We start from the raw sequence: 54,397 nt of genomic DNA on the forward strand, positions 1-54,397 counted from the left end.
GAAATTTTAAATTCTAATTTAATAAACCAGCCAAATACTGCAAAAGTAGATGAAAAATTGTTAAAAGAACAAACAGATGCTTTTGAAGCATTTATGATAAAAAGTGTCCTTGATATTAGTCTTAAATTAGAAAATCCACTATTTGGAAAAGACGCTGGAGATGATATTTATGGCTCAATGTATAATGATGCTATGAGTAAGGCTTTAAGTGGTGGGCTTGGATTTTCTGAAATGCTATTTAATTTTTTAAAAGAAAGGCTATAAAGTTTTTTAAACTAATTCCGATATAGTATGCAAATATTATAAAAAGGTTGAAAAATGTTAAACTCACTTAGTTCATCTATGGTATATTCAAGCCAAGATATTATGAAGCCAAAAGCTACAAAAAGTGAAAATGTTGATAAAACTGAAGTTAAAGAAACCAAAAGTTCTTTGAGCCCAAAAGCAGCTGCTATAGCTGAGCAAATTGCAAATGGAACTTATAAAATTGATTTAAAATCTACCGCAAATGCAATTGCAAATGAGTTATGCTAATGATAGAAAAAAGACTAGCTACTGCTAATAATCTTTTATTAAAAATTATTAGCATAACAGAACAAGGAATAAGTGATATTAAAGAAGCTAGAAAAGACAGACTTGATACTCAAAATAAGGAAAAAGTAGAAGCGCTTAATGCTTTTTTAAAAGAAAAACAAGCTTTAGATAATGCCTTACTTGAATTAGCTACTAAAAATAATGGTAATTTATCAGATTTATTAAGTGAAAAATCAAGCGATTTATTACAACAATTAAAATTTAATTTAAATTACTTATTAGCAAAAAACAAAGAATATGCAAAATATGTGCTAAGTGTTAAAGAATTTTATGATTCTTTACTTGAAGAAATGTTAAAAGATAGCATAGAAACTAACGGATACAAACAAGAATTTAAAAGCACAACAACACTAAATCATAAAATATAAATATCTTTTAAAAGATATTTATACAGCTGATTTGCTTTGCCATTTTTTACTTTTCCAACGATATGTATTAGCAAGTCCTCTTAAAAGTTCATCAACTACAAAAGCACTCCATATTCCAACCATAGCAAAATGTAAATGTATCCCTAAAATATAAGCTAAAGGAACGCTAACTCCCCACATAAAAACAATCCCAGCATAAAAAGGAAAAGCAGCATCCCCACTAGCCCTTAAAGAATTAACCATTACTATATTTAAAGCTCTTGAACTTTCTAAGAAAAAACTTATTATAAAAAGCGGTTTTATAATATTTATTAATTCATTGCTTAAACTAAGTACTTTAAATATATAATCTTGAATTAAAAAAACAAAACTAGCATATGCTAAACTACAAATTATTGCAATTTTTAATACTTTAAAACTTTGTTTATACGCTTTTTCAAATTCTTTTGCACCAACTAGCCTACCGATGATTATCTCATTAGCCACACTTAATGCAGAGCTAGTAGTAAATATAAACATTGAAATTTGAAAAAATATACTTTGAATACTTAAAGCATCTTTTCCTAATAATCCAACAAAAGCGAAAATAACCATATATTGTGCTGACCATAGTAGATTTTCTCCTGCACTAAAGCCACCTATTGTCAAAATATTTTTTAATATTTTTTTATTAATTTTAAAAAATAGCTCAAAATAAATCTTAAGTTTTGCAATCTTAAAATATATATAAATTAGCATTGCAAGGCTTACTATCCTAGAAATTACACTTGAAATTCCCACTCCAAATAAGCCTAAATCATATTTATATAAAAATATAGCATTAAAAACAATATTAACTGCATTCATAATAAGCGATACAATCATTAATTCCTTAGCCTTAGCATAAGTTCTAATTACAGATGATAAAGCTATATTTAAGCAATCTAACAATATTACATAAGCTATAGTTTGTAAATATATTAATGAATAATCAAATATATCATTAGGAACATTTAACAACCTAAGCATATTGCCATCAAAAAAATTAATTATAAAAAATATCAAAATACCTAAAACCATATTAAAAGATATACTAATATGAGCTGACCTTATTGCTAAGTTTTTGTTATTAGCGCCTAAAGCTTGAGATATTAATACACTTGAACCAATTGAAAGGAATGAAAATATAGTTGTAGCTATTATAAAAATCTGATTTGCACTACTCATAGCTCCTATTAAAAATACATTGTATCTACTAATCATAATAGTATTTATGACAATAGAGCTAAAACGAAGTAGCATTTCTAAATAAATATTTAAAGATAATTTATAAAAATTAATTTCTTTCATAGCATTACTTAGGACTAAATGAAATTCTTAAAGAATTTCATTTAGGAATTATCTTCTTGATAAATAGTTTGTATCAAATTTATTGTTTATAAAATCAGGATTTTCCATCATAGAAATATGAAAATCTTTTGTAGTTTTAATACCACTTACTATTAATTCTTGTAAAGCACATTTCATCTTATGAATTGCCATCTCTCTTGTAGGAGCCCACACAACAAGCTTACCTATCATACTATCATAAAACGGAGGAACGCTGTATCCTTGATAAACATGGCTTTCCATTCTCACATTTGCACCTGCAGGAGCTGTATATCTACTAATTGTCCCAGGACAAGGTGTAAATGTTTTAGGGTCTTCTGCAGTAATTCTGCACTCAATTGAATGACCTTTAAAATTTATCTCTTCTTGTTTAGGTAGAGCTTTTCCTTCAGCTACATTTATCATATGACGAATAATGTCTTCTCCACTACACATTTCACTTACGCAATGCTCAACCTGTAATCTTGTATTCATTTCAATAAAATAAAAGTTTTGATAATCATCTAATAAAAACTCAAATGTCCCTGCACCTTCATATCCAATAGCTTTAGCTGCTCTTATAGCAGTTTCTAATAATTTTTCTCTAGTAGCTGGCTCTAAAATTCTAGCTGGACTTTCTTCTATTAGCTTTTGATGTCTTCTTTGCATAGAACAATCACGCTCACCTATATGAATAACATTTCCAAAACTATCTCCTATGATTTGCACTTCAATATGGCGTGGATTTTTAATGTATTTTTCAATATACATTCTACCATCACCAAATGCACTTGTAGCTTCGCTTTCAGCAGACCAATATGCTTTTTCTAAATCAGCAGCCTTTTCAACCACACGCATACCACGACCACCACCACCTGCAGCAGCTTTTAAAATAACAGGATAGCCCATTTCTTCAGCTAATTCTTTTGCAACTTCTACTCCACTAATAGCCCCATCACTACCTGGGATTACTGGAACACCTGCTCTTTTCATAACTTGTTTAGCTTTACTTTTATCGCTCATAGTATTCATAGCTTCTACACTAGGACCTATGAATTTAATATTATGACGCTCACAAATTTCTACGAAATTTTGATTTTCACTCAAAAAGCCATATCCAGGAAAAATCGCATCAGCACCGCATAATTCAGCAGCACTAATAATTGATGGGATATTTAAATAACTCTCGCTTGATTTTGGACCACCAACGCAAATACTAGCATCACAATATTTTAAATATAAAGCGTCTTTATCAGCACTAGAATATATACAAATAGCTTCTTTACCCATTTCTTTAATCGTTCTAATAGCTCTTAGAGCTATTTCTCCACGATTAGCAATTAAAATCTTTTTAATCTCTCTCATTGCAACCTACTTATAGTTTTTCAACTGCAAATAATTCTGTTCCATACTCCACAGGTTGTCCATCTTCTACTAAAGCGCTTACGATTTTGCAATCAAATTCAGCTTCAATTTCATTCATAATTTTCATAGCTTCAATAATGCAAATTGTATCGCCTTTTCTCACTGTTTGACCAACTTTTACGAAACTAGCCGCCCCTGGACTTGGTGCTTGATAAAATGTTCCTACCATTGGGCTTGTAATTGCTGGATGAGTGTTTTTAGCAGGTTGTGCTTCATTTACTACATTTACATTAATTGGTGCTGGGGCACTTTGTGGCATTACTGCAGGAATTGGTGCGCATTCAACAACCGTTCCTTGCTTTTCTAAGCTAATTTCAAAATCGCCTTCTTTGATTTTGATTTTGCCTATATTTGCTTGAGCAAACATATCTATTAATTCTTTTATTTCTTCTCTTTTCATTTTCTCTCCTGATATAAAATTCTGACAATTTTAATGTTATAAATATAACAAAAATAAAATTATAACTTATAATAGCATATACTTTTAATTTCGTGTTTCAAATTCTCACATTTTTTAAAACTCATTAACAATATTTATTATGCTTTTAAATTCTTTTTCAATATTTTCACTAAAAGAAAAATTATGAATATAAATATGCAAATAATTATCTTTATAAAAAAGACTTATTTTGTGATTAATAAGTTTTGCATTATTACTAATAATATCTAATTTCTTAGGATTTAAGAATTTAAAAACTTCTAAATTATTATTAGAATATAATTTAAAATATTTATTAAAATCTACATTATCAAGTAAAATTAAAGGCTCTTTAACTCCTAAAATATCCTTAATATCGCTATTACTAACTATTATAAAATCTTTCATTTTTATATTTTTTTTACGAATATAAATTCCTTTAAAAATATCTTTTTCTCTTTTTTTATCTTTTTGTGTGTAATAAGTATTTTTAATATTAACCTTTAAAATATCTAAATCATCTTTATTATAAGCAAATTCTATATTTACACTTTCACTATTAATTATGCCTTTTTTAATATCGCTTATATTTGATATTTCATTAAAATTATTGCTAATAAAAAATGGTTTGATTATATTTTTATACTGAATATAGCTAATAAAAAATGATAAAATTATAATAAATACTATCAAAATAAACATTATATAAATATTTTGAAATTGCCTAGCAATACCCCAAATTAAATATATTGCCAAACACACAATACAAATTATTCTAAAAACTTTTAAAAACTCTATCATTTTGCCTCATTAAATTCTTTTATAATTCTTAAAACACTTTTAAATTCATTCTCAATATTAGAAGAAAATAAAAAATTATGAATATAAATTTCTAAATATTCATCGCCATAAATCACACTAAATCTATGATTTATATATTTTGCAGCTGTTACGATATTTCTTAATTTTTTAGGATTTAAAAATTTAAAATCCTTAACCATATCGCTAGGATATAAAATAAATTTTTTATTAAATTCTACATTATCACTCAAATAACTAATCTTTTGATTAAATAAAATTCCATTATTAAAATATAAAAATAACAATCTCCTATTAGCAAAAATACCAAAATTATTATGAATTTTCTTCTTAACCCTTATATAAGTTCCAAAAAAATCAATGCTTAAATACTTAATCTTAACATCAAACATACCTATACTATCAACTTTTAAAAAAGAACAAAACAAAATATCTAAACCATTTTTTCTATAAGCATTAAAAATATATGCCCTATCAGAAGCTATTAATGTATCTTTATATTTTTCCTTATCTTCAATCAAAACGAAATTATGTTTATAAAAAAACGGCAATACATATAAAAAAAGATTAAGAGTATAAATTAATAAAGCAAGTAATATTAAAGATACCATTAAATATAAAAAATGACTAAAATGAATTAAATTCATATCCTTACTAATATAATAATCATCTATTGCTAAACATAATTTATAAAATGCAAAAACAACTAAAACTATAAAAATAAGTTTTAATGTTTTAATCATTTAAATAAATCTTTTACATTAGGATTGCTTTTAATTTCATCTTTTACTTCATAAAAATCAGCTTTTATAAAATTAAAAGCATTAGCTATTAAATTATTTGGAAAACTCTCGCAATAATTGTTATAACTTGTAACTGCTGAATTATAAGCTCTTCTAGCAGCACTAATTTGCTCTTCACAATCTTTTAAAGCATTCAAAAGATTATTAACACTTGAGTTTGCCTTTAAATCAGGGTAATTTTCAAGTTTTATATTTAAATTCCCTAAAGCTTTGCTTAGTTCGTTATTTAAAGCAAATTTTTCTTTAGTATTATTTGAATACATAGCATTTTCTCTAAGTTTTACAATATTTTCTAAAGTATCTTTTTCGTATTCAAAATAAGCTTTTATAGAAGCTATTAAATTAGGTATTAAATCATATCTTTGTTGAAGTTCAACATCAATACTTGAATAAGTATTTTTTACATCATTTCTTCTTGCTATTAAAGAATTATAAGTAAAAATAACCATAATAATTACTAAAAACAAAATAGCCAAAATCACATAAATTATTTCCAAAACTAACTCCTTAAATATTTTTCAATTTCATTTTTAAATTCTTGTATCTTTTCATCTATGTTAAACTCATCAAAATACTCTAAATGAGCTATATTTACACCCGTATAATTATAAATAAACTCATCAAGTCTAGTATCAATCTCGCCAATCATCACAACACAAACAATATCAAAACCATTATCTTGCAATGCTTTTATGCTTAAAATCGTATGATTTATCATACCTAAATAATTCCTAGCAGCTAAAATTACTTTACGCTTATGTTTTTTCATAAAATCAATCATAGTTAAATTATCATCAATAGGACAAAAAAGACCCCCAGCTAATTCAATAATCATTTTATCATCATTAGGCAAGATTAAATCATTTATAGAATATTCAATATTATCAAGCTTTTTTGCTATGTGTGGTGATGCAGGAGTATTTAAAAATATCCCTTCTTTATGAATTTTTACATTCTTTACAAAACGCTTTAAAATATCGCTATCTTTATTACAACCTGCTTGAACTATTTTAAAATAAGAATAATTAAAAGCTTTACACAAAGCAACACATAAATGAGTTTTACCAGCATCAGTATGAATTCCACATATATACATTTTTTATCCTTTTTAGTTAGAATAAATTGTATTTTAACAAGTAAAGGATATAAAATGAAAGAAATATTTTTATGTTCAATTTGCAATGTAAAAAGTGGAAATTGTAGCGAAGATTGTGCGTATTGCACCCAAAGTAAGCATTATAATACAAATATTAATGTATATGATTATAAGGATATTAATACTATTTTAAACGAAGCAAAAATAGCTAGTGAAGCTGGTGCTTTAGGATTTTGCCTTGTTACTTCTGGTCGTGGAATTGATAGTAAAAAGCTAGATTTTATTGCAAGAGCTGCAAGTGCTATTAAAGAAAGTGGCTTGCATTTACACCTAATTGGCTGCAATGGAAGAGCTAGTTATAAGGATTTAGTATTTTTAAAAGAGCATGGAATAGATAGTTATAATCACAACCTAGAGAGCGCCAAAAGCAATTTTAAAAATATCTGCACAACTCATACTTATGAAGAAAGATATGAAACTAATCAAAACGCTATAAATGCTGGGCTTGGCATTTGCTGTGGTGGGATTTTTGGCTTAGGCGAAAGCGATGAGCAAAGAGCTGAATTACTTGACGCTCTTGCGACTTTAAAGCCGCACACAAGTCCAATTAATTTTTATATAAAAAATGAAGCTTTAAAAATAAAAGCTAAAGAAATCACCAAAGAAGAAGCTATTAATATAATAAAACTTGCAAAAGAAAAACTACCAAATACAAGACTAATGGCTGCAGGTGGTAGAGAATTTGCATTTAAAGATGATTTTAAAGCTATGTTTGAAGCAGGGATAAACGCTATCGTGCTAGGAGATTATCTGACTACAAAAGGCGAAGAAAAACATAAAGATGTAGAACTCATCTTAAAAAGTGGCTATGAAGTAGCTAAGAGTTGCTAAAAAATTTTATGGAATTTGAATTTTAAATCCAAATTCCATAAATAATTTATATAAAAATTTTTATATTTTTTTTAAAAAATTCAAAATACTATTAAATTAATATTTATTTTATTTGTTACAACTTAAGATACCCCCCCCCCCATTGACACATATTAAAGCATTGTTAGATAGATATTTAAAGGCTTAAGAATAAAAAGTAAATTTTATGCTAATATACGGAGCTTAATTTAGAAATTATTATCAATAGGAGAATGAGAATGAAAATATCTCAAAAATTAGCAATTATAATTGCTGTGTCTTTAGTGATTTTATGCTCTAGTATGATTTATTTATCAAATAGTGCGATGAAATCAATTAGTGATGATACTGATGTATCTATTGAAAAATTAGTCTTAGACGATGCTTTAAAAACTGCTCAAAGCGTTGTATATAGTGTAAATCATATGACAGACCAGTTATATTTAGATTTAAAAAGTAAAGGCATTAGTAAAGAAGTATCATACAATAACACCATAAAATACTTAAGCAATATGGATTTACATAATAAATTAGTGAATTTTTTCGCAATGGATGAAGATGGAACCTACCTAGTTCATTATGTTCAAGCAAGAATTGGTAAAAATCATATAAATGACAAAGATATTTATGGAAAATACTTTATTCAAGATTTAATCAAATCATCAGCAAACCCAGATGGTGGATATGTTAAAACTAAGTTTTTTGATTCTATGATTAACAAAGAAAGAAATGTATTAATATACGCTCAAAAAGATATAGGCATGGGAATTATCTATGCTTGCACCGTGGATTTAGATGAAGGAATGAAAGAAATACAAAAAATCAACGACGATATGAACTCTCACATAAATGAATTTGGAATCAAATTCATAACATACGCAGTGATTATTGGGATAATAATACTTGCGATATTGATATTTTTTGTATTATTTCAAATCTCTAAACCACTTAATTATCTTACAAGTAGAGCTACTGAATTAAGTAGTGGAGATGGAGATTTAACTCAAAAACTTCCTATAAATGGTAAAGATGAAATAGCAGCAACAAGTAAAGCTATTAATGATTTTATAGAAAAAGTTAGATTATTAATCGTAGATGCTAAAAATATAAGTAGTGAAAATGCTAGTGTAGCAAATGAGCTTTCTCAAAGTTCTTTAAATACAGGTCAAAGTGTTGAGCAAAGCTCTGTGATAGTAAGAGATGTAGCTAATAAAGGAGATAGTGCAAACTCTACTCTAGCAATCGGAGTTAAAGCTGCAGAAGATGGCAAAAACCAATTAGTAAATGCTCTAAAATATATAAATGATGTAAATAAATCTATTTCAGAATTAAATACAAAAATTATGCAAAGTGCGAATTTAGAAGCTGAAGTATCAGATAAGATAGTAAGACTTAGTCAAGATGCTGATAATGTTAAATCTATTTTAGAAATGATAAATGATGTAGCAGACCAGACTAATCTACTTGCACTAAACGCTGCAATTGAAGCAGCAAGAGCAGGAGAGCATGGGCGTGGATTTGCCGTAGTAGCTGATGAAGTAAGAAAATTAGCAGAAAGAACCCAGCATTCATTAGTAGAAATAAACGCAACAATAAGTGTTATAACGCAAGGTATAGAAGATGCAAGTGGTCAAATGAGCCTAAATGCAAAAAGCATTGGGGAACTGACAAAATTAGCTGATAATACTCAAAAAACTATGAACGATATGAATGAAGCTATGAATAATGTAATAGGAATTTCAAATCAAACCGTAGATGATTATATAATCACTAGCAAGGTTATGGATGATATATTATCAGGAGTTAATAATATCAATAAAATAACTCACGAAAACGCAAGAAGCGTAGAAGAAATAGCAGGGGCAGCAAATCATCTTAGCAATATTACAGAAAAATTAAACTCAAAACTAAATGAATTTAGAACTTGAGTAAATCATTTGCTAGCACTAACGAAAATGGCGTGGTAGTTTAAGGTATTGTGATATTTATCATTAAAGATTTTTAAATCATTTTTACCTAAAAATACCCCGCTAAAGGCATTTACTCCACTAAGTTTTAAATGCCTAAAAAGCTCAACTTAAAATAAATATTTATATATTTTAAATAATACCATTATAATAAAATTAACAAAATATCTAAATCAAAGGTTAGTAAAGCTATATTTGAAATCGTGTTAGAAGATTATCTAACCACAAAAGGCGAAGAAAATATAAAGAATGTAGAACTAATCTTAAAAAGTGGCTATGAAATAGCTAAAAGTTGTAAAAATACCCCATTAATGGGGTATTAAAGCCAAATACAATTTATTGTAAGAACACTAACTGGCATTCCTATAATTTGAACATCAAACTTTAAACTACTTTCAACCATAGTAGAAGCATTATGAATTCTAAATGAAAATTGCCACCCATTATTTAAATAAAGCTCTAGTGTGTTTTTACTATCTTTTTTGAAATCTAAATAAATGATTTGATTTGGCAAACATACCAAAGGAACTTCAACTTGACTTTTCTTGCCTAAATCTCCGTGCATATTATAAGCTTGTATTTGAGTTGTTTGTTTCTTATCAATACTTATTAATTTATAAAAGTCAAATTCTCCTAATAAATATTCCACCATAGATTTTGCAACTTTTCCTTGATTTAAAGCGTATTGTTGTAATATCTCGTTTCTAAAAGCATTTAATAATGAAATATATACATCATCTTTATTATGCAATTCGCTCCATTTTAAGCCTTTGCTATTATCTAAAAAATCAAAAATTGGTTTAATCTCATTCCAGTAATTATCAGAACATTTAAACCCGTACCATTTTTGACCAAAATCTAATTTTTTTGATAATCTTGAATGTTTTACAGCAAAATGATTATGCTTAATACTCAGTCCAATTTCCCAACTAATATCATTTCTTTTTATTAAAACATCTCTTACATCAGCATCCTTACCTTTATCATCTGATTGAATTGAAAGCTCCACCTCATCATTACTATTTTCTAAAATCAATGGTTCTAGTTCAAAAATTTTGCCTATTCCAGCTAAGGCGCTAATTTCATACATATCTTTCTCAATATCATTTAAACTATCCCAAGCTTTTTTAGCTGCCTTGTAACTGCTATTTTCAATCACTTTTACTTTTCTATGTTTGCCTATTTCATACTCTAAATTAATTAAATAAGCAAATTCATAAGCTCTTCCTTGATTATTACTTTTATTACTCATTAAACTCCTTTTAGCAAATTATTGATAGCTTTTGCCATTTCATAAGCTAAATTAATCGGAACAGCATTACCTATCATTTTATAACCATCTTCAAGTTTATCGTAATAAAATTTAAAATTATCATCAAAACCTTGAACTCTAGCACACTCTCTAACGCTAAGTCTTCTATATAAACTCTCAAAACCTTCTTTGAAGATATGTTTATTTTTATCCACTTTTGGCATTTTTGGAGCTTGTGGGTGTAATTGAGCTTGTCTTCCAGAAGCTTGAACGGTAAATGCTGGCTCGTTCCAAGTTCGAACCCTATTTCTACTCATAAAAATACTAGAATAAGAACCTATAAAATATTCATGATTCGGTATTTTACATTTATCACTATTCGATTTATTGTTATCTAAAGCAGGTATTGCACTATCTTTTAAATCATATATTACATCTTTAAAAGTTATTTTGTTTTTATACGGTAATGGTGTAATAAATCTTAAATTCAAATCTTTCCTAAAACCTACGTAAAAAACCCTTAACCTATCTTGAGCTACTCCATAATCACTTGCATTTACAACATTTACAAATACATCATAACCGGCATTTTCAAACTCATAAATTATATTTTTCACAGCTTCACTATGTCTTTTTGACATCATACCTTTTACATTTTCAGCTAAAAAAAATTTAGGCTTTAAGGCTTTTAAAATTCTAATATATTCATAAAAAAGCTGTCCTCTAGGATCATCAATACCCTTCAATGTTCCTGCTTCACTCCAAGATTGGCACGGAGGTCCACCGATAATACCATCACATCTTGGAAGTTCATCAATTTTTACATCTTTAATATCCTTTTTTATAAGCTTTGCTTTATGATTTTTTTCATAGGTTTCCCATATACTTTTATCATATTCATTAGCTACAAGTATCTCAAATCCAGCTTTTAAAAACCCCAAATCAAGACCACCGGCACCTGAAAATAAAGATATTATTTTTCTACTCATATTCTTCTTTCTTGATATTTTTATTTAATTCTACATTATTTTTTTAATTATTAGCACTAACGAAAATAGCGTGGTAGTTTAAGGTATTGTGATATTTATCATTAAAGATTTTTAAATCATTTTTACCTAAAAATACCCCGCTAAAGGCATTTACTCCACTAAGTTTTAAATGCCTAAAAAGCTCAATACTTGAGCTAAAATTTAGCTCATAATCTTTCTCAAAAATCTTTATATTTTTATAATACGGCTTTAAAATCCGCTCTATTTCATCAATACTTAAATACTCAAGCCCTACGCCAAAATGTTCTTTAATTTGCCAAAGATTATTCACTCCAAAAGTGCTAAAAATTAGCTTAGAATTTGATTTAGAAATTTCATTTATTAATTTTGCTAAATCAAGCCACTGAAAACACGCATTTGAAATAACTAAATCAAAATCCATTTTAGCTAAAAACGAATTTTCAAAATCTCTTAAATCATGCTTTACGAAAATAAATTCCTTGCCATAATCACAGCTAAAATCATTAATATCCACGCAATAAAACTCACTAAATTCTATCTTTTTAGCTACCATTTTACTAAACTCACCCCTATTTGAGCCAAGCTCAAGCACCCTACAAAAACGCCCATTTATTTCGTTAAGCAAAACTTCTCTCATATCATTTTGCACGATAGCATTTTTAAAATAAGTATCTTTTGCTCTTAAAAAACTTTTCATATTTCATCCCAGCTTAAAAACTCATCAAAGCAAAAATGAGAAGCATTAATTTTATTAATATTTTTAAAGCTTTTTAAAAGTGCATTTTGTGGGAAAATTTTATCATCATTTGATGAGTATGCCAAATCATAATCTTGCCAAATACAAGGCTTTTTAGAAATTTCTATAATACTTAAAAGCTCATCTTTAGGATTTTGATTAAATGCCTTATTTATCCCGCCACAATTATTTAAAAAGCTTTCTTTATCAAATCTTTTAGCCGTAATTTTAAAAAGCTTTTCGCTAATTCCAAACTCATCATCAATACCTTTTATAGTGCCATTTATCGCTATTTTTTGCACGATATTAAGCGAACTTAAATCACACTTGCAAGACACCATAACACCCATTGAAAAAGCGATTAGTTTAATGCTTTTATAAGTTTTACAAATCTCTAAAAATCCTAAATCAAATTCCAAATAATCATAAACCATTAAAACATCATTTTTAGAAGCTAAATTATAAGCACTCGGTAAAAAGCCAAAACCACCGAAAAATAGCACCAAATCACTAGAATTATTTTTATGTAAAAACTCAAATTTCATAAAAAGCCTTAGCAAAATTATCTAAATCGCTAAAATCCATACTAGCATTTATTGATAGTCTTATTCCTGTATCTTTAATAGCCACGGTTGGAGTTTTTATACTTGGAGCATAAAAGCCTTTTTGCATAAGTTTTGCCGAGTAAAAATTAGCTTTTTCATTATCTCCTAAAACTATCATTTTTATATAACTAACACCCTTTATTTTATCTTTTAGCAATTCATTTAAATATGAGCTAAGATTTTGTAAATGCTCTCTTAATTTATCAAAATTAGCCAATTTTGAAAACACAAAATGCGAATAAGCTACATTAATAGGTGGTAAAGCGGTTGAATAAATTAACCCCCTAGCCTTGTTTATAAAAAAATCTTTTGCTTCTTTTGAGCAAATCATCGCAGCACCCATACTAGCAATGCTTTTACCAAATGTAAGAACTAAAAAATCAATGTCTTTTAAGTGTCCAAGTCCAAGCCCATTAATGCCGAGTGAACCAATACTATGTGCTTCATCAACATAAAGCATAATGTTTTTATATTTTTTCTTAAGCTCTAAAAGCTTATCAAGTGGTGCAAAATCTGCATCCATACTATATAAACTCTCGCAAATTATTATAATTTTTTCATAATTTAAATTCGTTTGCAATAATTTTTCTAAATCATTTATATCATTGTGTTTAAAGCGTTTAAAATTAGAATGCTTTATGCCATCAATGATACTTGCATGAACTTTTTTATCAGCTAAAAAAAGCGTATTTTTTAAAGTAGCTAAAGCACTTAAACAACTATAATTTAGCAAAAACCCACTGCTAAATAAAAGCGCTTCATTTTTATATAAAGACGATAAGTATTCTTCAAACAAAAAGTATTCATCTCCACCGCCACCAAGACTTCTACTAGCACTTGAACTTAGGCTTTGATTTTTGTAAGTGTTTAAAAATTCTCGTTCAAGCTCACCGCTACTTGCAATTCCTAAATAATCATTACTAGCAAAATTAAGCAGTCTTTTATCATTGAAAATCACAAATTTACCATCATTTTTAAATCTTTTTAGTTCTCTAAAATTATTTTCTTTTTTTAATTCATTTAATAAGTTTTGCATTTTTATCCTTTATAATAATTTTAATTAAAATTTATAAAGGAGTTATAAATGCAAGAAGAATTAGTAAAACTTGATTTAGCACATATTTGGCACCCTTGCACGCAAATGAAAGAGCACGAATTTGTGCCATTAATCCCTATAAAAAAGGCAAAAGGTGTGTATTTATATGATTTTAATGATAAATCATATATTGATTGCGTTAGCTCTTGGTGGGTAAATCTTTTCGGACATAGCAATGATTATATAAATAGCAAAATTTACGAGCAATTAAACACCTTAGAGCATATCATAATGGCTGGATTTTCTCACGAAAGCATTATAAGATTATCAAAAAGACTTACTGATTTACTACCAACTAAACTTAATAAATGCTTTTATGCTGATAATGGCTCAAGTGCTGTTGAAGTAGCACTTAAGATGAGTTTTCATAAAAATCTTTTGCAAGGAAAATTAAAAAGCAAATTTTTATCACTTAGTAATTCTTACCACGGAGAAACGATAGCTGCACTAAGCGTAAGCGATGTTGAGCTTTATAAAAAGACTTATAAACCACTTTTGCTTGAATGTTTAAACACTCCTGCACCAAGTGGGCTAGATTATGAAAATGAATTAAAAGAGCTTGAAAAATTACTTGAAAAAGAGCATAAAAACATAAATGCCTTTATCCTTGAGCCTTTAATTCAGTGTGCAGGTTCAATGAATATGTATTCAGCTAAGTTTATCAAAAAGGCTTGTTGGTTAGCAAAATCTTATGATATTGATATAATTTTTGATGAAATTGCCGTTGGATTTGGAAGAAGCGGGACTATGTTTGCTTTAGAGCAGTGTGAAATTGTGCCTGATTTTTTATGCCTTAGCAAAGGGCTTAGCGGTGGGTATTTGCCAATTAGTGTAGTAATTACAAATGATGAAATTTATAATGAATTTTATGCTCCATATAATGAATACAAGGCGTTTTTGCATTCGCATAGCTATACAGGAAATGCACTTGCTTGTGCTGCTGCGAATGCAACTTTGGATATATTTACTAAAGATAATGTTATAAATCAAAATAAAATTAAAAGCGAGTATATAAACTCACTTTGGCAAGGATTTGCTGAATTTAAAAGTGTGCGAAATGTTAGGCATCAAGGAATGGTGTTTGCATTTGATATAGAGCATTTTAATCCTAGATTTGGGCTTGAAGTGTATCTAAAAGCACTTGAATATGGGTTGCTTTTAAGACCACTTGGCAATACGATTTATTTTATGCCACCTTATGTAATCAATAACGATGAGATAAATTATGTAATAAATAGTATAAAAGAGATTTTGAGATTTAAGAATTTGAAATGAGAATTTCAAATTCTTAAAATTGTTTTAATGTTTTACTTTAGAGTTTCACTCCATTCTATTTCGGTTAATTTTTTAAGACTTTTTGCCATAAAACCACTATAAGTTTTACCTAAAATAACGCCTATTGCATAGTCTTTTCCAACCGAACAAATGCTACCTTTATCATTGTATTTAAAAGGTTCGTTAAACTCAATTCCTTCAAGTCTTGCATTTAGTCTTTTTGCTAGGTATTTTCCTTGCTTACAAGCAATTTGTGCAGTAGGTGCGAAATTTGAAACAATCGCTAAATCTCCTAAAACATAGCAATTATCAAAATTAGGTGCCATTAAATATTCGTTTACTAAAACTCTATTATTTTTGTGATTAAAGCCACTATTTGCAATTACTTCGCTACCCTTAACTCCAGCTGTAAAAATTATAGTTTTTGCTTTTATATAATTATTTTCATCGTTTAAGAATAATTTATCATCAACTTTTTTGATTATTTTATGAGAGCTTAGAACTTTTACGCCTAGATTTTCTAAATAATTTCTAGCTTTTTTAGCTAAATCTTTAGTATAAACAGGCAAAATCTCATCCATTGCTTCAACCAAATATAAATTAATGCTAATTCCTAGATTTTTGCAAGTTGTAGCGATTGAACCACAAAGCTCTACCCCGCTAAGCCCCGCACCGCAAATAATTACATTTTTATTCTCATAAAGCTCAAGATTTTTATAAAGTGTTTCAGCAGTTTTTAAAGCGTTTTTATAATTTATAATATTTAAGCATTCATCAAGTCCAGCAATGCCAAAAGTATTTATACTCGCACCAAGTCCAACATAAAGCTCATCATAATCATAATTTGCATTCTCACAAATAACCTTGCCGTTTTCAATACTTTTTACATTATCAAAAATTAAGGTTATATCTTTAGGCAGTATGCTTTTTAGATTTATTGCTATGTCTTTTTCGCTTTCTCTTGCTGCTATTTTGTGTAGTTCTGTCGTTTTATAATGATAAGAATTATTGTTTATTAGTATAAATTCTGCTTTTCTTAGATTTTTCTTTTTAATCTTTTTAATTAGACTTAAATTTGCATACCCAGCACCTAAAAATACAATTTTTTTCATAAACTCTCCTTTAAAAATATTTAATAAATATTAAATTATTTTTACTTTAATTCATATTAAATATTAATAAAGTTTAAAATAAAATTTATATATTTTAAATTCCATCAAATAATTCAATTACAAAATTATCTAATTTCATTTGATTTGAATAATAAAAATACTTCGCTAAAACCAAAATACCAAGTAACTCTTCTATATTAGGATTTAAAAATTGTTGTATATATTCATTTTGATTTTTAATAATATTTTTTACTAATTTATCATTAGTTAAAGCATTATCCATTACATCTAAAATATCGCTAAAATCATCTTGAATTAATAAAAAATGCTCGTTAGGAATTAATTTTCCTTCCATAAACCAAGTTTCATATTTTAATCTTGGAGTAATTGCGATAGAATTTGAACTCATTATCCATTTAAGATTTGTAGCAACATCCCAACCTTCAAGAGAGATTATAAATTTATATTTAAGCTGCTCTTCCTTGCTTAAATAACCTGACCTATTTTCCTTATTTACATTACCTAGATTTAGTCTTTTACAATCTTTAAATTTATTAATAAAATCTATTCTATTTTGTTGAACACAAGCACCCCTAAAAACAGCCAAATCCACTTTATCTTTAAAATCATTTTTATCATTTAAAAAACAAAAATGTCTTCTGCTATCAAGCTTTAAAATCACATTTTTACTATCAATTGGTCTTGATTTTGTTATGGTATTTAAAAACTCGCTAGAACAATCATAAAAGAATTTATTTATCTTTAAATCTTTATGAAAATATTTGCTAACCTTGTAAAAATCAAAAGAATATGAAGTGTTTTTTAATAAGTTTTCGCCTAATTTAGAATGCTCTACATTTTCTATCTTTTTTAGCTCAAAAAAATCATTAATTTTATTGTAATAATTCAATCTATTTTTTATATGTAAAATCTCATCATTTTTTAGCTTTTTTAAAGCATTTAATTTTGAAATTAATTGCATATTAAAAAACACTCTTGGAATACTTAAAGCACCAAGTCCTTTTAAATTCATAATCATTCTACTCATATTATTTTCCTTATTTTAAATTCTTATTTAGCTTTTCTATGCTTTTGCAAAGTGCGTTAATCAAATAATCAATATCGCTTAATTCGTGAGTATAATGCAAACTTATTCTTAAAAATCCAGGCTTAGCATTGAAATTTTGATTATCCACATAATTTAATAAATCATGCGCATAAGGACCAGCACAAGCACACCCAGCACGAGTTTCTATCTCATAATCATCGCTTAAAACCCTAGCTAAATCATAAGGGCTAACGCCTGTAGAATTTAGTGAAAATATAGGCAATCTATCCTTAATATTTGCAGCGTATAGTATGATTTTGTATTTAAATTGCACTTTTTTAATGGCGTTTAAAAAATATTCTTTTAAGATATTTTCCTTTTCTTTAATCACTCCAAGCCCTATTTCATCTCTAAGTCTAAAAGCTAATTCACTTTTAATAACTTGTAAAATCGCAGGAGTTCCACCCTCTTCAAGGCTTTCAGCATCGTCTAAAAACTCATAATTACTCCTACTAACATAGCCAACCGTCCCACCAGCTGCAAATGTAGGAATTTTGCCAATAAGCTCATTTTTAATAGCTAAAAATCCACTCGTGCCAACTCCGCCTAACATTTTATGTCCTGAAAAAAATAAAGCATCAAACGGAATTTCAATATTTTCATAAGGTATAGCCGAACTTGCATCAATTGCTAAAATCGCTTTATATTTTTTCGCAATTTCGCTGATTTTTACAAGGTTTGCTCTAACTCCTGTGATATTGCTAACGGCATTAAAACTCATTATTATTTTTCTATTAGCGTTCTTTTTGCAAATTCTTTCAAGCTCGTATAAATCGCTGTTAAAATCCCTATGATTTAGCCTAATACATTCACATAAACCTTCTTTAAAACTAAGCTCATTTGAATGGTGTTCAATCGCACTAACAATTACTAAAGGCAAAGTATTTTTAGCAATATCATTAAAATAACGCTGTTTAATAAGCGGTGGAACATATATTCCTAATAATTCTTGAAATTTTTTAATAGCCGCAGTTGAGCCACTCCCACAAGCAATCAAGCTATAATTAGAATTTAATCCTAAGCTTTTTTTGATATAGCTTTTTGCGTCTTTATAGTATTTACTTGTTATTTTTGAATTTTTTGCACTATCTGAATGAGTGTTGGCGTATGTTTTTAAAATATTTTGCATTTTTAATTCAATTGATTTTAGTGCTAAAGCACTTGCTGTGTAATCAAAATATTTTGTATTTTCATCTAAAATTATGTCGCTTTTTAGCTCACTAATTTGCATTTTTGCCCTTTGTAAAAATAATTAAAGTAAAATTAGCACAAAAAAATTAAGGGGTAGTTATAGAATTTTTAGACTTTATTAAAAGATATCCGCATTTTTATTTAGACGAAGCGTTAGACTTTTATTCTGTGTTTGGAGATAAGAGTTTTAAACCTAGTTTAAATGATATTAATTATTATATAAACGAGCTAGTAAATACATATAATCCTTACGAATTTGAAATAAATGAAAGTGAATGCAAGGCACTAATTCACTACGCTAGAAAATCTCGCTTGGAGTTTTCTATCAACAAATACGGCTCAAGATTTAAAGCTAGAAAGAGCTTTCACTCCTTGATTAATCGTGGTTTTTTAAGACTTGAATTAAATAATGATTTATTGAGTTTTAAGAGATTTTATCCACAAAATAAAGTTATTTTTAATTCTAATTACACTAGATTTTATTTTTATTTTTTAAAAGCAATGGAAAAAATCATTTTAAAAGATAAAGAATTAGCCTTAAAATTAATTAATGAAAAATTTTATGAATATCAGTCGTTTATTTACGAGCAAATTGCTTGTGAGTGGTGCGAAAAAAGATTTAATATAAAAGGCATTAAGAGTATTTGGGGCAAAGATTATGAATGTGATATTTTTTATGATAATTACGAAATATCTTTATTGGGCGAAGTGAAATTTAATGGCAAAAAAATGTGTATTAGCTCGTATTCAAAACTCATTCAAAAGGCTAGATATTTGGGTTTTGAGCCTGATTATTTTATACTTTTTAGTAAAAACGGCTTTAGTAAAAAACTTCTAGCTTTAAATGATAAAAGACTAATATTAGCTAATCACGAAAATTTTAAAGAATTTATATAAATTATTTACTCAAATATTTTTTTAATTCTTCACTAATTGGAGATAGTTTGCCATCTTTTATATGAACTAATTTTATAAAAGCTTCAAAAATAGCTTTATCATCTTTATAAATTATTTGCTTTAATTCTAAACAATATTTATCAAATCCTACAAGAATATTTTTAACTTCTAAAATATCTCCTAATCTAGCAGGTGCTTTATAAATAGCCTTAATTTCTCTTAATGCAAAAGGATTTTCTTTTAATAAATCTTTTCCTTCATTAGCGAAAAACCATTCGCTCCTAGCTCTTTCACAATATTTTAAATAATTTGTATGATAGACAATCCCCATACAATCAGTATCTTCATAATAAACTCTAATTTGCATCCTAATCCTTAAAAGAGTATGGCTATAAGCCGGGTTTTGTCTTGGATAATCATTTATCTACTTACTATTTCACAATAGCACTCTAGCGAAGGGTTTAAAATATAAGATAAAAACCACCCCTTCTTGCTGCAGGTTGGGTTTATAAGCTGAATTGCTTTTACTCGCATAATCACTGGTGGGCTCTTACCCCGCCGTTTCACCTTTACCTAAAATTAGGAAGTTTATTTTCTGTTACACTTTCCCTTAGATTGCTCTAGCCATCTGTTAGATGGAACCTCATCTTATTGCAGCCCGGACTTTCCTCTTAATTAAAAGCGATTATCCACCATACTCTTACGCCATTTTAACTAAGCTTGTTTAAGATAAAGAAAATTAAAGGAGTAAAAAATGTATAAATATAATTTATATTATCCAGCGGGAAATACTACAGCTTTGGTTATTGGTATTAATAACTTAGATTTTAAAAGTATAAATAATGAGATTTTATCTAAGCATAAAGATGTTGAACAAGTTGGCTTTGTGCAAGATTATGAATTAAAAATGGCAGGTGGAGAGATTTGTTTTAATGCTTTAAGATGTGCGGGAAAGTATTTTTTAGATACTAATAATTTAAAAACTACAAAAATTAAACTAAATGATAAAGATTATTTATGCGGTATTAGTAGCAGTGATTTTATAAAAGATAATAATATTAAAAAACTATATAAAGATGATAATTTTTATTATTTAAGATTTAAAAATGAATATAAATTAAATAAGCTTGATGATGATATATATTATGTAGATTTAGGAGATATTTTTCATATTATTTATACGAAAAAATTAAATTTATCTAAAATTAATTTAAAAGAATTTGCATATTCATATTTAAAAGATAATGATTTTTTAGACAAAAAAGCAAGTGGTTTTATGTATTTACAAGGTGATTGCCTTGAGCCTATTGTCTGGGTAAGAGATATTAAGACTTTATTTTATGAGAGCGCTTGTGGGAGTGGGAGTTTTGCTAGTTATTTATATTGCAATGAAATTTTAGGTAAAAATTATTTAGCACTAAAACAACCTTCAAATGAGTATTTGTTTTTAAGAGAAGTTGATGGCTTTATAGAAATTAGCTCAATTATTAAAGATATTTTGTAAATTAATATCATATTAACACATATTTTATATACCAATTTAATAACAAATATCAAATCTAAAGGATAAAAATGTTTAAAAATATATTTTTAAAAACTCTTTTAAATATATTTTTATTAAATTATAATGCAAGTTTAAGCACAACAGATTTTTTTAAATTTTGGGGCATTTTACTTTTAATATTAAGCTCTTATATGTTTTTTGATTTTTTAATGTTTAAAATTGGAGTAATTAAAAGTATTTTTACTTTTCAAGCATATTTTATAGATATATTGATACTACCATTTTTTAGCATATTATTTTTAAGTCTTATTTATAAGGCAAATTCTTGTAAATCTTGGTTATTTTGTGCTGGTTTATTTTTGATACCTTTATTTGTTTTACTTGTATTTTTTGGGGTATTTTATATAATATTAATATTTATTTTATATGTTATTATTATGATTTTTAATATAAATTCTACAAATCTTAATATAAAATTAAATAAAAAATCTTTAATTTTTAGGCTTATAACTATTTGCTTTTTAATTTTTATAGCATTTATATTCCCGCCTGATATAAAATTTATAAAATATGGATACGGAATTGATTATATTAGTTTTTTAACTTTTTTAAATTTTGCATTTTTAATCCCTAGTTTTGCTACTATTTTGATATATTTTCTTAAAAATTATAAAAGTTTAAAATAAGTGAATAATTTAATATTTCAACTTTATAAAATATAGCTATATATTTGATAGTAATATATAATTAATCCTAGATTTTAAATTGAATTAGAATTTAAAATACTTAGAAATTAAAATAACTTAAAATTTTTTCTTTGTTTAAAATAAATTCTTTATCAATCTCTGTCATTTTTAATTGTGAAAAAACAAATTCATCATAAGGAATTAAATTATCTTTAGTTGCTAAATGAATACGAGATTTTTTCATTAACGGAAAATGAAGACTTATTATATTTTCTGCTTTTTTCCATTTATTTAAAGAATACAAAGACTCATAACCTTGATTATAATCCATATAAAAATGAGTATATTTACCTTTGTTTAATACCCAATGATCATCTCCTACTTTATAAAAATTCTTTAAAAAATATAATTTACCATCGCTATAATGCATATTAAGAGCAGGCAAATAAATACTATCAATAATGTTTTTTGGCTGTAACAAGGCTTTACTTAATGCAATCTCATTATAAATATGATCACAATCAATTTTAATCAACCAATCATTTAATGGAATTTTATTAAGCACAAAATTATAATAAGTATCAAGTCTAAATTCTTTTGATATTTTTTGTTTATAGTTTTCTTTCCCTGCAGGAATTACTTTGTAAGGATACTCTAAAGGAATAAAATTTGGATTATTTTTACAAAATTGTTTAATTACTTCACTAGTTCCATCATCTTTACCAAATTCATCTAAGTGATAGCCTAGAACTCCTCTTATAATACCCCCCCCCAACTATTGTATTTAAGGTAATATTAATAGTTTCTATTTCATTATATGCTCTTATAAAAGCCCAAGGATTTATATCCTTTGGCTTTGGCTCAAATAATGATAAAAATTCATGCTTTCTTTTTAAGCAACTTCTTATATGTTTATTATAAATATTCATTTAATCTCCTTAAAACATCAATCCATCTTCTTCTTGTTGTTTTAATATATCATTTCTACTTGCTTTTGGTAAAGGTGATTTATCTGTATAATACCAAGTTTTACCATCAATCACTCTTTTATAAACGCCTTTTGGTATATCAAAAGTTCTCTTAATATTTGGATTTTCTGCTAAATATTTTTGCATAAAATATCTAAATACAGGAGCAGCCGTTCTAGCACCACCTTCATAATATTTCATAGGCTTATTATTATCATTACCATACCAAGTTATTACTTGAATACTAGGCGTAAAACCTACAAACCAAGCATCTATACTTTTATTTGATGTCCCTGTTTTTCCAGCTACTTCAAGTCCTGCAATTCTTGCTGCACCACCAGTTCCGGCTGCGACAACATTTTTCATCATATCAATCATTAAATAAGCTTGTTCAGGTTTTACAAATTCTTCTGCTTCTTTGGTTTTTAACTCAATTTCATTACCAAATTTATCAGTAACTTTTGTAATCAATCTAATAGGTTGTTTTGTTCCATAATTTGAAATAATGCTATAAAGTTCAGCGTAATTATAAGGACTAACACCAAAAGAACCTAATCCTATTGATAAATCTTGTGGAACATTTGTAAAACCAAATTTAGTAATTGTTTGATGAACAAAACTAAGGCTAGTATCAAGTAATAAGTTAATTGTAGCTAGGTTTCTACTTTTTGTAAGTGCTTCTTTAAGAGTGATTAAACCATTAAAATCTTTTCCATAATTTTTAGGCTTCCAAATCATTTTCTTACCCTGTGCATCACGAGTTTCAAATACTCTCGCAATATCAGCAATCTCGCTAGCAGGTGAATAGCCAAGATTTAAAGCTGTAAGATATACAAATGGCTTAAAGCTTGAACCCACTTGACGATTACTCATAGTAGCACGATTAAAATTACTTTTATAATAATCAACCCCACCAACTAAAGCTAAAATATCCCCACTACTAGGCTCTGTAACTATCATAGCTCCATTGATTTGGTTTAAATCTATATCTTTATCTCTTTTGATAAGTTCATCATATCCGAACTTAATAGCTTCTTCAGCTATTTTTTGAGTATTCAAATCAACACTAAGTTCAACTCTATAACCACCTGTTTTAATGTCTTCAATTCCCATAGCTTGTAATTGTCTAATAGCTTCATCTATTACATAAGGAGCTTTATTTTGAGTTAAACTCTCATCATAAACAATCGGTTTTAAAGCTACATTTTGTTTATACTCAGCTTCACTAATCCAGCCTAAATCATACATTCTTTTTAAAACCGCATTAGCTCTTGAAAGCGATAAATCAATTCTTTTTGTAGGATCATATGTGCTAGGAGCTTTTGGTAAGCCAACTAGCATAGCCATTTCTTTAAGGCTAAGTTCGTTTAATTCCTTATGAAAATACCCAGCAGCAGCTGTTTTAATCCCATAATATCCATGCCCTAAAAATATAAAGTTTAAATATCTTTCTAATATTTGTTCTTTTGTTAGATTTTTTTCAATTTCATAACTAATTATTGCTTCATTTATTTTTCTTTTAATACTTTTTTCACTTGTTAAATAATGATTTTTCACAAGTTGTTGAGTAAGAGTTGAAGCACCTTCTGCTAAGCGACCTTTTTGAATATCTTTGATAATTGCTCTAAAAATAGCATCAATATTAATTCCTTCGTGTTCAAAAAAACTCGTATCTTCAATAGCAATTAATGCTTCAATTAGTCTTGGTGGAATTTCTTCAAATCTAGCATAAGCTCTATTTTCGTTAAAAACATTTGCAAGTAAAGTGCCATTTCTATCATAAAATTGAGTTGTAAGGTCTAAATCAAATTCCTTATAATCAATATCTTTATTTTCAACAACATTTAAAAAATATCCTAAAACAACACAGCCTAAAATTCCACAAACAGCTATAAAATAAATAATGTATTTCAAAAAATCTCCTTAAATCATAGTGCTAATGAGTAAAGCAAATAGCACACCAATACAAGAAATCAAAATATTTAACGGGATAAAATAATAAACAATTAAAGCTATTTTTTCATTACAAACCAATAATTTATTTTCTTTTTCTTTCTCACATAAAATAAATTGATAATAAATATATAATAAATTTAAAGTGGCAAAAGCATAAAGCGACCATTGCGTAGATGCTAAAGTATTAAACAATGGGTCAGAACTATTATTAATCATTACATATATAGCACTAAAAGCCATAACAGCCATTAAAACAAAAAACGCATAAAGCTGCTTTTTTAATATCCTTAGTGCTTTTTGTAAATTCTCTTCATCTTCACATAAATAAAAACCAGCATTTGCTCTAATGCCTAAATGAAGACCAATAAAGCAAATACCGGCTAATAAATGTATATAAGGTAAAACTAAGCTATCAAGCCCTAGCATATTACCTTCTTGATTTCATCTTTTGCTAAAGCTAAAGCTTCGTTGATTTTACTAATATCTTTTGCACCAGCAGTAGCAAAATCATCTCTACCGCCGCCATTTCCGCCTAAAAATTGAGCTACAATCTTAGCTAAATTTCCTGCTTTAACGCTAGTATTTTTTGAGCCAACCGCAATGCTTACTTTATCGTCTTTGCAAGCGATTAAAACAATGACAGCTTTATCAAATTTATTTTTAAACTCATCTATACTAGCTTTAATATCAAGCCCGTTATATTCACTAACGCAAACATTAATGCCGTTAATAATCTCACTATTTAAATTATTAGCACCATTTTTTAAAGCGTCTTTTAGTTCTTTTATTTCATTTTTTAAATTCTCAAAACTCTTTAAAATATCATTTGTTTTTAGACTTTTTTTGATATTTTCAAATTCCGCAATCAAATTCCTTGAGTATTCTTTAGCAGCCTTACTTGCTATTGCTTCAATTCTTCTAACACCAGCACTTACTCCGCTTTCTTTTAATATTATAAAATCGCCAATTACTGAAGTATTGCTAACATGAGTTCCACCACAAAGCTCAATACTATCTCCTAAAGTTAATACCCTTACTTTATCGCCATATTTTGTATCAAAAAGCGCCATTGCACCACATTTTTTTGCACTTTCAATATCAGTTATTTGAATATTTGAATTTGTAGCTTTATAAATCATATCATTTACAATATCACTAATTTGCTTTAGCTCATCTTCGTTTAATGCACGGGTAAAATTAAAATCAAATCTAATTCTATTAAAATCTACAAATGAACCTGCTTGAGTTGCATTTTCTCCTAAAACCTTTCTTAACGCATAATGAAGCAAGTGAGTAGCACTATGATGTCTTGCGATTTCTGCTCTTCTTTCGGTATCAATTTTGATTAATAATTCATCATTTACATTAAAATCACCTACAATTTCAACTAAAGCTAAATTAATATCAAAAAATTTCTCAACTTCAAGCACATTTGCAACTAATTTATCATTTTTATAAATACTACCTAAATCGTAATTTTGCCCACCACTTGTTGCATAAAGTGGAGTTTTATCAAACATTAGCCAAGCTTTTTTGCTTTTAATTCCAATTTTAAATTCTTCATCTAAAACAGCTAATAATTTTGCTTTAATTTCAGTATTTTCATATCCAACGAACTCATTTACACCAAATTTATCTAATAATTCTTTAAAATCTCCGTGAGTTGCTTTATCCCCACTACCTTTCCAATTTGCTTTAGCTAATTCTCTTTGCTTAGCCATTAGTTCATTGAATTTGTCTTCATCAATTTTAAGATTTTTTTCTCTTAACATATCAAGAGTTAAATCAAGTGGAAAGCCATAAGTATCATATAATTTAAACGCAACTTCTCCACTAAAAACATTTTTAGTATTTTTAAGCTCTTCATTAAAAATACTCATTCCATTTTCAATAGTATTTAAAAATCTCTCTTCTTCGCTTAATAATTGCTCTTTTACAAAAGATTTTTTCTCATTTAAATATGTATAATGCTCTCCCATTAATTCACAAACAATATCTACTAATTTATACATAAATGCACTTTTAAATCCTAGTAAATATCCGTGTCTTAAAGCTCTTCTTACGATACGGCGTAATACATATCCTCTACCTTCTTTATCAAATGTTACGCCTTGAGCTAGTAAAAATGTAGCTGAACGAATATGATCAGCAATTACTCTAAAGCTTGCTCCACTTTTATATTCATATTTTAGGTTTGCTAAACTTGCGATTTTTTCAATTATTGGCATAAATAATGAGCTATCAAAATTGCTAAATTTTCCTTCTTTAATAGCACTTACACGCTCAAGTCCCATACCTGTATCAATACTAGGTTTTGGTAGTTTTGTCATAGTTCCATCAGGATGTTTTTCAAACTGCATAAAAACTAAATTCCAAATCTCAAGGAATCTATCTCCATCTCCACCCATATAATCTTCATCACTTTTAAAATTTTCTTCACCTTGGTCGTAAAAAATCTCACTACAAGGACCACATGGGCCAGTATCACCCATTTGCCAGAAATTATCTTTATCTCCAAATTTATAAATGCGTTCTTTTGCAATGTGTTTTTGCCACATATTATAAGCTTCATCATCGTTTTCATGAACGGTTACATAAAGCCTATCTTTCGGTAATTTTATAACCTCGGTTACAAATTCCCAAGCATACGCTATAGCTTGTTCTTTAAAATAATCACCAAAAGAGAAATTTCCTAACATTTCAAAAAATGTATGATGTCTTGCAGTATAACCAACATTATCTAAGTCATTGTGCTTTCCACCTGCACGAATACAAGTTTGACAGCTTGTTTTTCTAGGTGGATTTGGGCGTGGCACTTCACCTGTAAAAATACTCTTAAAAGGAACCATTCCTGCATTTGCAAAAAGCAAAGTCGCATCATCAGGCACAAGTGGGCTTGATGGGGTAATTTCATGACCTTTACTAGCAAAAAACTCTAAAAATTCTTTTCTTATATCCATTTTTATATCCTTGAAAATTTTTTAAATCATATCAAAAAGGTTTTAAACTAAAGATAATAAAGCTCTAATTTTTAGAGCTTTAATTTAGTTAGCATATCATCATAAGCTTTTTTTGTTCCTTGTCTTACTGGCTGTATTATTGAGCCTATTATTATAAATACTGAAGCTAGTAAAAATCCTGGTATTATTGAATAAAGTTCAAATATACCTTCTTTTGCAATATTAAAATAATCAATATGCTCCCACAAAATCACTCCTAAAGCACCAAAACTCATACCTAAAATCGCACCTAATCTACTCATATTTTTCCAAAATAAAGAAAAAATTATCACACTACCAAAAGAAGCACCAAAACCAGCCCAAGCATATCCAACAATATCAATAATACTAGTATTTTTATCAGCAGAAATTATAAAAGCAACAATAGCAACAACCAAAACACTAAGTCTTGAAACTCTCATTACTATCTTAGCAGGAGCACCTTTATTAAAAATTTTTCTATAAAAATCTTCTGCTAAAGTTGAGCTAGATACTAATAATTGCGAACTAGCTGTGCTCATAATCGCTGCTAAAATCGCACTTAATAAAATTCCAGAAATCCAAGGATTAAATAATAATTGGCTAGTTACTATAAAAATTCTATCCTTATCTAATAAGTCTATATTAAACTTATATAAATAAGCTATACCAATAAATCCTATTAAAATAGCTCCAATTAAGCTAATTACCATCCAAGAAATACCTACAAAAGTAGCAATTGGAATGTCTTTTGTGCTTTTTATAGATATAAACCTTACTATTATGTGTGGCTGACCAAAATACCCAAGTCCCCAAGCTAAAGAACTAATTATCCCTACTAAAGTTAAATTTTTACTCATAGAAATATAATCTTTTTGACTTTCTTCTCCAAGCTTAATTATTATATTAATAGCTTCGCTAAATCCGCCTATTTCATTAATCATAACCAATGGAACAATAATTAAAGCTCCCATCATCAATAAGCCTTGTATCAAATCAGTCCAACAAACTGCCTTATATCCGCCAACGAAAGTATAAACAACTATTAATATAGTTCCTGTAATTACTGCTTGTTCGTATTTAACTGAAAATAATTCTTCAAAAAGCTTTCCACCAGCTACTAAACCACTAGATATATAAATAGTAAAAAATATTAAAATCACAATAGCACAAATTATTCTTAAGGTATGACTATCATCGCTAAATCTAGTCTCAAAATAATCAGGAATAGTTATACAATCTTTTCTAACATCAGTATAAATTCTAAGCCTTTTAGCAACAAACATCCAATTAATTAAAGCACCAATACTAAGCCCTATTGCTATATAAGTTTTACCTAAGCCATATAATAAAACAGCCCCTGGTAATCCCATAAGAAGCCAACCACTCATATCAGACGCTCCAGCACTAAGTGCTGATACTATAGGACCCATACCTTTATCGCCTATAAAATAATCTTCTGAAGTTTTATTTTTCTTCCAAAAATAAAACCCAATTCCTAGCATTAATACGCTATAGAATACAAAATCTAAAATTATTGGCAAACTAATTTGCACCTTTTCTAATTCATTCATTTTTATCCTTTTATATAGACTAACTTTTAAAACTCTAGCACCTAAATTCCAATAATAATAAAATACTATAAAATAAGATTATTTAATAATTCAAATATTTTATTAATAAATAGATTTATTACTAGCTATAGTTTTTGAGTATTTGCTACTTGTTTATAAATAAAAGCTTTTAAATATCCTATTTTATCACATTCAATATCATTTTAAATAATTTTTATAAATTTATATTTTAAAAAAGCTTATTATAAAGATTACAATAAAGCCTTAAATAATTATGTATTAAATGAAAGCAAATACAATTAGCCTTTTATTTTTTAAGGATAATCAATGTTAGCATTCTGTGATTTAAAATCTCAATATTTAAAATACAAAAACGAAATAGATGAAAGAATTCAAAATATATTAAATAATACAAGTTTTATCGGTGGTAATGAAGTTGCTTTACTTGAAAGTAATCTAGCAAATTATACAAAAGCAAAATACGCATATTCTTGCTCAAACGGAACTACGGCTTTATATGTAGCATTAAAAGCTTTAGGGATTAAAGAAGGTGATGAGATAATTACAACTCCTTTTACTTTCATTGCAAGTTCTGAAATGATAGCTTTAATTAAAGCTAAACCTGTTTTTGTTGATATAAGCGAAGTAGATTATAACCTTGATATAAGCAAAATTGAAAGCCTAATTACACCTAAGACTAAGGCTATTTTGGCAGTTTCAATTTTTGGTCAAATGCCTGATTTAAATTCCATAAAAAATATATGTAAAAAACATAATTTATACTTGATTGAAGATGCGGCTCAAAGCTTTGGTGCAAAAGATGATTTAGGCAATATCTCTTGTAATATTGCTGATATTAGCACGACAAGTTTTTTCCCTTCAAAACCACTTGGATGCTATGGAGATGGTGGGGCTATCTTTACAAATAACGATGAATTAGCAAAAAAAGTAAAATTACTTATAAATCACGGAAGCGAAATAAGGTATAAACACGAAATAATAGGCTTAAATGCAAGACTTGATAGCATACAAGCTGCAGTTTTAAATGTAAAATTAAAATATTTTGATGAAGAAATTGCTAAAAGAAACGAAATTGCTAACATTTATACAAAAAACCTTAAAAACTGCATTACACCTAAGGTAAAATCAGGATATAAGAGTGTTTGGGCTCAATATAGCGTAAGGGTTAAAAATAGAGATTTAGTAGTAAAAAAACTAAGTGAAAACAATATCCCAACCGCAATTCATTATCCAATAGCACTATATTCGCAACCTTGCTTTAAATATTTAGATTATAAAGCAAGTGATTTTAAAGTATGCGAAAATGTAACAAACGAGATTTTATCTTTGCCATTTTCTGCATTTTTAGATACACTAGACCAAGAAAAAATCATTGAAATTTTTAATAAAGGAGAATAAATGAGAAGATTAGATCAAGTAGGTTCATTCTTAAGACCAGCCAAATTAAAAGCTGCAAGAAGTGATTATGCAAACGCAAAAATCAGTAAAGACGAATTAAGAGCTATTGAAGATGAGTGCATAAAAGAACTACTCATTGAGTGTGATAAAAACAATGTTTATTATCTAAGTGATGGAGAATTTAGACGCTCTTGGTGGCATTTAGATTTTTATTGGGGATTTAGTGGAATTAGCAAAATTATTAAAGAAAAAGGCTATGTTTTTAAAGGTATAGAAACAAGAGCTGAAGGTATTAAAATAACTAATAAAATAGAATGTAAAGACCATCCTTTCTTAAAAGATTTTGCAAGTTTAGTAAAAATTGCAAAAGAATTAGGCATTGATACAAATCGCTTAAAATTAACAATTCCTAGCCCATCAATGCTTTTATATATGTTATTTATCCGTGGCGGATTTAATGTAGAATTTGAATACTACGGAAAAGATTATGCAAAATTAAAAGAAGATATTTTAAAAGCCTATGCTGATTTTTATTTAGAATTTGAAAAATTAGGCGGAGTTTATTTACAACTTGATGATGTTAGCTTTGGCTCGTTTTGTGATGAAGATTTTAGAGCAAATCTAATCAAAAATAACTATAACGCCGATGATTGCACTAAAGAATATGTAGAGTATTTAAACAAAAGCCTAGCAACTATGCCAAAAACAATCACAAGTGCAATACATATATGCAGGGGTAATTATAGAAGCCATTTTAGTGCTAGTGGTGGATATAGCAAGGTTGCTAGCGAATTATTTGCAAATCTTAATATAAATAAATTCTTTTTAGAATTTGATGATGATAGGTCAGGAGATTTTGAACCATTAAAATATATTAAAAATCAAATAGTAGTAATTGGACTTTTAACTACTAAAACTAAGGAAAATCCAAGTATTCAAACTCTAATTAAAAGAGCAAAAGAAGCAGCTAATTTCTTAGATACAAAACAAATTGAGTTTAGCACCCAATGTGGTTTTAGCTCTACAGAAGAAGGAAATGAAATTGATATGAATACTCAATGGGAAAAAATCGCACTTTTAAATGAATTAAATAATACTTTAGATAAAGAAGGCTTTTAATGAATATAGCATTAATAGGTCTTGGTGTAATGGGTAAAAACCACTACACCGAACTTTGTAAAAAGGATATAAATTTATATTGCTTTGATTTAATTAAGCCTGATTGGATTGATGATGATAAGTATTTTTCTAATTTAGATGAATTGTTAAAAAATTATATTGATGGAGCGATAATAGTTGTGCCGACTAAATATCATTATGAAGTATTTTCTAAGATTAAAGATAAAATCAATTTTATTCTAATAGAAAAACCATTATCATTTAGCCTTGATGAAGCTTTAGCTATTAAAAATAGTGGAGTGAATGTAGCAGTTGGCTTTTGTGAGAGATTTAACCCTGTAAGTCTTGAGTTTTTAAAACATATCAAAAACGAAGAAATAAAGTATGCAAGTTTTATAAGAGCGTCTAAAAAACCAGCTAGAATTAGTGATGTTGGGGTTGATTTAGACCTTTGTGTGCATGATTTGGATTTAGCAAATTTCTTTGGGATAAAGGCTAGTTTTAAAATAAATCGCACAAATAATCCTTGCACACAAATTAAACTAAATTCTAATAATCTTGATATTTTAGCTTCTTGGGAATTTAATAGCAGGATTAGAAAAGCCTTTATAAATACAAATGTATCAAGCTATGAATTAGACTTTTTAAACTCAAAATTAATTAAAGATGAAACTACAATAACACTTCAAGCTCATTCAAGCTTAGCAAAAGAGCAAGATGAATTTATTAATTATATCAAGACAAATGATTTAGGGCTTTTAGCAAGTGTTGATGATGCTATTTATACTCAAGAAATTCTAAAGAATTTGAATTAAGATATTAAAAATACCGACTTAAAACAAATTAATTAATCAATCCTTTAAAATAATTGCTAGAATAAAGCTTTTATTTAAAGGAGAGTAGATGAACAAGATTTTAGTTTTAGATGGAGTTAGCGATTTAGCTACTAAAATTTTAGAAAAAGATTGCAAAGTAAGTGAATATCCTAAAATTAGCGAAGAAGAATTGCTAAAAATAATTGGTGATTATGATGCAGTTATTTTAAGAAGTGCTACAAAAATTACAGAAAAAGTATTAGAACACGCTCATAGATTAAAAGTAATTGGTAGAGCTGGAGTTGGTGTTGATAATATAGATATAAAAGCAGCTACAAAAAAAGGAGTAATAGTAGTAAATGCGCCAAATGGTAATACAAACGCAGCTACAGAACATACTTTTGCACTAATGTTAAGCCTTGCTAGAATGATACCTAACGCACATGCTAGCGTAGTAAATGGTATTTGGGATAGAAAAAGCTTTTTAGGACTTGAATTAAAAGATAAAACTTTAGGGGTTTTAGGTTTAGGTAGAATTGGTGCTGGCGTTGCTAGTAGAGCACAAGCATTTGGTATGAAAGTAATTGCGTATGATCCATATCTTAGCAACGAAAGAGCTATTCATTTACAAGTTAAAAAATGTGAATTAGATGAAGTTTATGCTGAAGCTGATTTTATTACATTACACCTTCCATTAACAGATGAAACAAAAGAAATGATAAATAAAAATAGCATAGCTAAAATGAAAAAAGGTGTAAGAATTATAAATGCAGCAAGGGGTGAATGTATTAATCTTGATGATTTAACAAATGCTTTAAAAAATGGAGATATTGCAGGGGCTGCTCTTGATGTTTTTGCTAATGAGCCATTAGGAAACCACGAGATTACAACTTTAAAAAATGTGGTTTTAACACCGCATTTAGGTGCATCTACAATAGAAGCTCAAGAAGGAGTTGCAGTTGATGTGGCAATTGCTATTAAAGAAGCGTTAAATGGTCAAATGGTTGCTAGTGCTTTAAATGCTGTGCCAGTTAGCCCTGAAATGCTAAATAAAATTAAGCCTTATTTTAATCTAGTAAAAGCATTAGGATTTATTGCGTGTGAAGTTAGCAATTCAGCAATTAAACAAGTTTTCATTGAATATTCAAATGCCTTTAAAGAGCTTGATACTAGAGCTTTAAGCCAAGTAATGTTATGTGGATTATTAAATTCTATATTGCAAGAAAAAGTAAATATGGTTAATGCACCAATTCTAGCTCAAAATAGAGGAATAAGCTTAATTGAGCAAAAAAGTGATGAAGTAAATAATCAAATAAAAGTAAAAATAGTAAGCGAATTAGGTGAGCACGAAATAAGAGGAGCTTTAATGAGCGATAAGAGTGCTTATGTTAGTGGTATTGATGAATATGATATTAAATTTGAACCAAGTGGAGTATTATTGTTAGTGCCACACGATAATGTGCCTGGTATGATAGGACAAATTGGAACTATTTTAGGCGAAGCAGGAATAAATATTTTAAGTATGCAAGTTAGCAAAACAAATACAAGTGGTGAAAATATAATGGCAATTAGCATTAATAAAAAACCATTAAAAACAGATTATAAAAAACTTTGTGAATTAGCTGGAGTTCATGGAGTTAAGATAATTGATTGCAGTGAGATTTGCGATGATTAATCTAATATTACTTAGACACGGGCAAACTAATTGGAATAAAGAAGGTAGATATCAAGGTCAAATTGATACTGATTTAAGTGATTTAGGCAAGGAACAAGCTAAGAAATTAGCCCTTGCTTTAAAAAATATACACATTGATTTTTTTATAGCAAGTCCTTTAAAAAGAGCTTATGAAACAGCTTGTGAAAGTGCTAAATTTCACAATAAAGAAGTTTTAAAAGATGAAAGATTATTAGAGATAAATCACGGAACTTGGGAAGGTAGATTATCAAGTGAAATAGAACAAGATTTATTAAAAAAATGGAAGCAAATCCCACATTTAGTAAAAATGCCTAATGGAGAAAGCTTAGAAGATATTTTAAATAGAGTAAAACTTGCAATAAACGATTATATTACAAAATATGATGGAAAAACAATTGCAGTTTTCGCTCACGATGCAGTAAATAAGGTAATCATTTCTCATTTATTAAATGCACCACTTAGCTCATTTTGGAACATTACTCAAGATAATACCTGCATTAATGTCCTTGAAATATCTAATGATTTAGCAAAAATAATAACCTTAAATAACACCAATCATTTAGGATATTTATATTCTAAAGAAATTCAATTAGGTTTATAATGCTTATTTAAATTCTTATTTTGATTTTTACAAAATAAGAATTTAAAATCATTGCTTTACTTAGTAATTAATCTTTAAAAATTATATAAATTTATATAATATGAAAACCATAAAATACAGCTTCAATTTGCTTTAAAATATTCTTACAAGATATATTAATCTAAAGCAGAATTTGTTGTAATGTCAATATTATTTAGCATATTATTTTTGCTATTTTACTTATATTTAGGTATTACCCACGCTAGAATAATCATTTTAACCTTGTTTTAAAATCTTATAATAAATATTATCTATTTAAATTTTAAAAGTAAAAAATTTTATAAAGCTATTTTTTATTTTATTACCAAATAACATATAAAATATTTATATGAAAAATAAAGAATTTAAATTAGGATAAAAGATGAATTTTAGACATATGCAACTATTTTTAAAAGTAGCAAAATTGCAAAGCTTTACAAAGGCTGCAAATGAGCTTAAAATACCGCAACCATCATTATCTCAAAGTATTTTTGCATTAGAAAATGAGCTAAAAACCACGCTTTTTAATAGAAGCACAAATCCAATATCTTTAACCGAAGCAGGAGAAATATATTTAAAAAAAGCAAATCTAATAAAAGATATGATAGCAGAGCTTGATACTGAAATTTCAGCACTAAACAATGCCAAAACTGGCAAAATTCGTATAGCATTCTTACAAAATGGCTATAATATGATTCCAAATCTCTTGCCACAATTTTGCAAGCGTTTTAGTGATGCTGATATTAAAATTTCTCAAATCTTTTCAACGCTTAAAATCAAACAAATGATTTATGATGATGAAATTGACCTTGGAATGCTAGTGTTACCACTTGATATAAAATATTTAAAATATGAAATAATAAAAAGCAGCAATGTTTTTCTAGCACTGCCATCTTTACACGAATTATCTTTAAAATATAAAAATAAAGAATTGCCAGAAATATCAATCAAAGAACTAAAAAATGAGAAATTTATTCTGCCAAAATCTTCTCAAAGAAGTAGATTAGATATTGATTTAATGTTTAAAAACAATGAATTTATTCCTAAAATTTTATGCGAAACTGAGACTTTTGATATTGCAAATTCAATAGTAGCAAGCGGTGTTGGTGCTACTTTTACTATTAGAGAATTAATAAAAGATGATAAAAAAGATAAAATAAAATTATTTAATATAAAAGATAATAATTTAATTAAAACATTAGTTATAGCTTATAAAAAAGATAAAAAACTCTCACATTTAGAGCTTGAGTTTATAAAAATGGCAAAAGAATTAGGGGCTTAGCCCCTAAAATTATGCTAATTTTGTAGCATCAATTATATTTAAATCAAGTCCTAATTGTTCGTTGCTAAGACCAAGTGCTAATCCTACTAATTGAGAAAGATGAATTATTGGCTTTCTAATTTCAGAACCCATTGCATCTTGATAGCGTTCTTGGTAAATATCAAGCTGCATTTGGCAAAGCGGACAAGGTGTAACAACGCAATCAGCACCATTTTTATCAGCACTACCAACAATTTGAGATGACATTTTTTGCACCGATTTTACTGCTGGATAACTAGCGTGAAAACCACAGCAATCTAAGCGTTTTTCAAATGGAACTATTGTCGCACCAAGCGCACTAACTACAGCTTCAAAGCTTTTTGGATTAGTTGAACTTTCTTTTGCGTTATATGATTTTTCAGGGCGAATACTATGACAACCATAAAATAAAGCTACTTTTAGATTTGAAAGTGGCTTAACAACTTTTGATTTTAAGGTATCTAAATTCTCATACAAAATCCATAAAAGGCTTGTTATTTCATTATTTCCTTGATATTTCATATTACCTTTTGCTAAATATTCATTTATGCGGTCTTTTGCACCTTTATCTAAAGCAGTTTTTGCACGAGTTAAAGTTAGCATACAAGTGCTACAGGTTGTTAGCATTGGCATATTCATATTCTCAGCTAATGCTATATTTCTAGCATTTGCTACAAGTGCTGCTATTGGGTCTACATCTTGTGCTTGAGATGCACCACAGCAACTCCAACCCTTAATCTCGTGTAAAGTTATACCTAGTATTGGAGCTATTGCTTCTAATGACATTTTTGATTCTTTAGCTGCTTGACTTAAAACACAGCCAGGGAAAAAAGCGAAATCTTTTTGTTGCATAACTTACTCCTTATTAGCAGCTCTAGCTGCTTCAATCATTTTTACTAAATCTTCATGACCTTCAATTTCTTCATCACCAAAAATATGTAATGGATTCATCTTACCTGCTTTCATTAGATTGTACGCAATATCTATTTTTGTAGTATTTGCTAAAACACCTTCAGAGCGAAGTGCTAAATAAATCTCATTTAATCTACCTGTATCTTCTAAGTCTTTTAAGAATGCTTCTGCGTGAGCTGGTCCTGTGCCATCTTTTAAACCTTTTTTCATAGCCATTACTCTTAGCATTGCTATATCATCAGCAGCACTAATTCCTTTAGGACAGCGGTCAGCACACTCTTGACAATGAACGCACATCCAAAGACCATTTGCAATAGATGGTTTTAAGTGTTTTAAAGCATCTTTTGAGCGTGAATCATAAGCAGCACGAAATGCGTGAGTAAATACAAATGGTTCCATATAATCACTTGAATCAGCTTCAAGTTTATTACATTCACTAGCACAACAACCACATAAAATACAATCCCATTGTTTTTTAATAGCATCAACTTCAGCTTGAGTTTGCACGCAACCTTTTTTATCAGAAAATGCTTCTTTTGGTGTTATAGTTGGTTTTATTTTTCTTAAATTCTCAATACTTGGCTCCCAATCTACAACTAAATCCGAAAGAACTTTAAAATTTGCCAAAGGAGAGATTTTTAAGCTTTCAGGATTGTCATATTCTATTAATAAATCATCCATTTTAGTATCACAAGCAAGGTATGAATGCCCATTCACACGCACACCACAAGCACCACAAATCGCCATACGACAAGCCGAAGTAAAATTTAGTGAAATATCTTGAGTGCGTTTTATATGTTGTAATAAGGCTAAAAGCGTTTTTCCCTTTACTTCATCTATACTTAAATCATATGCTTGAACAAATTTATCAACTCCATTAAAGCGGTCAATTAAAATTTTCATTAGTATTTCCTTTCTTCAGGTTTAAATTCTGTAATAACTACATCTTTATAACTAAGGCTTAATTTGTCATCTTTTAAAGTAACAAGGCTATGTTTTAAGAAATTCTCATCATCTCTTGTTGGATAATCTTCTCTAGTATGAGCCCCACGGCTTTCTTTTCTGTTTAATGCACCAAGACAAGCACATCTTGCTAAAAGAATGAGATTTCCAAATTCTAAATACTCAATTAAAGCGGTGTTATAGAACATATTTGGATTTGAGATTTTAAGATTATTATATTTAGCCCAAATCTCATCTAGGATTTTTATATGTTTTTCAAGCTTTTCTCCTGTTCTATAAATTCCCATATTATCCCAGTTGTATTGTCCAAATTCTTCTCTTAAATCATAAAGCTCGTTAGGTTTTGAATTGCCACTTGTTATATCTTTTAGCTTAATTCTCCATTTTTGAGCTAATTCTTCAGCGTGTTTGCCAGAGCCATAATTTTGTCTTTTACTTGCATACTCACCTGCACCCTCACCTGCAAGTTTACCTGTAACTGCCGCATCAGCTAAGCTATTTCCACCTAGACGATTTGCTCCGTGAATTGAAGCACAACTTGTCTCACCTGCAGCAAAAAGTCCTGCTAAATGAGTACTCATATCATCAAATTTTGCAATTTCTATACCACCCATTGAATAGTGTGCTGTTGGACGAATTTTAATTGGTTCTTTTACTAAATCTATACCTTCAAATAAAAGTCCAATATGACGAATTTGTGGTAATTCATTCATAATTTGTTCTTCACCTAAATGTGTAACATCTAAAAGAACATAAGAACCCATTCCTTCTCCAAATCCATTACCTAAACGAATTTCACTTTCAATTGAACGAGAAACAATATCTCTTGGAGCAAGCTCAAGGCGATTTGAGTATTTACTCATAAAGCGTTCGCCTTTATTATTAATTAATTTTCCACCAAGACCTCTTGCCGCTTCAGTAATTAATGCACCACCATTTCTAACTCCTGTTGGGTGAAATTGAAGCATTTCAGGGTCTTTAAACGCAAGTCCAGCTCTAAGTGCTGCAGCAATTCCATCTCCACTAGCATTAAATGGGGTTGAAGTGCGGTTATAGAACACACGAGTATAACCACCTGTTGCTAGAACTACTGATTTTGCTAATACAGGCACTACATCTCCTGTTTGCATATTTAAAAGAACTACACCTTCGCACTCATTATTATCAATCGCAATATCAAGTAAGTAATGGTCAAGCAAGAAATTAACACCATTTGTAATGGCTTCATCAAGACAGGTGTGCATCATAATAGAGCCTGTTTTATCGGCTGCATAATTACAGCGTTCATATTTTGCACCACCAGCAAAACGCCTTGCAACCGTTTTATCTTTTTGTCTATTAAAAGGCATTCCTGCATAATCAAGTTCGTGAATTGCTTCGGTAGCCTTTTGTGCAAATTTAATAATTACATCTTGATCGCCTAAAAAATCACTACCTTTAACAGTATCATATGCGTGTAATTTGTTTGAGTCACCATTTTCAAAATCAATCACACCATTAATCCCACCTTCAGCCATACAGGTTGCATTTCGTGATGGCATACCTTTATTAACTACTACAACATTTAAATTTGGATGATTTTTTCTAACCGCAACAGCAGCTCTAAGACCAGCACCACCAGAGCCGATAACTAAAACATCTACGCTTGGTAGTGAGGTATTTTTACCACTTTTTTTAAGCTCACTTGCCATAATTGATACAGGGCTTGTGCTAGCTGCTACTGCACCAACACCAATAGTAGCTGATTTTATGAAATCTCGCCTATTGAATTTTTCTTCATTCATATAAAACTCCTTTAAATAAGAATTTTGGTATTAATCTTTATTTTTTTCTTAAAATAAAAAATTAATAGCAAAATATTATTCTAAATTACATTATAAGTCAAATATTATTTTTTTTATAATCTCATAAGATAAAAATTATAATATATAAAAAATCACGATTTTATGGTATTTTGAATTAGAGAATTTGTAATAAAATTAATATAAAAAATAAAATATCATCAATATTTATTAGTAATAAACTTATAAAAAGTTTCTTTTTTAGTATTTTAATAATTAATAATTTTTCAAATTGCTTATAAATCTATAGTATAAATTTACTAATATTTTAAATATTTAATTTGCCTTTATTTACGCTAATTTTGAATATATACTATTAAGCTTTAAATAGGCAAATTAACACCATTTAAGTAATTACTTTAATTTATAATAATTAGATGATATTTTTATATATTCTTAAAAAATAATTTTAATTTTTGAGTATAAAACTATGAAAGTATTTTAATGCTTTTATAAGCGTCAATAATGTTTTTTATCTCTTCATAAAACAATTAATATGATTAATAATTCACTAGTTATTAAAAAATTATATTAGTGTTTTAAATTCTATTTGAGTAATAAAATAATCAAGCCCTAAAAAGAGCTTGAGATTATTCAGAAACGCTATAATCAGCTGCTGCTAAACGCTTTAATTGTCTATAGCGTCTTTGCGCATCTGCTTTGTTGCGAGCATATAGTTCTGCTGCTTCTTTTGGATTTCCTTTTTTTAGTGAGTTATAACGAACTTCTGCCATTAAGAACTCTTCATATAAATTCCAATCAGGTTCTTTTGAAGCAATTTTTAATGGATTTTTACCCTCTGCTTCTAATCTTGGATCAAATGTGTAAATTGGCCAATAACCACACTTAGTTGCGATTTCTGCGTGATCACCACTAGCACCCATTCCACCTTTAATTCCGTGAGCTATACAAGGGCTATAGCAAATGATTAAGCTTGGTCCATCGTAAGCTTCTGCTGCGATTAGTGCTTTAATAAAATGAGCATAATTTGCATTTGAATTTACTTGAGCTACGAAAATATTTCCATAAGTCATAGCAATTTGTCCTAAGTCTTTTTTCTGACTTGGCTTACCACTTGCAGCAAATTGCGCTACTGCACCTGTTCTAGTTGATTTTGAAGCTTGTCCGCCTGTATTTGAATAAACTTCAGTATCCATTACTAATACATTCACATCTTCTCCACTAGCTAAAACATGGTCAAGCCCACCATAACCAATATCATAAGCCCAGCCATCACCACCAAAAATCCATTGAGATTTTTTAGCTACATAGCTTTTTAGACCTAAAATTTCTTTAGCACCTTCAAGCTCTGCGTGTTGTTCTAATAATGGAATTAGTCTATCTCTAACATCTGCTGTTATATCAGCATTTTTCTTATTAGCCAACCATTCGCCATAAAGAGCTGCAATTGCATTTGGAGCTTTATCTTTTGTATTAATCATAATATCTTCAATTCTATGGCGAATTGTCTCGGTAGCAACTCTCATACCCATACCAAACTCAGCATTATCTTCAAATAATGAGTTACCCCAAGCAGGTCCAAAACCTTTATCATTTTTGCGATATGGAGTAGAAGGTGCTGAACCACCATAAATTGAGCTACAACCTGTTGCGTTCGCAATCATCATTCTCTCACCAAACATTCTAGTAACTAATGTAATATATGGAGTTTCACCACAACCTGGACATGCTCCGTGGAATTCAAATAATGGTTGTGCAAATTGAGCACCTTTTGTAGTATCTTTTGCTATAAAATTATCTTTATAAGTAACTTTATGGAATAAGTAATCAGCATTATCTTGTTCGCCTTTTTCTAGCTCTTCTTCAAGTGGAACCATAACAAGTGATTTTTCTTTACTTGGACATTCAGTTACACATAACTCGCAACCTGTACAATCTAATGTTGAAACTTGAATTTTAAATTTAAGACTTTCGCCTTTTACACCTTTAGCATCAATTGAATGCTCTTTCACGCCTACTGGAGCATTTGCCATTTCTTCATCATTAATTAAGAATGGGCGTATTACTGCATGTGGGCAAACTGATGCACATTGGTTACATTGAATACAATTTGCTTCAATCCATTTAGGAACCATAACACCAACACCACGCTTTTCATATTGTGTAGTTCCATGCTCAAAACTACCATCTTCATACCCAATAAATGCTGACACTGGTAAATCATCACCTTTTGCAGCGTTCATAGGTTTAACTATATTTTCAACAAAAGCAGTTCCTATGTATTTATCATCAGCTTTTTTCTCATCTATTACTAAATTAGCCCAAGCTGGATCAACAGTAACTTTTACTAAACCTTGTGCTCCAATATCAATAGCTTTATAGTTCATCTCAACTACTGCTTCGCCCTTTTTAACATAGCTTTTATATGCAAATTCTTTCATATATTTTTGAGCATCTTCATAATCAATAATTTTTGCTAATTTAAAGAATGCACTTTGCATAATTGTATTTGTTCTATTACCTAGTCCTATGTCACGAGCAAGTTTTGTAGCATTTATGATATAAAAATTCACATTTTTTTCAGCTAGAACTTTTTTAACTTTATTAGGAATTTTTTCAATTGTAGTTTGTTCGTCCCAAATTGAGTTTAATAAGAAAGTTCCATTTTCTCTAATACCTGCTAAAACATCATAAATGTCTAAATATGCAGCAACACTACAAGCAATAAAATGTGGGGTACTTACTAAATAAGTTGAAGTTATTGGCTTTTTAGAAAATCTTAAATGGCTTCTTGTATATCCACCTGATTTTTTACTATCATAAGCAAAATATGCTTGTGCATATAAATCAGTTTTATCCCCAATAATTTTAATTGAGTTTTTATTTGCACCTACCGTTCCATCAGCGCCAAGTCCGTAGAATAAACATTCAGTTGTGCTTTCATCTCCTAATGAAATCTTTTTGCCTAGTGGTAATGAAAGATGAGTTACATCATCATTAATTCCAATTGTAAAATTATTTTTTGGTTTTTCTTGATTTAAATTCTCATATACTGCAAGTAATTGTGCAGGGTCAACATCTTTTGAACTAAGACCATATCTACCACCTACAATTAAAGGCGCATTTTCTTTATCATAATATGCAGCTTTTATATCAAGATATAAAGGCTCACCTATACTACCTGGTTCTTTTGTTCTGTCTAAAACTGCAATCTTTTTAACTGATTTTGGCATTTCTTCAAAGAAATATTTTAAGCTAAATGGTCTATATAAATGAACCATCATAACACCAACTTTTTCGCCTTTTTTGTTTAGATAATCAACCACTTCAGTTAAAGCTTCATTTACACTACCCATAGCAACAATTACACGAGTAGCATCAGCAGTACCATAATATACAAATGGTTTATAAGTTCTACCTGTAACTTTTGAAATCTCTTTCATATAATCAGCTACTACATCAGGTAAAGCATCATAAAATTTATTAGCTAACTCACGAGTTTGAAAATATATATCATCGTTTTGCGCAGTTCCACGAGTTTTTGGATGTTCAGGATTTAAACAGGTATCACGGAATGCTTGAACTGCATCCATATCAATTAATCTTTTAAATACTTCATAGTCCATTACTTCAATTTTTTGAATTTCATGAGATGTTCTAAATCCATCAAAGAAATGCATAAATGGAACTCTTCCTTTAATAGCACTAAGATGAGCAACACCAGCTAAATCCATAGCTTGCTGAACGCTATTTGAGCATAGCATTGCAAAACCTGTTTGACGAGCTGCGTAAATATCTTGATGATCACCAAAAATTGATAAAGCTTGAGCAGCAATTGCACGAGCAGCAACATGTATAACACCAGGAAGCATTTGACCTGCGATTTTATACATATTTGGGATTTTAAGTAATAAACCTTGAGAAGCTGTATAAGTTGTAGTTAATGCACCAGCTTGTAACGAACCATGAACGCTACCAGCAGCACCTGCTTCACTTTGCATTTCAACAATTTTTACAGGCATTCCAAAAATATTTTTCTTTCCTTGAGAAGCCCAAATATCTGTATAATCAGCCATAGGTGAACTTGGAGTAATAGGATAAATTCCTGCCACTTCTGTGAACGCATAGGCAGCATATGCAGCGGCTTCGTTACCATCCATTGTTTTCATAACTTTTGCCATAATTTTTTCCTTTTTTATAGAATTTGTGTTTCAATTTTACTCAAAGCTTATAAATAAATGTTAATTTGATTCAAGTTTGTAAGTGCTAGAAAATAGGACATTTTTAGTATTGTAAATATTGTCAATCAAAAAAGTTACTGATTTAATTTTAGGGTTAATTATTTCATCATAATGAGTAAATAAACTTTCAAAAAATATAATATTTTCATTATTTTTTAAAAATGGTTTTATGATTTCTTTAAATTCTATAAAAATAATTTTAATTAAATCAAAATTTTCAATCTTAAACTCAATTTTTTTATTTCTTATTTTAAAACTAATTTTACTTGTATTTGAAAGATTGATTTGTAAATTAGTCGCTATTTTAGAATAATCAATTGCGTTATTTACAACGCTATATTTTACTCTAAAATCTATACTAATATCATTTAACATATTAAGAACAGATTTATAAGCAGTTTTATTTAAATACCAAGATAAAAATGCTAAATCATCTTTTACATTGTCATTAAACTTCAGATTATCAACATTAAATTCAAATTCTGAACTCATATTAAACAAGCTAGTATCATCAAAATAATATTTATTTTTATCAAAATAATATTCTAAATTATTCTTTTCTATAAAAGAGTATTTTAAATCTTTAAAATCCTTTTCAAGCAATTGTAAAAAATTATAAAATGCAACTCTGTTTTTAATATAAATATTAGAGAATTTAAAATATTTAAAAACTCCATTTTCTATAAAGCATTCAGTATGACTTGAACATTCCACCTTAGCTGCTATATATAATTTTTCAAGTAATTTTACTAGATAATCTATTTCTTGTTTTTGTTTGATTATATTTCTTTGTTCTTGTTGATAATTGTCATACAAAAACACACTAGTTGTTAATACAACAACAAGTATGCTTAAAATTATTTTTTTCATAAATTAGCTTCGTTTAAAGCCTCTGATTGATAGTGAGCTATTAGTGGTTCAATTATTTCATCTAATAAACCATCTTGCATAATTATGTCTAATCTGTGTAAAGTAAGATTTATTCTGTGATCACTTATTCTATTTTGTGGATAATTATAAGTTCTAATTCTTTCACTTCTATCTCCACTTCCAACTTGAGATTTTCTACTCTCTCGCTCTTTTGCTAATCTTTCTTGCTCTTGCATTTCATAAAGTCTTGCTTTTAAAACTTTTAAAGCACTTTCTTTATTTTTATGCTGACTTTTACCATCTTGATTAACAACAACTAAACCTGTTGGAATATGCGTAATTCTAACTGCAGAATCAGTAGTATTTACACTCTGACCACCATGACCACTACTTCTCATTACATCAATTTTTAAATCATTTGGATTTATTTCAATATCACTATCTTCTACTTCAGGCATAACTGCAACGGTTATAGCACTTGTATGAACTCTGCCTTGAGATTCTGTAGCAGGAACTCTTTGAACTCTGTGTGTGCCACCTTCGTATTTTAATCTTGAATAAGCTTTATCACCTTTAATTAATAAAATAATCTCCTTAAATCCACCTGCACTGCCTTCACTTTGACTAACTACTTCTATTTTATAATTTTTATCTTCAGCATATCTTGCATAAGCTTTAAATAAATCTCCGACAAATAAAGCAGCTTCATCTCCACCAGTTCCAGCTCTAATTTCTAAGAAAATATTCTTATCATCATTTGGGTCTTTTGGTAATAAAAGTATTTTTATTTCTTCTTCTAATTTAGGTTTTAATTCTTCTAATTCTTTTAATTCTTCTTTAGCTAAATCACCTAAATCAGGGTCTTGCAATAAAGTTTTATTTTCTTCAATTGAATCTAGCGTATTTAAATATTTTTTAGCAACCTCAACTATATCTTCTAAACTTTTTTGTTCTTTTGATAAGGCTGTAACTTTTGCTAAATCTGTAGTATTTTCAATATTACTTAAAAACGCTTGAATTTCTTCATAGCGTTTTAAGAAAGGTTCAAGTTTGCTTGCTAGCATTAAAAATTATGCACCAATTTTATTTACTAAAAGTGCTAAACGACTTACTTTTCTTGAAGCTGTTTGTTTTTTAATAAAACCACGGCTTACCATTTCGTGAATTTTTTTATTAGCTACTTTTAAAGCTGCTGCTGCCGCTTCATTATCATTAGCTGCTGCTGCTTCACGAACTGCACGAGTAATGTTTTTAAGTCTTGTTCTATAGAATCTGTTTCTAATAGTTTTTTTAATTGTTTGTCTAGCTCTTTTTTCTGATGATTTATGATTTGCCATAAAAAATTCCTTCGTAAAAATTTTTAAAAGACTGATTTTAGTAAAGTTTTGTTAAAATAATCTTAATTCAAAATTAAAATCATACTGAAAGGCAAAAAAATGATATTTGGAACAGATGGAATTAGAGGTTTTGCAGGTAATGATTTAAGTGCTTTTAAAGCTCTTAAAGCTGCTATGGCTATTGGAATTTTTTTTAAAAATAAAGCATTAACAAAAAAAGTAATAGTTGGAAAAGATACTAGAAGAAGTGGTTATATGATAGAAAATGCAATCGTTAGTGGTCTTAATGCAGTAGGTTTTAATGTATTGCAAATTGGCCCTATGCCTACACCTGCTGTTGCTTTTTTAAGTCAAGATTTAAGATGTGATTTTGCTATTATGATAAGTGCCTCTCATAATCCTTATTATGATAATGGTATTAAAGTATTTGATGCTAATGGATTTAAATTAAGCGAAAGCGAAGAATTTGAAATAGATAGAATATTTAATGATGATAATTTAATTAATTCGCATCTTGCAATAAAGGATAAAATCGGCTCTGCAAAAAGAATTGATGATGTAATAGGTAGATATATAGTTCATATTAAAAATTCTTTTCCAAAAGATACAACCTTAAAAAACCTTAGAATTGTTTTAGATTGTGCAAATGGAGCGGCTTATAAGGTTGCACCTGCTGTCTTTTCTGAATTAGGAGCTGATGTTATAACATTAGCTTGTGAGCCAAATGGAATAAATATTAATGATAATTGTGGAGCACTTCATCCAAATATGTTAGCTAAAGAAGTAAAAAGATTAAGAGCTGATGTTGGGTTTGCTTTTGATGGAGATGCTGATAGATTGGTTGTAGTTGATGAAAACGGAGAAATCATTAATGGAGATATTTTATTAGGGGTTTTAGCAAAAGCTTTAAAAGATAATAATAATTTAAGCGGTGTTGCAATTAGTAAAATGAGTAATATGGGATTTTTAAATTATCTTAAAAAACACGATATTTCTTATGTTACAACTGATGTTGGAGATAAATATATTCTACACGCAATGCAAGATAAAAATTATAATTTTGGTGGAGAGCAAAGCGGACATATAATTTTTAGCGATTACGCAAAAACTGGAGATGGTGTAGTAGCAGCACTTCAAGTAGCAAAATTATTATTAAATAAAAAAGCTAGCGAGATTTTTAGCGAAATTAAATTATTTCCACAAAGCCTAACAAACCTAAAAATCACAGAAAAAAAACCTTTAGATAAATTAGAAGGCATAGATAACTTATATGAAAAATTAAATAAAAATAATGTGAATTATTTATTTAGGTATTCAGGAACTGAAAATTTAATGAGAATATTACTTGAATGTGAAAGTGAAAAAACCTTAAAAAATATGGAAAATGAATGTATAAAATACTTTCAAAGTGTGCTAGTATGAGAAAAAAAATTATTATCTCAAGTCTTATAATAGCCATTGTAATAATCTTAGATAGACTTAGTAAAAATATATTTTTAGCAGGTTATGAATGGCATTTTACCCCTATTAGTTTTTATTTAGTTTTTAATGATGGGGTTGCTTTTTCAATGCTAAGTTTTTTACAAGAATATCTAAAATATATTCAAATAATGTTGCTTATAATTGCTGGAATACTTTTAATTAAAGAACAAAAATTCCTAAACGATAATTATTATGCCCTATCATTCATATTAGCTGGGGGCATAAGCAATGTTTATGATAGGTTTTTATATCCTGGAGTTATTGATTTTATAGCTTGGCATTATTGGTTTAACTTCGCTGTTTTTAATATTGCTGATGTGTGTATTAACCTTGGCGTTATTATAATAATTTTAAAAGAAATTTTTAAGAAAAGGAAGAAAAATGGAATTTCTAGCTAACAATTATGATTGGATAAAATGGCTTCATTACTTAGCGTTTATTTCTTGGATGGCGACTTTGTTTTATTTGCCACGCCTTTATGTATATCATCAAGAACATTCACATAAAAAAGAATTTGTTGAAGTTGTAAAAATTCAAGAAGATAAATTGTTTTATTTTATAGGACAACCTTCTATGATAATTACACTACTTACTGGAATTTTAATGATTAGTGCTAATTCAACCTTGATGAAACTTGGTTATTTTCATCTTAAATTATTGTGTGTTGTTCTACTACTGATTTATCATTTTGATTGCTTAAGATACCTTAAACAACTAAAAAACGATACTTGTAAAAAAAGTGGTAAATTTTTTAGAGCTTATAACGAAGTGCCTACTATAATAATGATAGGTATAATTACTGCAATGATTATAAGACCATTTTAAATAGGAATATAACATATTCCTATTTAAACAATAATGTATATTATTAGTTTAAATTCTTTTAAAAACTAAATAATAATACTAAGCTAAAAAACTTGTAATTTTAAGAGATAATTAAGAAATATCTAATATATTAAAATATCTTACATAAATAGGAAAAATCTTGGATACTTTACATCAACCAACTTTAAGGGTTATTAAAATTTTAGAGACTTTAAAAAATTGTGATGAAGGTCTTAACATAACACAAATTTCAAAAGAATGTAAAATCAGTGTGGGAACTCTTCATCCTATTTTAAAAACACTTTGTGAATTAGATTATTTAAGTTTTGATAATAAAAATTATAAATTATCTTTTTGTCTAAATCCAGAGCTAGAACAAAGGAAATCTACAAAAATTATAATTTATTATATGGATGAGCTAGCTAAAAAAATAAGATTAGCCGTGCAATTAGGGATTTTAAATGGTAAAAAAGTAATTTACTTACATAAAAGTGAAGGTAATGAAAAAATTATTCTAAAGACAAAAGCTGGAGATGTAGCCAATGCTAACGCAACTGCTCTTGGTAAAGCATTATTATTTGATAAGAATTTAAATGAATTAAAAAGTATCTTCAAAAAACAAATTCTAGAACAAAATACTGCAAGAACAATCAATAATATAAATGATTTATACGACAATATTCAGTATTGTAAAAATCTAGGTTATTCTTATGAATACGGGGAATATGATGATGATTTTTCTTGTTTTGCTGTGCCTATTTATAAAAACCAACAAATATTTGCCGCAATTAGTGTTACTATCTTGAAATTTCATATAAATGATGAAAAAAAGGATTTAATAACAACAGAATTATTAAAATATAAAAAAATTATAGAAGAGCAATTACAATAATTATTTTAATAGTATTTAATATTTATATTAAATATATTTTAATTATTGCTTTATCATTTTTATAATTTATATCAAATTAACAACTTTCAGTTAGAATAAATGAAAATTAATTTTAATTTTTATTACTTAATTTAAGGAGAAAATATGGAAAGTTTTGCAATTCTTAAAATTGCACTAGCATTAATAGTAGTAATTATTACTATTACACTTTTAATTAAACGCCACGAATCAAGAATGGTTCTTTTTACAAGTGGTGTTGTTTTATGTATTATTGCAGGTGCTCCAATGGACGCACTAGAAGCTTTTACTAAAGCGATAAAAAAGGCAAACATTATTGAACCAATAGTTGCTGCTATGGGTTTTGCTTATGTTTTAAAGCTTACAACTTGCGATAAGCATTTAGTTCATGCTTTGTCAAAAATATTAAAATATGCAGGTATTTTTCTAGTTCCTGGAGCTGTATTAATCACTGCATTTATTAATATTTCAGTAACTTCTGCTGCTGGTTGCTCTGCTGCTGTTGGTGCGGTTATTATCCCGCTACTTATGAGAATGGGAGTTCATCCTGCGCTTGCTGCTTCGACCGTTTTATTAGGAACTTATGGAAGCGCAAATCTAAACCCTGGTTATCATCAGACAAATATAGTTGCTGAAGTTAGTAAAGTAAATGTAATGGAAGTAATTCATTATGAAGCGTTTTATTTTGGAGTAAGTGCTGTAATTTGTGCTTTTGGATTGATGATTGTTGGCTTACTTTTAAAAGAATATAAAGGTTATGTTCTTGAAGATGAAAGCAATGATGATAAAGATTTCAAAATCAATCCTATAAAAGCTATTGTTCCAATTGTTCCTGTTGCTATACTTTTAGTTCTTAGCAATTCGCATTTTAAAGAATGGTATGAAGCTACTTTTGCACTTAAAGTTCCAAAAGTTGGCATTGGTCATGCAATGATTATTGGCTCATTATTAGCATTTATTACTTGCTTTAAAGATGTAAAAGCCGGTGAAGTTATGAAGAAATTTTGTGCTGGTATGGGTGAAGGATTTTCACATGTATATGGAATCATTATTTGTGCGGGGATATTCGTTGCAGGGCTTGAAGCTATGGGATTTGTTCAACAATTAATTGATTTTATGAAATCAAACCCAAATATTGCAACTTTCATAGGTTCTGTTGGAACTTTTGCCCTAGCTTTAATAACAGGTAGTGGAGATGCTGCCGGAATAGCATTTAATCAAGCTGTAACGATAAAAGCAGCAGATATCGGAATAGACCCTATGCACCTTGGCTCTGTTGTAACTGCTGTAGCTGGACTTGGAAGAAGCATGAGCCCTATTGCAGGAGCTGCTATTATATGTGCGACTTATGCGAAGGTTAATCCAATTGAACTAGCTAAAAGAAATGCAATACCAACAATTATTGCAGCAATAGTATATGTATTAATCGCTATTTAAATTCTACATTGCAAAAGGAAAATTAATATTATTTCCTTTTGCAAAAGTTCTTTTAAAAATTACTACAATTATATTTGGAATACAAATTGCTTATTTATAAAAAACTTTATAAAGGTTATAAATGCAAGTTGTACAGAATTTAGAATCAATTAGTATAAATACTCAAGATTTTTCATTTTTTAAAGAAATGAAAGAAATAATTAATAAAAATTTTTCACAAAATATCGGAAAGAAAAGCAAATTAATATCATTTTATGTTGAAAATGAAATTCCACAAAGAAGATATTTTTTAAAATTACTATCAATATTGAATAAAAAATACAATAACGAACAACTTCAAAATATAAATACCGCATATTATAAAAAATTTAAACTAAATCTAGTAAGTGTAAATAGCCTAAAAGCAATGATAAATTGTAAGCTTGATTTTATGAGAAAAGATATAATTTTAAATTTCTCAAATCTTGAAAAAAATTTAATAATTTATCTTTCTAATTATTTTAAAGAGCACGATATAAAAATATTAAAAACTAAATTTATCATCACTTATAAAGATGAAAATACCTTAAGTTTATTAGATAAACTATGTGCTTGTAACGAGCATTTAAATTACTGCGTAAGCTTTAGTCTAAGCGAATTGGCTTATTTGCAATTTAAAAAAGAAATTAAAAATGAGCTGAAAAAAGATAATAGGTTTTTAAATGTTTGTATGCTTTTAGAAGAACATTTTAAAACATTGGGAGTAGAAGTAGGAGCTAGTTTTGATGTTGTAAGGAATAAATATCTTAAGTTAAGTAAAGTTTATCATCCTGATTTTCACTCGGAAAAAAGTGAAGAAGTAAAAAGAGTTTTAAAAGAAAAATTTGAAGAAATAAATATCGCATATGAAAGCCTAAAACCATTGTATAAAAATGTAAGTTAATATAATTATTAGAAATTTATAATAATTATCAGTTTCTTTAAAGGTTAATTGAGTATCATACTCAAAATTATTTTTAAGGAGAGTTTTATGTCAGTTTTGGTTATTGGTGCAGATGAGATTACCCCTATTAAAGCAGTTTTACATGACTTAGGTGCAAAAACAATCACTCATTGGGATGCTAGAAATGAAAATAGAGTAAATCGTCAAAGCATTCCACAAGATACTGGCTGTGTTGTTATGCTTACAAGTTTTTTAAATCATAACACTATGAAAAAAATAAAAAGTCAAGCTAAAAAAAGAAATATACCTTTAGTATGTGCTAAGCGTTCTGTTAGCTGTGTGTATTGTGAATACTGCAAGGTTTTGGGTTTAAATAAGTAAGTTTTAAAATAGAATTTGAAATCAATTATTTAATTTCAAATTCTAAATATTTTAATTATTCAATAATTAATCCAAAACCACTTAAAGCTGCAAATTGTTCTTGATTGCCTAAAAATTTAAACTTATTAATGCCTAAATCTTTTAAAATCTGCGCTCCTATGCCATAATTTTTATCATCGCTTTTTAAGCCTTCCATAAATACTAGCATACCGCCTTCTTTACTTAAATCATCTATTGATTTTAAAGTTTCTTCTAATTTAGTAGCATTTAAAATATTAATATCTTTAGAACTCTTATAAAACTTAATCAGACTTTTTTCATTTTTACCTGCAAAAGCAAAAATAGTGTGAATATCTCCTAAAAAATCTTTATATACAATCTTTTTAACGTCTTTACATAGTAATTTGGTTTTTTCTTCACTAATTTTTGATACTAAGCTTTCATTTTGTAATCTATATTTGATTAAGTCTTCAATAGTTACTAATTTTATATTGTGCTTTTTGCCAAATTCTATTAAATCATCACGCCTAGCCATTGTTCCATCAGGATTCATAATTTCACAAATTACACAAGCAGGAGTAAGACCAGCTAATTTACACATATCAACCGTTCCTTCCGTATGCCCTGTTCTAACTAATACACCGCCATCTTTTGCTATTAACGGATTAATATGACCAGGTCTTACAAAATCACTTGCAACTGCATTTTTATTTGCAAATAATTTTATAGTAGCATCTCTTTCGCTAGAACTAACACCTGTACTTGCCGTTTTAATATCTACCGTAATAGTAAATGCCGTTTCATGATTAGATGTATTTTTAGGAACCATTAGCGGTAATTCAAAATGCTCTGCAATTTTTTTATCTAGTGCTACACAAACAACACCCCTAGCATGTGTTAATGTGAAATTCACCTTTTCTGGTGTGCTAAATTCTGCTGGAAAAATCAAATCACCTTCATTCTCCCTATCTTCAGCATCTAGCATTATCAACATATTTCCTTTTTTTAATTCTTTTATACCTTCTTCTATACTAACAAAAGACATATTTTTCCTTTTAATAATTATTTTAATTAAGTGTATGTAAAAATAATATATAAATGTTTAGAAATACAAAAAAATAAGTAAAAATTATTTTTTTAAAAATTTTACTTGACAAATATATTTTTTTGATATATAATCACGCTTTTAATTTGCATTGGGGTATCGCCAAGCGGTAAGGCAACAGGTTTTGGTCCTGTCATTCAGGGGTTCGAATCCCTTTACCCCATCCACTTTTATTTATCGCGAAATAGAGCAGTGGTTAGCTCGTCGGGCTCATAACCCGAAGGTCGGGGGTTCAAATCCCTCTTTCGCAACCATTTTAGCATAATTAGAATACTTATTTAATATATAAATCTTTATCAGACTTCTTTTTTATATAAATGTTTAGAATTTTAACATCTTTGAACTTAAAAAATTCTTAAAATAGTTTAGTTTTATTTTACTTTGAAAATGTTGTTTTTTTATGTTGATTTATTGCTTTTCTTAAGTGAAACTTAATAAGGTTAAAATGCCTATTACATAGGCATTTAAGGGGCGAATTTTTAAAATCTCGCAAAATTGTATAATATAGACAAGGCGGGGTTCGTTACGGCGTTGGGCTCACGCCCCCC

52 protein-coding genes, 2 tRNA genes, 1 other RNA gene and 1 pseudogene are annotated in these 54,397 nt (G+C 28.3%); 25 read left to right on the forward strand and 31 right to left on the reverse strand.

The window, feature by feature from the left end; genetic code table 11:
- Nucleotides 1-3 precede the first annotated feature (3 nt).
- The 3 genes from AVBRAN9333_RS02785 to AVBRAN9333_RS02795 are packed head-to-tail and all read left to right on the forward strand — an operon-like array spanning nucleotide 4 to nucleotide 962.
- Entirely contained in the window at nucleotides 4-264 is a 261-nt protein-coding gene (locus tag AVBRAN9333_RS02785; protein WP_239803721.1) for a rod-binding protein, read from the forward strand.
- A 54-nt stretch (nucleotides 265-318) separates the two neighbouring features.
- A complete protein-coding gene (locus AVBRAN9333_RS02790; protein WP_214118801.1) occupies nucleotides 319-534 on the forward strand; it encodes a flagellar biosynthesis anti-sigma factor FlgM in 216 nt (71 codons plus the stop codon).
- Complete coding sequence (locus AVBRAN9333_RS02795; protein WP_214118799.1) at nucleotides 534-962, forward strand: hypothetical protein; 429 nt, start codon at nucleotides 534-536, stop codon at nucleotides 960-962. Before AVBRAN9333_RS02790 ends, AVBRAN9333_RS02795 begins: the two co-directional genes overlap by 1 nt.
- An 18-nt stretch (nucleotides 963-980) precedes the next feature.
- On the opposite strand, the gene AVBRAN9333_RS02800 is transcribed toward AVBRAN9333_RS02795, so the two are convergent.
- The 7 genes from AVBRAN9333_RS02800 to bioD form a co-directional block, all read right to left on the reverse strand.
- Nucleotides 981-2,291, reverse strand: a complete 1,311-nt coding sequence (locus tag AVBRAN9333_RS02800) for an MATE family efflux transporter (RefSeq protein WP_336609388.1) — start codon at nucleotides 2,289-2,291, stop codon at nucleotides 981-983.
- 48 nt (nucleotides 2,292-2,339) lie between these two features.
- Nucleotides 2,340-3,674 carry an acetyl-CoA carboxylase biotin carboxylase subunit gene (locus AVBRAN9333_RS02805; protein ID WP_214118795.1) on the reverse strand — a complete coding sequence of 445 codons (1,335 nt, stop codon included), beginning with the start codon at nucleotides 3,672-3,674 and terminating at the stop codon, nucleotides 2,340-2,342.
- Nucleotides 3,675-3,684: 10 nt separating this feature from the next.
- Entirely contained in the window at nucleotides 3,685-4,134 is a 450-nt protein-coding gene (gene accB / locus AVBRAN9333_RS02810; protein ID WP_214118793.1) for an acetyl-CoA carboxylase biotin carboxyl carrier protein, read from the reverse strand.
- Nucleotides 4,135-4,248: 114 nt separating this feature from the next.
- Complete coding sequence (locus AVBRAN9333_RS02815; protein WP_336609389.1) at nucleotides 4,249-4,953, reverse strand: DUF3137 domain-containing protein; 705 nt, start codon at nucleotides 4,951-4,953, stop codon at nucleotides 4,249-4,251.
- Nucleotides 4,950-5,714, reverse strand: a complete 765-nt coding sequence (locus AVBRAN9333_RS02820; RefSeq protein WP_336607842.1) for a DUF3137 domain-containing protein — start codon at nucleotides 5,712-5,714, stop codon at nucleotides 4,950-4,952. Before AVBRAN9333_RS02820 ends, AVBRAN9333_RS02815 begins: the two co-directional genes overlap by 4 nt.
- Nucleotides 5,711-6,271: a LemA family protein gene (locus tag AVBRAN9333_RS02825; protein ID WP_239803579.1), complete on the reverse strand. Its 561-nt coding sequence runs from the start codon at nucleotides 6,269-6,271 to the stop codon at nucleotides 5,711-5,713. Before AVBRAN9333_RS02825 ends, AVBRAN9333_RS02820 begins: the two co-directional genes overlap by 4 nt.
- A 2-nt stretch (nucleotides 6,272-6,273) precedes the next feature.
- On the reverse strand, nucleotides 6,274-6,870 hold the full coding sequence (gene bioD / locus AVBRAN9333_RS02830; RefSeq protein ID WP_336609390.1) for a dethiobiotin synthase: 597 nt from the start codon (nucleotides 6,868-6,870) through the stop codon (nucleotides 6,274-6,276).
- Nucleotides 6,871-6,924: 54 nt separating this feature from the next.
- Between bioD and AVBRAN9333_RS02835 the strand changes: the two genes are divergently transcribed.
- The 3 genes and pseudogenes from AVBRAN9333_RS02835 to AVBRAN9333_RS09555 all read left to right on the forward strand — a co-directional run bounded on the left by AVBRAN9333_RS02835 (nucleotide 6,925) and on the right by AVBRAN9333_RS09555 (nucleotide 9,707).
- On the forward strand, nucleotides 6,925-7,761 hold the full coding sequence (locus AVBRAN9333_RS02835) for a biotin synthase (protein ID WP_239803577.1): 837 nt from the start codon (nucleotides 6,925-6,927) through the stop codon (nucleotides 7,759-7,761).
- A gap of 344 nt (nucleotides 7,762-8,105) precedes the next feature.
- Nucleotides 8,106-8,849, forward strand: a pseudogene (locus AVBRAN9333_RS09550) (cache domain-containing protein); the annotation flags it as partial.
- 117 nt (nucleotides 8,850-8,966) lie between these two features.
- Nucleotides 8,967-9,707 carry a methyl-accepting chemotaxis protein gene (locus AVBRAN9333_RS09555; RefSeq protein ID WP_442862223.1) on the forward strand — a complete coding sequence of 247 codons (741 nt, stop codon included), beginning with the start codon at nucleotides 8,967-8,969 and terminating at the stop codon, nucleotides 9,705-9,707.
- 358 nt (nucleotides 9,708-10,065) lie between these two features.
- Here AVBRAN9333_RS09555 and AVBRAN9333_RS02845 read toward each other — a convergent pair whose 3' ends face one another.
- Genes AVBRAN9333_RS02845 through AVBRAN9333_RS02865 form a run of 5 tightly spaced genes read right to left on the reverse strand, consistent with a single transcriptional unit; the run spans nucleotide 10,066 to nucleotide 14,385 of the window.
- On the reverse strand, nucleotides 10,066-10,998 hold the full coding sequence (locus AVBRAN9333_RS02845) for a HaeIII family restriction endonuclease (protein WP_336609391.1): 933 nt from the start codon (nucleotides 10,996-10,998) through the stop codon (nucleotides 10,066-10,068).
- Entirely contained in the window at nucleotides 10,998-11,987 is a 990-nt protein-coding gene (locus AVBRAN9333_RS02850) for a DNA cytosine methyltransferase (protein WP_336609392.1), read from the reverse strand. The genes AVBRAN9333_RS02845 and AVBRAN9333_RS02850 overlap by 1 nt, the downstream gene beginning before the upstream one ends.
- Before the next feature lie 43 nt (nucleotides 11,988-12,030).
- Complete coding sequence (locus AVBRAN9333_RS02855; RefSeq protein ID WP_336609393.1) at nucleotides 12,031-12,705, reverse strand: methyltransferase domain-containing protein; 675 nt, start codon at nucleotides 12,703-12,705, stop codon at nucleotides 12,031-12,033.
- On the reverse strand, nucleotides 12,702-13,289 hold the full coding sequence (locus AVBRAN9333_RS02860; protein ID WP_214119825.1) for a pimeloyl-ACP methyl esterase BioG family protein: 588 nt from the start codon (nucleotides 13,287-13,289) through the stop codon (nucleotides 12,702-12,704). The genes AVBRAN9333_RS02855 and AVBRAN9333_RS02860 overlap by 4 nt, the downstream gene beginning before the upstream one ends.
- Nucleotides 13,279-14,385, reverse strand: coding sequence for an aminotransferase class I/II-fold pyridoxal phosphate-dependent enzyme (locus tag AVBRAN9333_RS02865; protein WP_336609394.1), 1,107 nt, complete (start codon nucleotides 14,383-14,385; stop codon nucleotides 13,279-13,281). Before AVBRAN9333_RS02865 ends, AVBRAN9333_RS02860 begins: the two co-directional genes overlap by 11 nt.
- 48 nt (nucleotides 14,386-14,433) lie before the next feature.
- Between AVBRAN9333_RS02865 and AVBRAN9333_RS02870 the strand changes: the two genes are divergently transcribed.
- The gene (locus AVBRAN9333_RS02870; RefSeq protein WP_336609395.1) at nucleotides 14,434-15,720 is read left to right on the forward strand and encodes an adenosylmethionine--8-amino-7-oxononanoate transaminase; all 1,287 of its coding nucleotides are present in this window, start codon (nucleotides 14,434-14,436) and stop codon (nucleotides 15,718-15,720) included.
- Nucleotides 15,721-15,752: 32 nt separating this feature from the next.
- On the opposite strand, the gene AVBRAN9333_RS02875 is transcribed toward AVBRAN9333_RS02870, so the two are convergent.
- From AVBRAN9333_RS02875 to AVBRAN9333_RS02885, 3 genes are all read right to left on the reverse strand, one after another.
- A complete protein-coding gene (locus AVBRAN9333_RS02875) occupies nucleotides 15,753-16,832 on the reverse strand; it encodes an NAD(P)/FAD-dependent oxidoreductase (protein ID WP_336609396.1) in 1,080 nt (359 codons plus the stop codon).
- A 94-nt stretch (nucleotides 16,833-16,926) separates the two neighbouring features.
- Nucleotides 16,927-17,880: a glycosyl transferase family 90 gene (locus AVBRAN9333_RS02880; protein ID WP_336609397.1), complete on the reverse strand. Its 954-nt coding sequence runs from the start codon at nucleotides 17,878-17,880 to the stop codon at nucleotides 16,927-16,929.
- Nucleotides 17,881-17,890: 10 nt separating this feature from the next.
- Nucleotides 17,891-19,171, reverse strand: a complete 1,281-nt coding sequence (locus AVBRAN9333_RS02885; protein ID WP_336609398.1) for an aminotransferase class V-fold PLP-dependent enzyme — start codon at nucleotides 19,169-19,171, stop codon at nucleotides 17,891-17,893.
- Nucleotides 19,172-19,299: 128 nt separating this feature from the next.
- On the opposite strand from AVBRAN9333_RS02885, the gene AVBRAN9333_RS02890 reads away from it, so the two are divergent.
- The gene (locus AVBRAN9333_RS02890; RefSeq protein ID WP_336609399.1) at nucleotides 19,300-20,028 is read left to right on the forward strand and encodes an ATP-binding protein; all 729 of its coding nucleotides are present in this window, start codon (nucleotides 19,300-19,302) and stop codon (nucleotides 20,026-20,028) included.
- A gap of 1 nt (nucleotide 20,029) precedes the next feature.
- On the opposite strand, the gene AVBRAN9333_RS02895 is transcribed toward AVBRAN9333_RS02890, so the two are convergent.
- Together AVBRAN9333_RS02895 and rnpB are read right to left on the reverse strand one after the other, a co-directional pair.
- Nucleotides 20,030-20,395 carry a YbgC/FadM family acyl-CoA thioesterase gene (locus AVBRAN9333_RS02895; protein ID WP_336609400.1) on the reverse strand — a complete coding sequence of 122 codons (366 nt, stop codon included), beginning with the start codon at nucleotides 20,393-20,395 and terminating at the stop codon, nucleotides 20,030-20,032.
- 9 nt (nucleotides 20,396-20,404) lie between these two features.
- Nucleotides 20,405-20,729: RNase P RNA component class A (gene rnpB / locus AVBRAN9333_RS02900), an RNA gene on the reverse strand.
- 53 nt (nucleotides 20,730-20,782) lie between these two features.
- Here rnpB and AVBRAN9333_RS02905 point away from each other — a divergent pair.
- On the forward strand, nucleotides 20,783-21,532 hold the full coding sequence (locus AVBRAN9333_RS02905; RefSeq protein ID WP_239803566.1) for a hypothetical protein: 750 nt from the start codon (nucleotides 20,783-20,785) through the stop codon (nucleotides 21,530-21,532).
- Between the two features lie 68 nt (nucleotides 21,533-21,600).
- The gene (locus tag AVBRAN9333_RS02910; protein WP_336608815.1) at nucleotides 21,601-22,218 is read left to right on the forward strand and encodes a hypothetical protein; all 618 of its coding nucleotides are present in this window, start codon (nucleotides 21,601-21,603) and stop codon (nucleotides 22,216-22,218) included.
- A 100-nt stretch (nucleotides 22,219-22,318) separates the two neighbouring features.
- On the opposite strand, the gene AVBRAN9333_RS02915 is transcribed toward AVBRAN9333_RS02910, so the two are convergent.
- The 6 genes from AVBRAN9333_RS02915 to putP all read right to left on the reverse strand — a co-directional run bounded on the left by AVBRAN9333_RS02915 (nucleotide 22,319) and on the right by putP (nucleotide 29,694).
- Nucleotides 22,319-22,993 (reverse strand): hypothetical protein, encoded by a 675-nt coding sequence (locus tag AVBRAN9333_RS02915; protein ID WP_336609401.1) that lies wholly within the window; start codon nucleotides 22,991-22,993, stop codon nucleotides 22,319-22,321.
- Nucleotides 22,947-23,147: a hypothetical protein gene (locus tag AVBRAN9333_RS02920; protein ID WP_336609402.1), complete on the reverse strand. Its 201-nt coding sequence runs from the start codon at nucleotides 23,145-23,147 to the stop codon at nucleotides 22,947-22,949. The genes AVBRAN9333_RS02915 and AVBRAN9333_RS02920 overlap by 47 nt, the downstream gene beginning before the upstream one ends.
- A 9-nt stretch (nucleotides 23,148-23,156) precedes the next feature.
- Nucleotides 23,157-25,100 (reverse strand): transglycosylase domain-containing protein, encoded by a 1,944-nt coding sequence (locus AVBRAN9333_RS02925; protein ID WP_442862221.1) that lies wholly within the window; start codon nucleotides 25,098-25,100, stop codon nucleotides 23,157-23,159.
- 9 nt (nucleotides 25,101-25,109) lie between these two features.
- Nucleotides 25,110-25,568 carry a hypothetical protein gene (locus tag AVBRAN9333_RS02930; RefSeq protein ID WP_214117112.1) on the reverse strand — a complete coding sequence of 153 codons (459 nt, stop codon included), beginning with the start codon at nucleotides 25,566-25,568 and terminating at the stop codon, nucleotides 25,110-25,112.
- Complete coding sequence (gene alaS, locus AVBRAN9333_RS02935; RefSeq protein WP_336609403.1) at nucleotides 25,562-28,102, reverse strand: alanine--tRNA ligase; 2,541 nt, start codon at nucleotides 28,100-28,102, stop codon at nucleotides 25,562-25,564. Before alaS ends, AVBRAN9333_RS02930 begins: the two co-directional genes overlap by 7 nt.
- 71 nt (nucleotides 28,103-28,173) lie before the next feature.
- Nucleotides 28,174-29,694: a sodium/proline symporter PutP gene (putP, locus tag AVBRAN9333_RS02940; RefSeq protein ID WP_214119815.1), complete on the reverse strand. Its 1,521-nt coding sequence runs from the start codon at nucleotides 29,692-29,694 to the stop codon at nucleotides 28,174-28,176.
- Nucleotides 29,695-30,021: 327 nt separating this feature from the next.
- Here putP and AVBRAN9333_RS02945 point away from each other — a divergent pair, with 327 nt between their 5' ends.
- The 6 genes from AVBRAN9333_RS02945 to AVBRAN9333_RS02970 all read left to right on the forward strand — a co-directional run bounded on the left by AVBRAN9333_RS02945 (nucleotide 30,022) and on the right by AVBRAN9333_RS02970 (nucleotide 36,644).
- Nucleotides 30,022-31,113, forward strand: coding sequence for a DegT/DnrJ/EryC1/StrS family aminotransferase (locus AVBRAN9333_RS02945; RefSeq protein ID WP_336609404.1), 1,092 nt, complete (start codon nucleotides 30,022-30,024; stop codon nucleotides 31,111-31,113).
- Nucleotides 31,114-32,232 carry a 5-methyltetrahydropteroyltriglutamate--homocysteine S-methyltransferase gene (locus tag AVBRAN9333_RS02950; RefSeq protein ID WP_336608818.1) on the forward strand — a complete coding sequence of 373 codons (1,119 nt, stop codon included), beginning with the start codon at nucleotides 31,114-31,116 and terminating at the stop codon, nucleotides 32,230-32,232.
- Nucleotides 32,232-33,047: a Gfo/Idh/MocA family protein gene (locus AVBRAN9333_RS02955; protein ID WP_214117128.1), complete on the forward strand. Its 816-nt coding sequence runs from the start codon at nucleotides 32,232-32,234 to the stop codon at nucleotides 33,045-33,047. The genes AVBRAN9333_RS02950 and AVBRAN9333_RS02955 overlap by 1 nt, the downstream gene beginning before the upstream one ends.
- An 88-nt stretch (nucleotides 33,048-33,135) precedes the next feature.
- Nucleotides 33,136-34,722 carry a phosphoglycerate dehydrogenase gene (gene serA, locus AVBRAN9333_RS02960; protein ID WP_336609405.1) on the forward strand — a complete coding sequence of 529 codons (1,587 nt, stop codon included), beginning with the start codon at nucleotides 33,136-33,138 and terminating at the stop codon, nucleotides 34,720-34,722.
- A complete protein-coding gene (locus AVBRAN9333_RS02965) occupies nucleotides 34,703-35,344 on the forward strand; it encodes a histidine phosphatase family protein (protein WP_336609406.1) in 642 nt (213 codons plus the stop codon). The genes serA and AVBRAN9333_RS02965 overlap by 20 nt, the downstream gene beginning before the upstream one ends.
- Before the next feature lie 400 nt (nucleotides 35,345-35,744).
- Complete coding sequence (locus AVBRAN9333_RS02970; RefSeq protein WP_336609407.1) at nucleotides 35,745-36,644, forward strand: LysR family transcriptional regulator; 900 nt, start codon at nucleotides 35,745-35,747, stop codon at nucleotides 36,642-36,644.
- A gap of 9 nt (nucleotides 36,645-36,653) precedes the next feature.
- Here AVBRAN9333_RS02970 and sdhE read toward each other — a convergent pair whose 3' ends face one another.
- From sdhE to rpsT, 7 genes are all read right to left on the reverse strand, one after another.
- Nucleotides 36,654-37,514 carry an 8-methylmenaquinol:fumarate reductase membrane anchor subunit gene (gene sdhE / locus AVBRAN9333_RS02975; RefSeq protein WP_214142701.1) on the reverse strand — a complete coding sequence of 287 codons (861 nt, stop codon included), beginning with the start codon at nucleotides 37,512-37,514 and terminating at the stop codon, nucleotides 36,654-36,656.
- A 3-nt stretch (nucleotides 37,515-37,517) separates the two neighbouring features.
- Entirely contained in the window at nucleotides 37,518-38,477 is a 960-nt protein-coding gene (gene sdhB / locus AVBRAN9333_RS02980) for an 8-methylmenaquinol:fumarate reductase iron-sulfur subunit (RefSeq protein WP_336609408.1), read from the reverse strand.
- Nucleotides 38,477-40,321 (reverse strand): 8-methylmenaquinol:fumarate reductase flavoprotein subunit, encoded by a 1,845-nt coding sequence (gene sdhA / locus AVBRAN9333_RS02985; protein WP_336607074.1) that lies wholly within the window; start codon nucleotides 40,319-40,321, stop codon nucleotides 38,477-38,479. Before sdhA ends, sdhB begins: the two co-directional genes overlap by 1 nt.
- Before the next feature lie 647 nt (nucleotides 40,322-40,968).
- Nucleotides 40,969-44,520 (reverse strand): pyruvate:ferredoxin (flavodoxin) oxidoreductase, encoded by a 3,552-nt coding sequence (gene nifJ / locus AVBRAN9333_RS02990; RefSeq protein ID WP_336609409.1) that lies wholly within the window; start codon nucleotides 44,518-44,520, stop codon nucleotides 40,969-40,971.
- A gap of 60 nt (nucleotides 44,521-44,580) precedes the next feature.
- Nucleotides 44,581-45,450 (reverse strand): hypothetical protein, encoded by an 870-nt coding sequence (locus AVBRAN9333_RS02995; protein WP_336609410.1) that lies wholly within the window; start codon nucleotides 45,448-45,450, stop codon nucleotides 44,581-44,583.
- The gene (gene prfA, locus AVBRAN9333_RS03000) at nucleotides 45,447-46,514 is read right to left on the reverse strand and encodes a peptide chain release factor 1 (protein WP_214117152.1); all 1,068 of its coding nucleotides are present in this window, start codon (nucleotides 46,512-46,514) and stop codon (nucleotides 45,447-45,449) included. Before prfA ends, AVBRAN9333_RS02995 begins: the two co-directional genes overlap by 4 nt.
- A 6-nt stretch (nucleotides 46,515-46,520) precedes the next feature.
- Complete coding sequence (rpsT, locus tag AVBRAN9333_RS03005) at nucleotides 46,521-46,787, reverse strand: 30S ribosomal protein S20 (protein ID WP_214117154.1); 267 nt, start codon at nucleotides 46,785-46,787, stop codon at nucleotides 46,521-46,523.
- Nucleotides 46,788-46,886: 99 nt separating this feature from the next.
- On the opposite strand from rpsT, the gene glmM reads away from it, so the two are divergent.
- From glmM to AVBRAN9333_RS03040, 7 genes are all read left to right on the forward strand, one after another.
- Nucleotides 46,887-48,209, forward strand: coding sequence for a phosphoglucosamine mutase (glmM, locus tag AVBRAN9333_RS03010; RefSeq protein ID WP_336609411.1), 1,323 nt, complete (start codon nucleotides 46,887-46,889; stop codon nucleotides 48,207-48,209).
- Nucleotides 48,176-48,667, forward strand: a complete 492-nt coding sequence (gene lspA, locus AVBRAN9333_RS03015) for a signal peptidase II (RefSeq protein ID WP_336608821.1) — start codon at nucleotides 48,176-48,178, stop codon at nucleotides 48,665-48,667. Before glmM ends, lspA begins: the two co-directional genes overlap by 34 nt.
- Entirely contained in the window at nucleotides 48,651-49,094 is a 444-nt protein-coding gene (gene hemJ / locus AVBRAN9333_RS03020; RefSeq protein WP_214117160.1) for a protoporphyrinogen oxidase HemJ, read from the forward strand. The genes lspA and hemJ overlap by 17 nt, the downstream gene beginning before the upstream one ends.
- A 160-nt stretch (nucleotides 49,095-49,254) precedes the next feature.
- The gene (locus AVBRAN9333_RS03025; RefSeq protein WP_214117161.1) at nucleotides 49,255-49,986 is read left to right on the forward strand and encodes an IclR family transcriptional regulator; all 732 of its coding nucleotides are present in this window, start codon (nucleotides 49,255-49,257) and stop codon (nucleotides 49,984-49,986) included.
- 144 nt (nucleotides 49,987-50,130) lie between these two features.
- On the forward strand, nucleotides 50,131-51,441 hold the full coding sequence (dcuC, locus tag AVBRAN9333_RS03030; protein WP_336609412.1) for a C4-dicarboxylate transporter DcuC: 1,311 nt from the start codon (nucleotides 50,131-50,133) through the stop codon (nucleotides 51,439-51,441).
- A gap of 121 nt (nucleotides 51,442-51,562) precedes the next feature.
- The gene (locus AVBRAN9333_RS03035; RefSeq protein ID WP_214117176.1) at nucleotides 51,563-52,363 is read left to right on the forward strand and encodes an adenylosuccinate lyase; all 801 of its coding nucleotides are present in this window, start codon (nucleotides 51,563-51,565) and stop codon (nucleotides 52,361-52,363) included.
- Between the two features lie 87 nt (nucleotides 52,364-52,450).
- On the forward strand, nucleotides 52,451-52,744 hold the full coding sequence (locus AVBRAN9333_RS03040; protein ID WP_214117178.1) for a DUF2325 domain-containing protein: 294 nt from the start codon (nucleotides 52,451-52,453) through the stop codon (nucleotides 52,742-52,744).
- Nucleotides 52,745-52,799: 55 nt separating this feature from the next.
- Here AVBRAN9333_RS03040 and AVBRAN9333_RS03045 read toward each other — a convergent pair whose 3' ends face one another.
- Nucleotides 52,800-53,789 carry a bifunctional 3,4-dihydroxy-2-butanone 4-phosphate synthase/GTP cyclohydrolase II gene (locus AVBRAN9333_RS03045; protein ID WP_214117180.1) on the reverse strand — a complete coding sequence of 330 codons (990 nt, stop codon included), beginning with the start codon at nucleotides 53,787-53,789 and terminating at the stop codon, nucleotides 52,800-52,802.
- A 152-nt stretch (nucleotides 53,790-53,941) separates the two neighbouring features.
- Here AVBRAN9333_RS03045 and AVBRAN9333_RS03050 point away from each other — a divergent pair.
- Both AVBRAN9333_RS03050 and AVBRAN9333_RS03055 read left to right on the forward strand, forming a co-directional pair.
- Nucleotides 53,942-54,016, forward strand: a tRNA-Gln gene (locus tag AVBRAN9333_RS03050).
- A gap of 11 nt (nucleotides 54,017-54,027) precedes the next feature.
- Nucleotides 54,028-54,103 (forward strand) — tRNA-Met (locus tag AVBRAN9333_RS03055).
- The last annotated feature ends 294 nt before the right edge of the window (nucleotides 54,104-54,397 follow it).

The organism is Campylobacter sp. RM9333, assembly GCF_020137705.1.
Lineage (GTDB): Bacteria > Campylobacterota > Campylobacteria > Campylobacterales > Campylobacteraceae > Campylobacter_E.

Excerpts from the sequence above, each read along its gene's own strand:
- AVBRAN9333_RS02790 (WP_214118801.1), top strand. The coding sequence starts at position 319 with ATGTTAAACTCACTTAGTTCATCTATGGTATATTCAAGCCAAGATATT.
- AVBRAN9333_RS02795 (WP_214118799.1), top strand. The coding sequence starts at position 534 with ATGATAGAAAAAAGACTAGCTACTGCTAATAATCTTTTATTAAAAATT.
- AVBRAN9333_RS02800 (WP_336609388.1), bottom strand. The coding sequence starts at position 2,291 with ATGAAAGAAATTAATTTTTATAAATTATCTTTAAATATTTATTTAGAA.
- AVBRAN9333_RS02805 (WP_214118795.1), bottom strand. The coding sequence starts at position 3,674 with ATGAGAGAGATTAAAAAGATTTTAATTGCTAATCGTGGAGAAATAGCT.
- accB (WP_214118793.1), bottom strand. The coding sequence starts at position 4,134 with ATGAAAAGAGAAGAAATAAAAGAATTAATAGATATGTTTGCTCAAGCA.
- AVBRAN9333_RS02815 (WP_336609389.1), bottom strand. The coding sequence starts at position 4,953 with ATGATAGAGTTTTTAAAAGTTTTTAGAATAATTTGTATTGTGTGTTTG.
- AVBRAN9333_RS02820 (WP_336607842.1), bottom strand. The coding sequence starts at position 5,714 with ATGATTAAAACATTAAAACTTATTTTTATAGTTTTAGTTGTTTTTGCA.
- bioD (WP_336609390.1), bottom strand. The coding sequence starts at position 6,870 with ATGTATATATGTGGAATTCATACTGATGCTGGTAAAACTCATTTATGT.
- AVBRAN9333_RS02835 (WP_239803577.1), top strand. The coding sequence starts at position 6,925 with ATGAAAGAAATATTTTTATGTTCAATTTGCAATGTAAAAAGTGGAAAT.
- AVBRAN9333_RS02845 (WP_336609391.1), bottom strand. The coding sequence starts at position 10,998 with ATGAGTAATAAAAGTAATAATCAAGGAAGAGCTTATGAATTTGCTTAT.
- AVBRAN9333_RS02850 (WP_336609392.1), bottom strand. The coding sequence starts at position 11,987 with ATGAGTAGAAAAATAATATCTTTATTTTCAGGTGCCGGTGGTCTTGAT.
- AVBRAN9333_RS02855 (WP_336609393.1), bottom strand. The coding sequence starts at position 12,705 with ATGAAAAGTTTTTTAAGAGCAAAAGATACTTATTTTAAAAATGCTATC.
- AVBRAN9333_RS02860 (WP_214119825.1), bottom strand. The coding sequence starts at position 13,289 with ATGAAATTTGAGTTTTTACATAAAAATAATTCTAGTGATTTGGTGCTA.
- AVBRAN9333_RS02865 (WP_336609394.1), bottom strand. The coding sequence starts at position 14,385 with ATGCAAAACTTATTAAATGAATTAAAAAAAGAAAATAATTTTAGAGAA.
- AVBRAN9333_RS02870 (WP_336609395.1), top strand. The coding sequence starts at position 14,434 with ATGCAAGAAGAATTAGTAAAACTTGATTTAGCACATATTTGGCACCCT.
- AVBRAN9333_RS02875 (WP_336609396.1), bottom strand. The coding sequence starts at position 16,832 with ATGAAAAAAATTGTATTTTTAGGTGCTGGGTATGCAAATTTAAGTCTA.
- AVBRAN9333_RS02880 (WP_336609397.1), bottom strand. The coding sequence starts at position 17,880 with ATGAGTAGAATGATTATGAATTTAAAAGGACTTGGTGCTTTAAGTATT.
- AVBRAN9333_RS02885 (WP_336609398.1), bottom strand. The coding sequence starts at position 19,171 with ATGCAAATTAGTGAGCTAAAAAGCGACATAATTTTAGATGAAAATACA.
- AVBRAN9333_RS02895 (WP_336609400.1), bottom strand. The coding sequence starts at position 20,395 with ATGCAAATTAGAGTTTATTATGAAGATACTGATTGTATGGGGATTGTC.
- AVBRAN9333_RS02905 (WP_239803566.1), top strand. The coding sequence starts at position 20,783 with ATGTATAAATATAATTTATATTATCCAGCGGGAAATACTACAGCTTTG.
- AVBRAN9333_RS02910 (WP_336608815.1), top strand. The coding sequence starts at position 21,601 with ATGTTTAAAAATATATTTTTAAAAACTCTTTTAAATATATTTTTATTA.
- AVBRAN9333_RS02920 (WP_336609402.1), bottom strand. The coding sequence starts at position 23,147 with ATGAATATTTATAATAAACATATAAGAAGTTGCTTAAAAAGAAAGCAT.
- AVBRAN9333_RS02930 (WP_214117112.1), bottom strand. The coding sequence starts at position 25,568 with ATGCTAGGGCTTGATAGCTTAGTTTTACCTTATATACATTTATTAGCC.
- alaS (WP_336609403.1), bottom strand. The coding sequence starts at position 28,102 with ATGGATATAAGAAAAGAATTTTTAGAGTTTTTTGCTAGTAAAGGTCAT.
- putP (WP_214119815.1), bottom strand. The coding sequence starts at position 29,694 with ATGAATGAATTAGAAAAGGTGCAAATTAGTTTGCCAATAATTTTAGAT.
- AVBRAN9333_RS02945 (WP_336609404.1), top strand. The coding sequence starts at position 30,022 with ATGTTAGCATTCTGTGATTTAAAATCTCAATATTTAAAATACAAAAAC.
- AVBRAN9333_RS02950 (WP_336608818.1), top strand. The coding sequence starts at position 31,114 with ATGAGAAGATTAGATCAAGTAGGTTCATTCTTAAGACCAGCCAAATTA.
- AVBRAN9333_RS02955 (WP_214117128.1), top strand. The coding sequence starts at position 32,232 with ATGAATATAGCATTAATAGGTCTTGGTGTAATGGGTAAAAACCACTAC.
- serA (WP_336609405.1), top strand. The coding sequence starts at position 33,136 with ATGAACAAGATTTTAGTTTTAGATGGAGTTAGCGATTTAGCTACTAAA.
- AVBRAN9333_RS02970 (WP_336609407.1), top strand. The coding sequence starts at position 35,745 with ATGAATTTTAGACATATGCAACTATTTTTAAAAGTAGCAAAATTGCAA.
- sdhE (WP_214142701.1), bottom strand. The coding sequence starts at position 37,514 with ATGCAACAAAAAGATTTCGCTTTTTTCCCTGGCTGTGTTTTAAGTCAA.
- sdhB (WP_336609408.1), bottom strand. The coding sequence starts at position 38,477 with ATGAAAATTTTAATTGACCGCTTTAATGGAGTTGATAAATTTGTTCAA.
- sdhA (WP_336607074.1), bottom strand. The coding sequence starts at position 40,321 with ATGAATGAAGAAAAATTCAATAGGCGAGATTTCATAAAATCAGCTACT.
- nifJ (WP_336609409.1), bottom strand. The coding sequence starts at position 44,520 with ATGGCAAAAGTTATGAAAACAATGGATGGTAACGAAGCCGCTGCATAT.
- AVBRAN9333_RS02995 (WP_336609410.1), bottom strand. The coding sequence starts at position 45,450 with ATGAAAAAAATAATTTTAAGCATACTTGTTGTTGTATTAACAACTAGT.
- prfA (WP_214117152.1), bottom strand. The coding sequence starts at position 46,514 with ATGCTAGCAAGCAAACTTGAACCTTTCTTAAAACGCTATGAAGAAATT.
- rpsT (WP_214117154.1), bottom strand. The coding sequence starts at position 46,787 with ATGGCAAATCATAAATCATCAGAAAAAAGAGCTAGACAAACAATTAAA.
- glmM (WP_336609411.1), top strand. The coding sequence starts at position 46,887 with ATGATATTTGGAACAGATGGAATTAGAGGTTTTGCAGGTAATGATTTA.
- lspA (WP_336608821.1), top strand. The coding sequence starts at position 48,176 with ATGTATAAAATACTTTCAAAGTGTGCTAGTATGAGAAAAAAAATTATT.
- hemJ (WP_214117160.1), top strand. The coding sequence starts at position 48,651 with ATGGAATTTCTAGCTAACAATTATGATTGGATAAAATGGCTTCATTAC.
- dcuC (WP_336609412.1), top strand. The coding sequence starts at position 50,131 with ATGGAAAGTTTTGCAATTCTTAAAATTGCACTAGCATTAATAGTAGTA.
- AVBRAN9333_RS03035 (WP_214117176.1), top strand. The coding sequence starts at position 51,563 with ATGCAAGTTGTACAGAATTTAGAATCAATTAGTATAAATACTCAAGAT.
- AVBRAN9333_RS03040 (WP_214117178.1), top strand. The coding sequence starts at position 52,451 with ATGTCAGTTTTGGTTATTGGTGCAGATGAGATTACCCCTATTAAAGCA.
- AVBRAN9333_RS03045 (WP_214117180.1), bottom strand. The coding sequence starts at position 53,789 with ATGTCTTTTGTTAGTATAGAAGAAGGTATAAAAGAATTAAAAAAAGGA.